Annotated in this window: 43 protein-coding genes (1 of these 43 cut by a window edge); 30 read left to right on the forward strand and 13 right to left on the reverse strand. The window is 67.4% G+C overall.

The features are described from left to right. A protein-coding gene (locus tag Verru16B_RS17475; RefSeq protein ID WP_069963486.1) for a bifunctional UDP-3-O-[3-hydroxymyristoyl] N-acetylglucosamine deacetylase/3-hydroxyacyl-ACP dehydratase crosses the window boundary here: on the reverse strand, positions 1 to 689 show its 5' portion. 643 nt of this gene lie to the left of the window's left edge; only the first 689 of its 1332 coding nucleotides appear in the window; its start codon is at positions 687 to 689; its stop codon lies beyond the left edge, outside the window. A 214-nt stretch (positions 690 to 903) separates the two neighbouring features. Between Verru16B_RS17475 and efp the strand changes: the two genes are divergently transcribed. Next, positions 904 to 1461 carry an elongation factor P gene (gene efp / locus Verru16B_RS17480; protein ID WP_069963487.1) on the forward strand — a complete coding sequence of 186 codons (558 nt, stop codon included), beginning with the start codon at positions 904 to 906 and terminating at the stop codon, positions 1459 to 1461. A 136-nt stretch (positions 1462 to 1597) separates the two neighbouring features. Here the strand turns inward: efp and can are convergent, their stop codons facing one another. After that, positions 1598 to 2242: a carbonate dehydratase gene (gene can, locus Verru16B_RS17485; RefSeq protein WP_069963488.1), complete on the reverse strand. Its 645-nt coding sequence runs from the start codon at positions 2240 to 2242 to the stop codon at positions 1598 to 1600. Positions 2243 to 2361: 119 nt separating this feature from the next. On the opposite strand from can, the gene Verru16B_RS17490 reads away from it, so the two are divergent. The 5 genes from Verru16B_RS17490 (at position 2362) to Verru16B_RS17510 (ending at position 7515) form a co-directional block, all read left to right on the forward strand. Next, complete coding sequence (locus Verru16B_RS17490) at positions 2362 to 3213, forward strand: FkbM family methyltransferase (protein ID WP_157772521.1); 852 nt, start codon at positions 2362 to 2364, stop codon at positions 3211 to 3213. 41 nt (positions 3214 to 3254) lie between these two features. Beyond that, entirely contained in the window at positions 3255 to 3728 is a 474-nt protein-coding gene (locus tag Verru16B_RS17495) for a VOC family protein (RefSeq protein ID WP_083270462.1), read from the forward strand. 39 nt (positions 3729 to 3767) lie between these two features. Next, positions 3768 to 4652: a phosphorylase family protein gene (locus Verru16B_RS17500; protein ID WP_069963490.1), complete on the forward strand. Its 885-nt coding sequence runs from the start codon at positions 3768 to 3770 to the stop codon at positions 4650 to 4652. A 92-nt stretch (positions 4653 to 4744) separates the two neighbouring features. After that, a complete protein-coding gene (locus Verru16B_RS17505; protein ID WP_069963491.1) occupies positions 4745 to 5548 on the forward strand; it encodes a methyltransferase domain-containing protein in 804 nt (267 codons plus the stop codon). 65 nt (positions 5549 to 5613) lie between these two features. Next, complete coding sequence (locus Verru16B_RS17510) at positions 5614 to 7515, forward strand: tetratricopeptide repeat protein (protein WP_069963492.1); 1902 nt, start codon at positions 5614 to 5616, stop codon at positions 7513 to 7515. Positions 7516 to 7524: 9 nt separating this feature from the next. Here the strand turns inward: Verru16B_RS17510 and Verru16B_RS17515 are convergent, their stop codons facing one another. From Verru16B_RS17515 to Verru16B_RS17535, 5 genes are all read right to left on the reverse strand, one after another. Beyond that, the gene (locus Verru16B_RS17515) at positions 7525 to 8256 is read right to left on the reverse strand and encodes a membrane or secreted protein (protein ID WP_157772522.1); all 732 of its coding nucleotides are present in this window, start codon (positions 8254 to 8256) and stop codon (positions 7525 to 7527) included. A gap of 70 nt (positions 8257 to 8326) precedes the next feature. Beyond that, positions 8327 to 9403: a glycoside hydrolase family 43 protein gene (locus tag Verru16B_RS17520; protein WP_083270464.1), complete on the reverse strand. Its 1077-nt coding sequence runs from the start codon at positions 9401 to 9403 to the stop codon at positions 8327 to 8329. Between the two features lie 70 nt (positions 9404 to 9473). Continuing rightward, positions 9474 to 9908 carry a hypothetical protein gene (locus Verru16B_RS17525; protein WP_157772523.1) on the reverse strand — a complete coding sequence of 145 codons (435 nt, stop codon included), beginning with the start codon at positions 9906 to 9908 and terminating at the stop codon, positions 9474 to 9476. A 51-nt stretch (positions 9909 to 9959) separates the two neighbouring features. Further along, a complete protein-coding gene (locus tag Verru16B_RS17530; RefSeq protein WP_083270465.1) occupies positions 9960 to 11231 on the reverse strand; it encodes a class I SAM-dependent rRNA methyltransferase in 1272 nt (423 codons plus the stop codon). A 123-nt stretch (positions 11232 to 11354) separates the two neighbouring features. Further along, positions 11355 to 11528 (reverse strand): PLDc N-terminal domain-containing protein, encoded by a 174-nt coding sequence (locus Verru16B_RS17535; protein WP_218918792.1) that lies wholly within the window; start codon positions 11526 to 11528, stop codon positions 11355 to 11357. 170 nt (positions 11529 to 11698) lie between these two features. Here Verru16B_RS17535 and Verru16B_RS17540 point away from each other — a divergent pair, with 170 nt between their 5' ends. The 4 genes from Verru16B_RS17540 to Verru16B_RS17555 are packed head-to-tail and all read left to right on the forward strand — an operon-like array spanning position 11699 to position 13255. Beyond that, positions 11699 to 11899 (forward strand): hypothetical protein, encoded by a 201-nt coding sequence (locus tag Verru16B_RS17540; protein WP_069963495.1) that lies wholly within the window; start codon positions 11699 to 11701, stop codon positions 11897 to 11899. Positions 11900 to 11931: 32 nt separating this feature from the next. Beyond that, positions 11932 to 12360, forward strand: coding sequence for a DUF6249 domain-containing protein (locus tag Verru16B_RS17545; protein ID WP_069963496.1), 429 nt, complete (start codon positions 11932 to 11934; stop codon positions 12358 to 12360). Continuing rightward, the gene (locus Verru16B_RS17550) at positions 12357 to 12893 is read left to right on the forward strand and encodes an RNA polymerase sigma factor (protein ID WP_157772524.1); all 537 of its coding nucleotides are present in this window, start codon (positions 12357 to 12359) and stop codon (positions 12891 to 12893) included. Before Verru16B_RS17545 ends, Verru16B_RS17550 begins: the two co-directional genes overlap by 4 nt. Beyond that, positions 12875 to 13255, forward strand: coding sequence for a hypothetical protein (locus tag Verru16B_RS17555; protein ID WP_069963498.1), 381 nt, complete (start codon positions 12875 to 12877; stop codon positions 13253 to 13255). The genes Verru16B_RS17550 and Verru16B_RS17555 overlap by 19 nt, the downstream gene beginning before the upstream one ends. A gap of 166 nt (positions 13256 to 13421) precedes the next feature. On the opposite strand, the gene Verru16B_RS17560 is transcribed toward Verru16B_RS17555, so the two are convergent. Further along, positions 13422 to 14768, reverse strand: coding sequence for a thymidine phosphorylase (locus tag Verru16B_RS17560; protein ID WP_069963499.1), 1347 nt, complete (start codon positions 14766 to 14768; stop codon positions 13422 to 13424). Positions 14769 to 14974: 206 nt separating this feature from the next. Here Verru16B_RS17560 and argS point away from each other — a divergent pair, with 206 nt between their 5' ends. The 11 genes from argS to Verru16B_RS17615 all read left to right on the forward strand — a co-directional run bounded on the left by argS (position 14975) and on the right by Verru16B_RS17615 (position 27538). Then, a complete protein-coding gene (gene argS / locus Verru16B_RS17565) occupies positions 14975 to 16726 on the forward strand; it encodes an arginine--tRNA ligase (RefSeq protein ID WP_069963500.1) in 1752 nt (583 codons plus the stop codon). Between the two features lie 152 nt (positions 16727 to 16878). Beyond that, a complete protein-coding gene (locus tag Verru16B_RS17570; protein ID WP_069963501.1) occupies positions 16879 to 17649 on the forward strand; it encodes a GYF domain-containing protein in 771 nt (256 codons plus the stop codon). Positions 17650 to 17670: 21 nt separating this feature from the next. Next, positions 17671 to 19173 carry a YihY/virulence factor BrkB family protein gene (locus Verru16B_RS17575; RefSeq protein ID WP_069963502.1) on the forward strand — a complete coding sequence of 501 codons (1503 nt, stop codon included), beginning with the start codon at positions 17671 to 17673 and terminating at the stop codon, positions 19171 to 19173. 81 nt (positions 19174 to 19254) lie between these two features. Further along, positions 19255 to 20865, forward strand: a complete 1611-nt coding sequence (locus tag Verru16B_RS17580; protein ID WP_069963503.1) for a PQQ-dependent sugar dehydrogenase — start codon at positions 19255 to 19257, stop codon at positions 20863 to 20865. Between the two features lie 107 nt (positions 20866 to 20972). Next, positions 20973 to 21998 (forward strand): rod shape-determining protein, encoded by a 1026-nt coding sequence (locus Verru16B_RS17585; RefSeq protein WP_069963504.1) that lies wholly within the window; start codon positions 20973 to 20975, stop codon positions 21996 to 21998. A gap of 7 nt (positions 21999 to 22005) precedes the next feature. Then, positions 22006 to 22275, forward strand: coding sequence for a hypothetical protein (locus tag Verru16B_RS17590; protein WP_069963505.1), 270 nt, complete (start codon positions 22006 to 22008; stop codon positions 22273 to 22275). A 24-nt stretch (positions 22276 to 22299) separates the two neighbouring features. Beyond that, positions 22300 to 23130 (forward strand): rod shape-determining protein MreC, encoded by an 831-nt coding sequence (gene mreC / locus Verru16B_RS17595; protein ID WP_083270466.1) that lies wholly within the window; start codon positions 22300 to 22302, stop codon positions 23128 to 23130. Positions 23131 to 23134: 4 nt separating this feature from the next. Next, the gene (locus Verru16B_RS17600) at positions 23135 to 23668 is read left to right on the forward strand and encodes a hypothetical protein (protein ID WP_069963506.1); all 534 of its coding nucleotides are present in this window, start codon (positions 23135 to 23137) and stop codon (positions 23666 to 23668) included. Between the two features lie 131 nt (positions 23669 to 23799). Then, positions 23800 to 25734: a peptidoglycan D,D-transpeptidase FtsI family protein gene (locus Verru16B_RS17605; protein WP_069963507.1), complete on the forward strand. Its 1935-nt coding sequence runs from the start codon at positions 23800 to 23802 to the stop codon at positions 25732 to 25734. 10 nt (positions 25735 to 25744) lie between these two features. Continuing rightward, complete coding sequence (gene deoC / locus Verru16B_RS17610) at positions 25745 to 26527, forward strand: deoxyribose-phosphate aldolase (RefSeq protein ID WP_069963508.1); 783 nt, start codon at positions 25745 to 25747, stop codon at positions 26525 to 26527. 12 nt (positions 26528 to 26539) lie between these two features. Then, complete coding sequence (locus Verru16B_RS17615) at positions 26540 to 27538, forward strand: nucleoside hydrolase (RefSeq protein WP_069963509.1); 999 nt, start codon at positions 26540 to 26542, stop codon at positions 27536 to 27538. Positions 27539 to 27553: 15 nt separating this feature from the next. Here Verru16B_RS17615 and Verru16B_RS17620 read toward each other — a convergent pair whose 3' ends face one another. The 3 genes from Verru16B_RS17620 to Verru16B_RS17630 form a co-directional block, all read right to left on the reverse strand. Beyond that, on the reverse strand, positions 27554 to 29761 hold the full coding sequence (locus Verru16B_RS17620) for a transglutaminase TgpA family protein (protein WP_069963510.1): 2208 nt from the start codon (positions 29759 to 29761) through the stop codon (positions 27554 to 27556). Then, entirely contained in the window at positions 29736 to 30989 is a 1254-nt protein-coding gene (locus Verru16B_RS17625; RefSeq protein WP_069963511.1) for a DUF58 domain-containing protein, read from the reverse strand. The genes Verru16B_RS17620 and Verru16B_RS17625 overlap by 26 nt, the downstream gene beginning before the upstream one ends. A gap of 110 nt (positions 30990 to 31099) precedes the next feature. Next, complete coding sequence (locus Verru16B_RS17630; protein WP_069963814.1) at positions 31100 to 32071, reverse strand: AAA family ATPase; 972 nt, start codon at positions 32069 to 32071, stop codon at positions 31100 to 31102. Positions 32072 to 32303: 232 nt separating this feature from the next. Here Verru16B_RS17630 and Verru16B_RS17635 point away from each other — a divergent pair, with 232 nt between their 5' ends. Beyond that, positions 32304 to 33926 (forward strand): Na+/H+ antiporter, encoded by a 1623-nt coding sequence (locus tag Verru16B_RS17635; RefSeq protein WP_069963512.1) that lies wholly within the window; start codon positions 32304 to 32306, stop codon positions 33924 to 33926. 251 nt (positions 33927 to 34177) lie between these two features. Beyond that, complete coding sequence (locus tag Verru16B_RS17640) at positions 34178 to 35701, forward strand: serine hydrolase domain-containing protein (protein ID WP_069963513.1); 1524 nt, start codon at positions 34178 to 34180, stop codon at positions 35699 to 35701. 102 nt (positions 35702 to 35803) lie between these two features. Here Verru16B_RS17640 and Verru16B_RS17645 read toward each other — a convergent pair whose 3' ends face one another. Continuing rightward, positions 35804 to 37510: a phospholipase D family protein gene (locus Verru16B_RS17645; RefSeq protein WP_069963514.1), complete on the reverse strand. Its 1707-nt coding sequence runs from the start codon at positions 37508 to 37510 to the stop codon at positions 35804 to 35806. A gap of 146 nt (positions 37511 to 37656) precedes the next feature. Between Verru16B_RS17645 and Verru16B_RS17650 the strand changes: the two genes are divergently transcribed. Next, a complete protein-coding gene (locus Verru16B_RS17650; RefSeq protein ID WP_069963515.1) occupies positions 37657 to 38490 on the forward strand; it encodes a purine-nucleoside phosphorylase in 834 nt (277 codons plus the stop codon). 1 nt (position 38491) lies between these two features. Next, a complete protein-coding gene (locus Verru16B_RS17655) occupies positions 38492 to 39244 on the forward strand; it encodes a YncE family protein (RefSeq protein ID WP_069963516.1) in 753 nt (250 codons plus the stop codon). Here the strand turns inward: Verru16B_RS17655 and Verru16B_RS17660 are convergent, their stop codons facing one another. Next, the gene (locus Verru16B_RS17660; protein WP_069963517.1) at positions 39245 to 39538 is read right to left on the reverse strand and encodes a 4a-hydroxytetrahydrobiopterin dehydratase; all 294 of its coding nucleotides are present in this window, start codon (positions 39536 to 39538) and stop codon (positions 39245 to 39247) included. It abuts the gene before it with no gap. A 170-nt stretch (positions 39539 to 39708) separates the two neighbouring features. On the opposite strand from Verru16B_RS17660, the gene uppS reads away from it, so the two are divergent. The 5 genes from uppS to ispG all read left to right on the forward strand — a co-directional run bounded on the left by uppS (position 39709) and on the right by ispG (position 46368). Beyond that, positions 39709 to 40467, forward strand: a complete 759-nt coding sequence (gene uppS / locus Verru16B_RS17665) for a polyprenyl diphosphate synthase (protein WP_069963518.1) — start codon at positions 39709 to 39711, stop codon at positions 40465 to 40467. Positions 40468 to 40538: 71 nt separating this feature from the next. Then, entirely contained in the window at positions 40539 to 41381 is an 843-nt protein-coding gene (locus Verru16B_RS17670) for a phosphatidate cytidylyltransferase (protein ID WP_069963519.1), read from the forward strand. A gap of 179 nt (positions 41382 to 41560) precedes the next feature. Continuing rightward, positions 41561 to 42742, forward strand: coding sequence for a 1-deoxy-D-xylulose-5-phosphate reductoisomerase (dxr, locus tag Verru16B_RS17675; protein WP_069963520.1), 1182 nt, complete (start codon positions 41561 to 41563; stop codon positions 42740 to 42742). A gap of 22 nt (positions 42743 to 42764) precedes the next feature. Then, complete coding sequence (rseP, locus tag Verru16B_RS17680) at positions 42765 to 44192, forward strand: RIP metalloprotease RseP (protein WP_069963521.1); 1428 nt, start codon at positions 42765 to 42767, stop codon at positions 44190 to 44192. 139 nt (positions 44193 to 44331) lie between these two features. Then, positions 44332 to 46368 carry a (E)-4-hydroxy-3-methylbut-2-enyl-diphosphate synthase gene (gene ispG, locus Verru16B_RS17685; RefSeq protein WP_069963522.1) on the forward strand — a complete coding sequence of 679 codons (2037 nt, stop codon included), beginning with the start codon at positions 44332 to 44334 and terminating at the stop codon, positions 46366 to 46368. The last annotated feature ends 556 nt before the right edge of the window (positions 46369 to 46924 follow it).

Below are 46924 nucleotides of genomic sequence, written 5' to 3' on the forward strand. Positions count from 1 at the left end.
AACTCATCGGCGAAGCGCAGCGGCTCCTTGGAGATGATCTTGTCGCCCTTGATGACCACGGCGCAGTCGAGGCTGCCGCCCTTGATCTTGCCCAGCTTGATGAGTTCCTCGATGTCCTCGTAGATCGTGAAGGTGCGGGCGGCGGCGACCTGGGTGATGTAGCTGTCGGGATCGATGACCAGCGACAGGTGCTGGGTGTGGATTCCGCGGTCATCCGCGCTGGTGCAGGTGATCTTGAGGCCGTCGAAGGGCAGCGCGATGATCGAGGAGTTGCCGCGGGAGATCGAGACGGTCTCGGTCACGGCGAAGTACTCGCGATCGGCGTCCTGTTCGACCGGCTCACCCTGCTGGATCAACTTCACGAACTCGCGGGCGGAACCGTCCAGGATCGGCGGCTCGCTGGCATCGATCTCGATCAGGAGGTTGTCGATGCCGCAGCCACTCAGGGCGCTGAGCACGTGCTCGACGGTGTGGAGCTTGGCGTGGCCGACCTGAATGGTCGTGGCGCGCACCAGGTCGGTGACCTGGTCCACCCGCGGCTTGAGCTCGGGATGGCCGTGCAGGTCCATGCGTTTGAACACGATCCCGTGGTTGGCCGGGGCGGGCTTGAAAGTCATATGCACGGCGTCTCCGGTGTGCAGGGCATTGCCCTTGATGGAGACCTCGCGCAAAAGGGTGCGCTGCTTCATGGGTATGGCGCGCAGTGTCGGAAGCCCCTTGGAAATGACAAGCTTGGAGATGCAAATGACCGGCGGCGAACCCCCGGAAGTCGTTCGGGAGCACCTTAAGCAGCCAGCGCCGGGCGCGGGCGCCACCTTTGTCCGAGACCGCTGTTGACAGCCCCGAAAGCCGCTGGGTATTCCTGTACCCTTACTAAACCAGAACCCCCGAACCGAATCCGTCATGCCCGCAGCCAACGACCTCCGCAAAGGCCAAGTCATCAAGTTCAACGGTGAGCCCCACCTCATCATGGAGACCCAGCACCGGACCCCGGGCAATCTCCGGGCCTTCGTGCAGGTGAAAATGCGCAACCTGCGCTACGGCAAGTCGCTGGAACAGCGCTTCAATTCCCCCGATCCCGTCGAGGTCCTCCCGACCGACCGTCGCACCCTGGAGTTCAGCTACGCCGACCGCGACAGCTTCTCGTTCATGGATCCGGAAACCTTCGAGACCTTCGAGCTGAACGCCGCCATGATCGGCGACGCCAAGTATTACCTGGTGGCCAACGGCAAGGCCGAGGTGCTCTTCATCAACGAGGCCCCCGTCACCATCGACATCCCCTCCTCCGTGACCCTCAAGATCACCGAGAGCTCCGAGGGCATCAAGGGCGACACCGCCTCCAACGTCCAGAAGCCCGCCACGTGCGAGACCGGCCTGGTCGTCCAGGTCCCCCTCTTCATCAAGGCCGGCGAGATCATCAAGGTCAGCACCGCCGACGGTTCCTACCTCGGCCGCGCCTGAGGCGAGGTGGTAAACCCATCTCAAATTTAAAATTTGAGATCTGAAATTTCAAAACCCGCGGCCGACGCCGCGGGTTTTTTTACGCCCGGAAGGGGAACGCGGCCGCCGGACACACTGGTTTGCGCCGACTCGGCGTCTACTCCAGCGCCGCGACCGCGGTCTTGTACACCGCCGAGGCTTCCTCCGCGCTGCTGGCGGTGGTCTTGAGGTCACGCAGCAGGCCGTCCTGCAGGCCGTAGACCCAGCCGTGCACGGTGACTTCCTGCCCGCGCGCCCAGGCATCCTGGAGCACGGTGGTGGCGCAGACGTTGGCGACCTGCTCGATGACATTCAGCTCGCACAGGCGGGCGCTCCGGGCGGTGTCGTCGGGCAGGCGGCAAAGGCAGTCCTCGTGTTTGACCTTCACATCCTGCACGTGGCGGAGCCAGTTGTCGGCCAGGCCGACGCGCTGGCAGCGCATGACGGTGTTCACGCCGCCGCAGCCATAGTGGCCGACCACCATGATGTGCTTCACCTTGAGCATATCCACGGCGAACTGGATGACGGAAAGGGCGTTCAGGTCGGCGTGGACGACGACGTTGGCGATATTGCGGTGGACGAAGACCTCGCCGGGCAGGAGCCCGATGATCTCGTTGGCCGGCACCCGCGAATCCGAGCAACCGATCCAGAGGTATTCCGGGCTCTGCTGACGGGAGAGTTTGGAGAAAAATTCCGGGTCCCGCCGCTTGATCGACTCGGCCCATGCTTGGTTCTGTTCGAAGAGGTTGTTCAGACTTGGCATGCGGGCGCGATGCTTGGCATGCCCCGGGCCATGTCCATCTCGGAATACCCGCTGCTATCGCCCGGCAGGCAAAAGTTGACCCCGCCGGATCGGCCGCCGACCCTGAGCCCGACGCCAGCATGCGCACGCTCAAGCCTATCCTGACATTTCTGCGTCCGTTCGTCGATCGGATGCCCCTGCTTGCCAATGGTTATCGCCGTTGGCGGGATCGCCGCCTACTTCACCAGACCCCGGTGATGACCCCGTTCGGATTTCGCTTGGTGGGTCATGCCGAAATGCAAGCCGGCCGGTTTGAACCCGCCGAGACGGTGCTCATCCGCGAGTTGCTGGCTGCTACCGATATCCTCCTGAACGTCGGCGCAAACATCGGCTACTATTGCTGTCATGCCCGCCAGTTGGGCCGAACTGTGCTGGCCTTCGAGCCAATGCCTACCAACCTCGAGTACTTGCGTCGTAACTTGGCCGCCAATCGATGGTCGGAGGATGTTGAGATATTTCCACTGGCCGCGTCGAACCGCAGTGGCGAGATCGAGATCTTCGGGGGTGCAACCGGGGCCTCCCTCATCCAGGGATGGGCTGGAACACCTGCACACTACGTGACGCGGGTCCAATGCGCAACGCTCGATGACACCGTGGCTGACCGGCTGGCCGGCCGTCGTGTCCTGGTGGTCATGGATATCGAGGGAGCGGAACTTTGGGCCCTGCAGGGTGCCCGCCGGCTGCTCCGCAGCCGGCCTCAGCCGGTCTGGGTCGTGGAAATTTCCGTGGGCGAACACCAGCCAGCCGGGTGCATTGTCAACCCGCACCTGGCAGCCACTTTTGCGATCTTTTGGGACCTAGGGTATGAGGCTTGGACCGCGACCGCCACGCCCCGGCGCGTCACCCCCGCCGAGGTCGCAGCGATCGCTGGCGGCGGACCCGACACGCTCGGCACACACAATTTCCTGTTCCGCCCCTCACCCGTTGCCTGAACCCGTTCGCCTGCTCGGCTGGGCGATTGCCTCTCCTCTCCATGAAAATCCCATCCGTCGGCCTTTTGACCCTGCTCGGTCTCACCGCCACCGCCCTCCCCTGCCCCGCGTCCGCCGCGGATGTGGCGGCTGTCAGCCCCCGCATCAACCACATCGCCTGCTACGTGGCCGACCTGAAGATCAGCACTGATTTCTACGAGAAGGTCATCGGCTTGCCGACGATCCCCGAGCCCTTCAAGGACGGACGCCACACTTGGTTCCTCATCGGGCCGAAGACCCATCTCCACCTCATCTCCGGCGCCAAGGTCAGCCTGCCGAAGGACAAGAATACCCACCTGTGCTTCACGGTGCCTTCCGTCACCGACTTCATCGTCCGCCTGCAGCAGGCCGGCGTGCCCTACGAAAACTGGGCCGGCGAGAAAATGGCCGTGACCAACCGCGTGGACGGCGTGAAGCAGATCTATTTCCAAGACCCCGACGGCTACTGGCTCGAGATCAATGACGCCCGGGACTAAGCCCGCGCGCCGTGGCATTGCCCCTGCTCAGGCGGGGGCATGAAACTGCCCGCCCTCCTGCTGCTCCTCTCGCTTCCCGGTCTCCTGCTTGCCGCCCCCCCGCCCCCGGCGCGGGTCGCCGTCATCGGCGGCACCTACCTGAACGACATCATGCTGGATTCCGGCTGGCTGAAGCAGGAATTCACGATCGAGACCAAGGCCGGCCCCTCCCCCGTGATCCACTACGGCGAGGTGGACGGCGTCCCCTTCTACTTCATCGACGGCCACGGCCGCGGCAAGTGGGTGGCCACCTGGCTGGCGCTCCACGAGCTCGGCGTGAAGGAGGCCATCGGCGGCGCGACCGCCGGCGGCATCAACCTCGCCATGAAGACCCGGGACTTCGTCGTCCCGCACGACGTGATCGATTTCAACACCGACCGCCCGAAGATGATCCCGCCGGGTTCGCTGGGTGACGAGGGGTTTGTGCTCGCCCGCCTCACGCCCGCCGTCGACCCCCTGATCCACCGGATCCTCGTGGAGGAATCCCGCGCCGTGCTGCGCCCCGACCGGAGCTTCGATGACATTAATATCCACGAAAAGGGCGTCGTCGTGCAGGCCGCCGGCGGCCGCTTCGAGAGCGCGGCCGAGATCGCCTACTTCAAGCAGATCGGCGGCGACGTCGTGACGATGAACGTCGGCACCGAGATTTCCTACGCGCGCCAGGTTGGTATCAACTACGCCTGCCTGATCATCATTTCCAACCCCGCCGAGGGCATCGCCCCCTGGGGCTGGGATTCCCTGACCGGCGTGTACCAGAAGCTCAACCCCGCTGCGCTGCAGATCGTCCGCCGCAGCCTCCCCCGTCTGGCCGCGCTGCCCGCCACCGGCCGCGTGGGCGAGGGCCTGCGCGTGCATCCCGAGATGACGGCCAAGCCGCAGAAATAGCGCCGAGAGGGGGGGCCGGGACGCGAATCCGGCCGGGCCGGTGCAAACGATTCGCCAAGGCCGGGTTTCTGCCCAAACTTCGCGCCTACGCCATGCCCCTCGTCTGCCCCCATTGCCGCGGAGTCCTGAGCCCGGCTGATCGCACTTACCGCTGCCCACAGGGCCACAGCTTCGATCTCGCCAAGGAAGGCTATCTTTCGCTGCTGCATGGACGGCAGAAGGGCGCGGGCCGGGGCGACACGCGGGACATGATCCTGGCGCGCGATCGCGTGCACCGGGCGGGGGTTTTTGACCCGCTGGTGGCGGCCCTGGCCGCCCTTCCGCTCGCGGCACCCCGCGCCCGTTTGCTGGAGCTGGGCTGCGGCGAGGGATTTTTCCTTGGTCATGTCGGCCGGTCGCATCAGTACGCCACCTCCTACGGCTTGGACCTCTCGGTCGACGCGGTGAAGCTCGCCGCCCGGACCCTGAAAACCGCCCGGATCCTGCGCGCCGACCTGCTTCACCCCCTGCCCTTCGCCGACGGCAGCCTCGATCTGGTGCAGTCGATCTTCGCCCCGCGGCCCCTCACGGAAATCACCCGCGTCCTCCGCCCCGGTGGCCAGGCCCTGTTCGTTTATCCCCAGGCCCATCACTGGGGCGAGCTTCGCGCCTTTTTGCCGTTGGCCGGCATCGGTGACGACAAGCTTCCCGCCGCCGATCTCGGCGGCTTCGTCCGCGCGGCTTCGCTGGAGGTCCGCGAATCCCGCGAGCTTCCGCACGCCCTGCTGGTGGACCTCGTGGCCATGTCCCCGTCGATCCACCGCCTGACCCGCGACGGCACGGATTGGCCCGGCCTCCTGCCCGCCCGCCTGACCGCCACGCTCTCGGTGCACGTGGCGTTGTTCACGAAGCCTTAGGTTTTGCGGACGCTCCGCCTCCGTCACCCTTGTCCTTCCGCGTCCCACGCCTAGCCCCTGAGGCCATGAACGGAACTTCCTCGCGGGCATTCGCCGCGGTGATCGTGCTCGCCGTCCTGCTCGCCTGGTCGGGCGCGGGCCGCGGCCCGTTCGTCTTCGACGACCATGAGGCGATCGTCAACAACCCCACGATCCGGGATTGGGGGTCGCTGCATTGGCTGTTCCCGCCGGCCACGGCCGGCGAGACGGTGAGCGGTCGTCCCGTCCTGAATTTCACCTTCGCGCTGAATCACGCCCTCGGCGGACTCGATCCCCGCAGCTATCACCTCGTCAACCTCGGCATCCACGCGCTGGCGGCCTTGCTGGTTTTCGGCGTGGTGCGGCGCACCTTTCTCCGCCACCCGCCCGCGGGAGACATTACCTCAGCGGATACGCTGGCCGCCGCCGCAGCCCTCCTGTGGGCGGTGCACCCGTTGCAGACCGCCGCCGTGACCTATGTCGCCCAGCGCGCGGAATCCCTCGCCGGCCTCTGGTTCCTGGCCTCGCTCTATGGGTTCATCCGCGCCGGCGAACCCGGTGCGTCCCGCGCCCGCTGGGGCACCGTGAGCGTGCTAGCCTGCCTGCTGGGTGTCGGCACCAAGGAAACCATCGTAGTCCTGCCTTTCGTCGCCGCGATCTGGGACCGCGCTTTCGCCGCCGGCTCTTGGCGGGAGGTTTGGAATCGGAACGGCCAGCTCCTCCTGCTGCTGGCCACGTGCTGGCTGCCCCTCGCGGGCCTCGTCCTCGCCCACGACGGTCGCGGTGCCTCCGCTGGCTGGGCGACGACCGTGACCCCTTGGTCCTACCTGATCACTCAGGCGGCCGCGATCCCACACTACCTTCGCCTGATGGTCTGGCCGACGGCCCTCGTTTTCGACTACGGCACCCCGGTGGTGGGGGGCTTTACCGAGGTCTGGGGCCGGATGCTGGTCCTCGCTCTCGCTTTCGGCTTTTTCGTCTGGGCAATCTGGCGCGGCCGGTGGTGGGGTTTTCTCGGCCTGGCCTTTTTCGCGATGCTCGCCCCGAGTTCGAGCCTCGTGCCGGTGGCCACGCAGACGATGGCCGAGCACCGGGTTTACTTGGCGTTGTTGCCAGTTATCGTGGCCTTGCTGGTGGGCGTCCATCGGCTAATCAGGCGCTGGCCCCTGGCCCTGCGGGTCACCCTGATCGCCGCACTGGTCGGGGTGCTCGGCACCGCCACCTGGCAGCGCAACCGCACCTATCAATCTGCCCGCGCGCTTTGGCAGGATACGGCTGACCGCCGGCCCGACAACGCCCGCGCCTTCAACAATCTCGGCCAGGCCCTCGCCCTCGAGGGCCAGCCGGCCGCCGCAATCGCGGCCTACAACCGCGCGCTCGCCCTCGCCCCGGATCATGCCTTCGCCCACGGTAACCTCGGGGCGCTGCTGCTCGCTGCGGGCCGCCTCGCCGAGGCGCTCGCACACTTGACCCGAGCCGTCGCGCTCGACCCCGCCTTCACCAACGCCCGGTTCAACCTCGCCGATGGCCTCGCCCGCCAAGGCCGGCGCGACGAAGCCATCCTCCACCTGCGCACCCTGCTGGCGCAGGATGCGACCGCCCTAGACGCCCGACTGAAGCTGGCCGGCCTCCTCCCCCCGGAAGAGGTCGAGGCAGCCCTGCGCGAGGCGGAGAAGCACTCACCCGGTTCGGCCGACGTGGCCTACGCGCTGGGGAGTTACCACGTGCAACGCCGCAACCTGTCCGCCGCCCTCCAGGCCTTCGCCCTCGCCGTCGAGCGCGACCCGAGCCACTGGGAGGCGCTGACGAATCTCGGCAACTGCCTGCTCATGGCCGGCCGGCCCACCGAGGCCATTGCCCGCTACGAAGCCGTCCTCCGCCTCCGCCCCGACGACCGACAGGTGCGCGAGAACCTCGCCCTTGCCCGGGAGCTGCAGCGGAAGCCGTAGCGCCCGCGATCAGGGCGCTGACACGAGCCTCGACCAGATTTCGTAAATGGGCTCGCCGCGGGAACTCCGTCCCTGGTGGTGCCAGTCCCCTTCCTGCACCTTCCCCTGGAAATCCAGCTTCGCTCCCACCCGGCTGGGGTCGCGCGAGAAAAACTCGATCGTCTCCGTGTAGACGCCATCCACAAAACCGTAACGGCCGCCGCCCGTGCCGGAGAATTCACCGGTCTCGATGTTCATCGCGACCCATTGGAAGCGGGAACCCGTCAGCACCTTCAGCGTCCGCCGCGCCGCCAGCGGCATGGCCTGGAACTGGCCGTCGCGCTGCCGGGCGCTGATGCGCCACACGCCGGTGAGATCACCCGGGCTCTCGCCGATCCGCTGCCAGACTTCCTCCTCGGCGTCGTCGAACCGCAGCCGGAGCTCCGTCCCGACCCGCTCCCCGACGAGGCCGACGGTCCGGCCAACCCGCGAGGGTTCCGCGGAATCAAAGTGGATCAAGGCCGTCGCGCCGGAGTCCGAGAATTCCACGGGCCCGCCGAGGGTCCGGTGAAACCGCGGGTTCGCCCGCTCGTAGGTCGTGTGGGTGAAATACCCGTCGACGATCAGCAACACGCGCTCCGTGTCCCCGTCCGTCCCCCGCCAGGCCCCGACCCAGGCGCCCCCGGCCGCCGCGGGATCGGCATGCCCGGACGTGAGCAGCAGGGCTGACAGCAACCACAGGAGTCGGCAGGCGCATTTCATGGTGGGGACAGGCTGGCCGGAACCCTAACGATCGGCGCGGCGCTGGCAACTTTCTGCCGGCGGCCACCCCTCACGGCAACGGACGCGGGGCCACCCCCTGCACGGTCATGACCACCGGCTGGATGGTGCCATCCGCGTTGAAATGCAGATGCTCCAGGGCGAGCTCACGGTGATTGCCATTCTCCGTGCCGAGCGGGCGGCGGTGATAGGCGATGTACCAGTCGTCGGTGCCAGGCAGGTTGAGAACCGAATGATGCCCGGCTCCGCGCGCCACCGTGTTGTCCTGTTCCAGAATCTTGCCCACCCGACGGAACGGCCCGAGGGGCGAAGGGCCCATGGCATAGGCGACGCAATAGTCCGGCCCGGTCCAGTCACCCTCGGACCACATCAGGTAATACACGCCCCGGCGCTTCACCATGAACGAACCTTCGACATAGGCGGGGTCGGGCGTGATCTCCTTGTAGACCTCGCCGTCGGGAAAAGGGAGGAGGCTCAAAAGGTCCGGGGCCAGGCGCACGACATTGGCGTGCTTCCAGCCGCCGTAGTACAGATAGATTTCCCCGTCATCGTCCTTGAACACCATCTGGTCGATCGGTTGGGCCCCGTGATGAATCTGCCCGATCAGCGGGCGGCCCAGCGCATCGCGGTACGGACCGTGCGGGTGGTCGGCGACGGCCACGCCGATGCCGCCCAGCTGGGTGTTGTCCTTGATGTCGTTGGCCCCGAAGAACAGGTAATAAGCCCCCTGATGCGCGATGACCGAAGGCGCCCAGACGGCATAGGCCGCCCAGGCGACATCCTTGATCTCGAGCACGAAGTCATGCCGCGTCCAGTGGACCAGGTCCTCCGACGAAAACGCGTCCAGGAAGGTCTGCGGCAGGAACGGCGGATAGATGCCCTTGGCACGCTGCTGCGTCTGGCTCGGGGAGTATTCCGTGCGGCCGCGTGGCTCGCCGTGGTGGTCGGAGTACGTGGGAAACAGCCAGTAGCGCCCCTCGAAAATATGCATCTCCGGGTCGGCATACCAGCCCGGCACGACCGGATTTTCCGCCTGCGCCAAGCCGAAGCCGAGACACAGGGCGCAGGTGGCGATAAACGGGCAAAATAACCGGGTTGAATTCCGGCGGGGGCGTTGACCGTCACTCATTGCCAGTGTTGATGGCGAACCTCGCCAGCCCCGGCAAACCCCATCCGCGAGGAATCGCGAAACGCGTGGATCAAGCCGGCACCTGGCCCGCCGCGGGCGCCTTCTCCGGCGTGGCCGGCGCGTCCTTGAGCCAGCGCAGCGCCGGTTCCAGTTCGGTAAAGACCTGCATCTGCAGAGCGGGGTTTTGATTGATCAGCTGCATCATGCGCGCCATGCCGAAGGCCACCGGTTGATGGCACACCGAGGCGATGCGGCACGAGTTGGGCACTTTGACCGACCGCAGCCTGTTCCCGTGAATGTGCATGGCATCAAAGCGCAGGGATGTGCTCGTGACCTCCTCAAAGGTGTGCAGGACGTTCGGGGCCCGGCCAATCTGCCGTCCGATCCGCGGCATTTCCGCGCTCAGGAATTCCAGGTCCTGATTGACGAGTTCCCCATGCCAAACCACGTGCACGTACTCGGGCAATAGCTGGATGCGAATAGGCATGACAGGAACGGCTGCCATGAAGCTAAATCAATCGCCCAGCGTCGCAAGGGAATTGCGTTGAGCCCGCGCTCACACCACCCGCGCCCACAGCAGCTTGAGGTAACGGCTCTCGAGACAGTTCGAATACACCGGATGGTCCACGCCGGGACCGGTACGGTCGAAGATCTGCAAGCGGCGGCCGAGGCGGTGCACACCCTTGATCACGCAACCTTCGAAATCCTCCAGCGACACAAGGCCGGAGCACGAGCAGGTGACAAACAGTCCGCCAGGTTTCACGAGGCTGGCCGCGATGGTGTTCAGGTCGGCGTATTTCCGCATGCCCTCGGCGGCAAAGGCCGGATCGCGCGTCATGACGAACTTCGGCGGGTCGCACAGCACGGCGTCAAACTGCTCGCCGTTCTTCTGCATCTGCCGCGCGTAAGCGAAGGCGTCGGTGTGCACCCACTTGAGCTTGTTCGGAGAAACTTGGTTCAGGTTCGCATTGCGCCGGCCCTGCGCGATGACCTTCTCGTCGAGGTCCACCGCCGTCACCTCGGCCGCGCCGCCGAGGATGGCGTTGATGGAGAAACCGCCCGTGTAGCTGCACAGGTCGAGCACCCGCAGGTCCTTCACGAGCTGACCGAAGCGTTTCCGGTTGTCGCGCTGGTCGCAGAAGAAACCCGTCTTGTGCCCCTCGGCGAAATCCACCTCGTACTTCACGTCGCCCTCGCGGATCCGCACCTTGTCGGGGGCGGACGCGGTGATCTCCTTCATCTGCGAGGGCTTGATGCCCTCGAGGCTGCCGAGGTCGTGATCCACGTGCACGCGCACGTGCTTTGTGCCCAGCAGCTCGTGCAACAACGGCAGCCATTTCGGCAGGCGCAGGAAGATGCCCAGCGAATACACGTCGCAATAGAGGGTGTCGGCGTACCGGTCGATCGTCAGGCCGCTCACACCATCGCCGTCGGAATTGAGCACCCGGTAGGCGTTCGTGGTCGCGTCGAGCTTGAACATCTCCCGGCGCAAGGCCACGGCCCGGCGGATCGCCGTTTCGAAATACTCCTCGCCCATCGGCTGGTCGGTGTGGACCACCACCCGCAGCGGCATCTTGGCCCGCGGATTGAAGAGCCCGATGCCCACGCGGTGGCCGAACTTGTCGTACACGTTGACCAGGTCGCCCGGCCGGGCGTCCCGCGACACCTCGCCGAGCATGCGCGGGAAGATGGCCGGCTGGAAGCTGACGAACTTCAGCTGCGCCCAGGGCTTCTGCCACTGGGATTGGGGGATGGGATCGCCCTTCGGCGGGCGGATCGGGTCGATCGGGGCCTTCGGGTTTTCCAGTTCGGCGTCTTCGGCTTCCATTCAGCCCCTAGCAAGGCGGCCGGCCCGCCAAGGGCGAATCTTTTGTAGGGCGGGGTCGCCGTACACCCCAAGGCGCCGGCCCGCCTGCTGCGCGACCGGCTTTGGCGACCAAAGCAGCGCGCGTCAGCCGCGCGCTGTCTTGCCAAAAAGGAAGTACAAGATCGTCCCCAGGAACGGCAGGAGGATAATCACGATGATCCAGACCACCTTGTTCGGATTGTTGCCCTTGATGCAGTCCACCAGCGCGACAATCCAGAAGATGAAGAGGAGCACACCAATCAGGTAGTTCAGGTTCATGTCCCTCATCCTAGCGGGTTTCCCGGACCCGGGGGATGGGGCCAAACCCTACCCCTGCCAGCCGGATCAACTTTCCCCATTTTCCTGAATCCAAACCCCTGGCTGGCGACACTCACCTTGGTACCGCCAATTCCATCGCCACTCAAACCTTCCCCGCCATCCTCGTTGCCATGAAAAATCTCCTGCCCCCCGTCTTCGCCGTCGTCGTCAGCACCGCGGGCACCGTCTGGGGTTGTCACGCTGCGGGCATGCCCGCCCCGGAAGTCACCCTCGCCGGCGCCCTCGCCTTCACGCTTTCATTCGGCGCCGCCTTCGTCGCCGTCCTGCTGGCGAGCCGGCCCCGCCGCCTGCCGCGGGATCTGGCCTCCTGAATCATCCCTCGTCCCACCTCATCCTTCCTCTCATGTCCTCCCTCATGCCCAACCTCCTGGCGGAAATTTCCGGCGGCCATCTCGTCGCCATCGCCGCCATCCTCGGCGGCCTCACGTTCACCATCCTGCTCATCATCTTCGGCCTCAAATTTGTCCAACGCCGGCAGGAACTGTGGCACGAGACCGCCCGCACCGCCCTCGAGAAGGGCCAGCCGCTGCCCCCTTTGCCGCCCGACATGCGCCACGAGCAACACCCGGAACAAAACAACGACTTCCGCGCCGGCCTGATCCTGGTCGCGACCGGCGCCGGCCTCTACCTCTTCTTCGTCACGTTTCTCCATCCGCTCCGGTACGTCGCCGCCATCCCCGGCTTCATCGGCGTGGCCATGCTGCTCTACGCCATTTTCCACGCCCTCCTCGGACGCAAGGACAAGCCCGCTGACCGCCCGCCCCAATCGTGACCGATCCGGAACTGATCGCCCGCGCGCTCGTCAGCGACGACCACGCCGCGTTCGGGGAACTGGTCCGCCGTCACCAATCCGCCGTGCGCCATTTCCTCCGGCACCTGTCCGGGGGTGATGCCGCGCTCGCCGACGATCTCGCGCAGGAAACCTTCGTCCAGGCCTGGCACGGCCTGGCGCGCTTCGGCGGCAATTCCAGTTTCTCGACCTGGCTGCTCGGCATCGCGCATAACCACTGGCGCAACGCGCGCCGCAAACAACGCACGGTACCGGTCGAGCCGGAACATCTCGACGCGCTGGAACCCGTGCCCTCATCCGCGCCGCTGAGCGATCTCCGTCACGACCTCGCCGGCGCGCTCCGTGGCCTCGCCCCCGAGGAACAGACCGCGCTGCACCTCTGCTACCAACAGGGACTTTCCCACGCCGAAATCGCCACGGTCCTCGCCTGGCCCCTCGGCACCGTCAAAACCCATATCAACCGCGGCAAGGACAAGCTCCGCCCGCTTCTCGCCTCATGGAACCCCACGACCTGAACTCCCCCCCGTCTGACGACGCGGCCCTCGAGACCTGGCTGCGCACCGGTGCGGCCCTGCCGCCCCTGCCCGACGCCGGTTTCTCCGGACGTGTGCTGACGGCCCTGCCGCGAACGCAAAAGTCGCGCCTGTCTCCGCGCCTGCTCGCAATCGCCATAGGCGCCGCCGCCGGCGCGGGACTCGCGGCCTTCAAGGCTCTCACGTCCGCGTCGGGTGACTTCGTTCCGCCGACGATAGCGTCCGACCTTTCCGCCGCCTTTGCGCAGCTGGCGGACCCCAGGCTGCACGTGGCGCTGGGCGTGACTGTCATCACGCTGGTGCTGGCCTTTTGGAACGACCTTCGGCGGCGGGTCAGATTGTAGGGCGGGGTCGCCGACGGAGGCTTGGCGGAGATGGCGAAGCAACCCCGCCTTCGTTAGAAGATCATGCCGCGACCGAGGCGGGGTTCGGCGACCCCGCCCTACAGCCAAACAAAAGGCCGGTCCGCGAGGACCGGCCTTGAAATGAACCGCCGCGAATTGGCGCGCCTTACGCCACGCGCTCGACGACGAGCGGGGGCGGGATCGGGCGCTTCGGGGCGAGGCGGTAGGCGTCCTTGAAGTAGTTCAGCGCCTGCTCGAGCTTCGCCTCGTCGTTGTAATGGATCATCATCAGCGGCTCGCCCTGCTTGACCTGCGTGCCGACCTTCTTGATCTCCGAGACGCCGACGGCGTAGTCGATCTTGTGGTGGTGCGCGGCGTCCTTGCCGGCGCCGAGGAGCGAGACCCCCTTGGCGATCATGGCGGCGTTGATCGTGTGCACGTAGCCGCGCTTCGGGGCGGGCAGCTTGCGGATGTGGCGGGCCGTCGGGAATTTCTCCGGGTGGTCGATGAACGAGGTGTCGCCGCCCTGCGCGCGGATCATGTCCTTGAACTTCTCGAGCGCGGAACCGTCGGTGAGGTGGCGCTGCACCGTCTGCTTGGCCGAGAGCGTGGAGCCCGCCACGCCGGCGAGGCGCACGATCTCCATGCCGAGCTTGAGCACGAGCTCCTTCATGTCCTCGGGGCCTTCGCCTTTCAGGAGCGCGATGGCCTCCTTGATCTCCAGCGCGGTGCCGACGGTGTCGCCGAGCGGCTGGTTCATGTCGGTGACGAGCGCGACACAGCGGCGCTTCATCGAGCGGCCGACGCGGGTCATGGAGCGGGCGAGCTGCTTGGCCTGCTCGAGATCCTTGATGAAGGAACCGTTGCCCCACTTCACGTCGATCACGAGGCCCTCGGCGCCTTCCGCGAGCTTCTTGGACAGCACGCTGCCGGTGATGAGCGGGAGGCTCGGGATCGTGCCGGTCTCGAGACGCAGGTCGTAGAAAATCTTGTCGGCCGGGGCGAGCTCGGGGCTCTGCTCGGCGATCGCGCCGCCGATGCGGGCGAGCTGGTCCTGGAAGTGCTGGATCGACATGTGACCCTTGAAACCGGGCACGGCCGAGAGCTTCTCAAGGGTGGTGATGACGAACTCCTGCTCGACGCCGCACATCATGGGCACCACGACGCCGCTGGCCATGGCCAGCGGGGCGAGCACCAAGGCGGTCTTGTCGCCCACGCCGCCGGTCGAGTACTTGTCGATCTTCGGCTTGGCGATATGCGACAAATCGATGACTTCACCCGAAAGCATCATTTCCTCGGTCAGGATGGCCGTCTCCTGGGCGGACATGTTCGCGAAGTAGATCGCCATCAACAGGGCCGCCTGCTGGTGCTTGGGCATTTCCTCATCGAGCGTGGAGTCGATGATGTAACGGATTTCCTCCTGCGTGAATTCCTGGCCGTCGCGTTTCTTCTCAATCAGGGAAGTGAACGAGGGCTTGATGAACCGGCGGGTGGGAATAGGACGTTTTCTCATGGAAGTCTCTGAAGTTGTCTGAAGCGGCGCCGTGCGGCGCAAAGGTCGAAGAGGCAATGAGTTTTGTTGATTTTGTCGAGCCTTAAATCCCGGTATGCCGCACCGGGCTCGTCGCGCCCAACCCCCGCGGCGGCCCGGCTGGCGGCGGTTCTCCACCCGCGAAAATGCTTCTTGCTCAAAGCCAAGCGCAATTCCTCAATCGATGGATGTCGCTTCCTTTCAACGTCGCCGCTCACCTCAGCACGAGCCTCCGCGCCGCCGCCGATCAGGCCGGTCTGGCCGGCCGCGGCTTCGATCCGGAGGTCCGGGTGGCCGACCCGGCCCACGGCGACTTCCAGGCCAACGGTGCCCTCGCCTTCGCCAAACGGGAAAAACTGAACCCCCGCGCCCTCGCCCAGCAGGTCGTGGATCAACTCGGGGCCCTGCAGGCGTCCTTTGACATCACCCTCGCCGGCCCGGGTTTCATCAACTTCCGCCTCAAGCCCGCCGCCCTCCTCGCCTGGCTCCAGACCCATGCGTCCGAGGACCAGCTCCGCGCCGGCGCCTCCGCCGCCCATGCCGGCCAGACCTGGGTCGTCGATTACTCCTCCCCCAACACCGCCAAACAGATGCACGTCGGGCACCTCCGCTCCGCCGTCATCGGCGAGGCCATCTGCCGCCTCCTCGCCTTCACCGGCGCCAAGGTCATCCGCGACAACCACCTCGGCGACTGGGGCACGCAGTTCGGCAAACTCATCTACGGCTACAAGCGCTGGGTCGACGAAGCCGCCCTGCTGTCCGAACCCATCGAGGAACTCGAACGCGTCTACAAGCTCGGCCACGCCGCCACCCCCGACGACTCGCCTGAGCTCGAGGAGGCCCGCCGCGAGCTCGTGAAGCTCCAGTCCGGCGACCCGCAAAATGTCGCGCTCTGGAAAAAATTCTCCGACGTCAGCCTCGCCGCCTTCCAGCAGATCTACGACCGCCTCGGCATCGTCTTCGACCACAACCTCGGCGAATCCTTCTACAACGACAAGGTCGAGCGCATCTACCGCGAACTCGCCGAGACCGGCCTCGCCGAGGTCAGCGAGGGCGCCCTCGTGGTCTTCCATCCCGAGCACCCGCGTTACGCCAAGCAGCCCTTCCTCATCCGCAAGGCCGATGGCGCCAGCAACTACGCCTCCACCGACCTCGCGACCGCCCTCTACCGCGTCGAGCACTTCGCGGCCGATGGCATTGTCGTCGTCACCGACTTCCGCCAGGGCGATCACTTCGAGCAGCTTTTCCTCACCGCGAAAAAATGGTTCGCCGCCAAGGGGTACCGCGTGCCCGAGCTCCACCACGTCACCTTCGGCGCCGTCACCGGCGAGGACGGCAAGGCGCTCAAGACCCGCGACGGCGGCGTGATCAAGCTCAAGGCCCTGCTCGACGAGGCCGAGGAGCGCGCCTACGCCCTCGTCTCCGCCAAGAGCCCCGACCTCCCCGAGGCCGAGCGCCGCGAGATCGCCCGCGCCGTCGGCGTCGGCTCCGTGCAGTACGCCGACCTCGCCCAGAACCGCAGCAGCAACTACGTGTTCGCCTGGGACAAGATGCTCGCCCTCGACGGCAATACCGCACCCTACCTGCTCTACGCCGTTACGCGCGTCCGCTCCATCTTCCGCAAGGCCGACCTCGACCCCGCCGCGCCGCCCACGACCGGCGCCTCCGCCCCCGAGAGCGCGCAGGAACTCACCCTCGCCCGCAAGCTCGTGCAGTTCGCCGACGCCATCCAGGTCGCCGGCACGCAGCTGCGCCCGCACTTCCTCTGCCTTTACCTCTTCGAGCTGGCCGGCGCCTACAGCGCCTTCTACGCGGCCGACAAGGTCATCGTCGACGATCCCTCCGTCCGCGCGCGCCGTCTCCTGCTCTGCCACCGCACCCTCCTCACGCTCGAGACCGGCCTCCGCCTGCTCGGTCTGCGGACGTTGGAGCGGATGTAATCGTTTCGCGGGCGAGGTCGCCCGCGCTCGATATACCGAGTGGAGCCACGGCGGCCCCGCCGTGGTAAATTTCCGTAAGCCGGCCCGACCCGCCTTTCCCTGACCCACTTCGCTCTTGCGGGCTCGCGCTCGCCCCGCAACATGGCCCCACCATGTCTGGAGGCTCCCCGCAAAACACCGGCCCCGAATACTACGTCCGCGGCATCAACGACACCGATGCGCGCGGCCCGTTCTCCCTCGAACAGCTGGTCTCGCTCGTGGAAGCCGGCCAGGTCACGGCGGAAACCTATTACTACGACGCCACCAGCGAACAGTGGCTGCTGATCTCCAGCAACGAGGCCATGAAGGCGGCCCTCTGGCCCGAGAAGAAACGCCTCGGCTTCAAGTCCATGGAGTTCAAGGCGGTCAACGAGGAGAAGACCGACAGCGCCCCGCCCATCACCGTGCAGCAGTTCCTCGATGCCGCCGAGGGCAAGACCGAGGAGACCAAGGGCAAGAAGGACAAGGGCGACATCATGATGCTCGCCGCGCAGTGGGGCACCCGCTCCGCCGCCCTCATTTCCATCGCCAGCGCCATCGCCCTCGTGCTCCCCGGCATCGACGGCCTCACCGCCATGGACCCGGTCAAGATCATGCAGACCCCCGGCGTCGTGCTCGGGCTCGTGGACCTCGTCATCGGCGTCCTGCTGCTCCTCGGCGTGATCCAGATTTATCCGTTCGTCCGCTTCCGCGCCGTGTTCGGGCTCGGTTTCCTTGGTTTCCTGTTTCTGACCCAGGGTCAGCTCACGCCGACGATCGCGGTCGCCGCCGGCGCCATCGGACTCTATTTCAGTACCATCTTCCTGAGCTATATCCCGCTCGCCGTCGCGGCGCTGCTCGGACTCGGCGGCATGGCGATGCTGGCGACGATGGCGTACGTCTGATCCCGGCGGAGCGCCCCGTCCATGCCGCTCACCCCGCTGCTCGCCCGCCTGCGCCGCCTGTGGGAGCAGGAGATCTGGTCCGCCAGCTACAACCGCGAGCGCACCCTCCGCAACCGCGGCTACGCCTTCCTCCGGGTCGTCTCCATCACGATCTCCGGGCTGCATGAGCTGAAGGTCGCCAGTCGCGCCGCCGCCCTCAGCTACAGTTCCCTCCTCGGGCTCGGTCCGCTGGTGGCCATCGCGGTGCTCATCTCCGGCTTCGCGCTGGGCAACCGCGACCCCGCCATCATGGCGCAAAGCGTGAACCGCATCATCGGCTTCATCGCGCCGCAGGTCGCGCAATATGACCGCCCGGCAGCCGACGGCACCGCCGTGCTCGCCCCCATCACCGTCGGCGCCGACGGCCAGGTCGTGCCCCCCTCCGATCCGGAACTCGTCAAGCTGATCAGCCAGTTCGTCACCAGCAGCCGCTCCGGCACCGCCGGGCTCATCGGTGTCTTCATGCTGCTGCTCATCGTCCTGCAGCTGTTCACCAGCATCGAGAACACCTTCAATGACATCTGGGGCGTGCGCCGCGGCCGCAGCTGGCTCACCCGCATCATCTATTACTGGACCACCGTCACCCTCGGCGCGCTGCTGTTCTTCACCTCCATCACGCTGCTCTCGGCCAGCGCGTTCCTCAACGTCTTCCGCAACCTGACCGGCTGGCTCCCCTTCGGCGAACACCTGCTCGGCATGGTCAACTGGCTCCTGCCCTCCTCCTCCTTCGGCCTGCTGCTCATCCTCCTCACCTTCTTCTACCGGATGGTGCCCAACACCCGCGTGCGCTGGACCGCCGCGCTCCTCGGCGCGCTCCTCGTCACCGGCCTGCTCTTCCTCAACAACTACGTCGCCTTCCTCTACTTCAAGGGCGTGCTCCGCACCAAGAGCCTCTACGGCTCCGTCGGCATCTTCCCGATCCTCATGGCGGGCCTCTACGTATTCTGGTTCTTCGTCCTCGTCGGCGGCCAGATCACCTACGCCGTGCAAAACGTGCGCTACCGCAGCAGCCAGACCGCCTGGCACAGCCTCAACCACGCCACCCGCGAGAGCATGTCGCTGGTCGTGCTCCTGCTCATCGCCCGCCGCTTCAAGGTCTGCGCGCCCGCCTACTCCGTCACCGAGCTCGCCCAGCTCATCCGCGTCCCGTCCCAGATCCTCAACGAGTCGCTCAACCGCCTCGTCGATCTCCAGCTCATCGACGAGCTCCCGCCCGCCGAGGGCGCCGACGCCAACGACAACCGCTACCAGCCCGCCCGCCCGCTGGGCCGCATCACCCTCACGGACTTCCGCCAGCGCTTCGAGAACTACGGCGAGGCGCCCAGCGGCGGGCTACTCGATCACGTCGACCCGGTGCTCGCTTTCTACCACGACAAGCTCAACGCGGCCATCCCCGCCGCCTTTGGCCCGAAGACGCTCGACGAGCTCATCGACGAGCAGCAGCCGAGCCAGACCTACGCCCCCTTCCCCGTCGCCGGGAAGTAAGCTCCCTATCGGATGGAACCACGGCGACCTCGCCGTGGTTCGGCTTGCGGCCCACGGCCCCATTCACACGTTCGTAGCCCGATGCCGCCTCCACGCCTTCACCCCCGGCTGGTTCCCCTGTGCCTGCTGCTGGGCGCCGCTGCCCCCGCCTTCGCCACGCCCCCACCCGCCCCCCTGTCCCACCTCCAGCTCACAGCCACCACCCTCGCCGTTGACCAGGTTGCCACCGGCTTCGACTCTCCCATCGATCTCGCCTGGGGCCCGGACAACCACCTCTGGTGCACCCAACTCGACGGCTCCGTTTGGCGCATCGACCCGGCGTCCGGTGAACGGCAGGAAGTGCTCCGCCTGGCCGGCGTCTTCCACCGCAAATCCCACGGCCTCCAAAGCCTCGCCTTTCACCCGCAGTTCGCCACCGCGCCGTACGTCTACCTGCACTACGTCTACCAACTGCCGGCCCGCGGCTTGGACGAGGTCGTCCGCTCCCGCGTCGTGCGTTGCCGCTGGGACGGGTCGCGCCTGGGCGATCCGGAAACCCTCGTCAATGACTTGCCCGGCCGGGCCTACCACAACGGATCCCGCCTGCTCTTCGGCCCCGACGAAAAACTCTACCTCACCACCGGCGACGCGGGTCACACGCAAGCCAGCCTCGACCCCGCCGCCCTCAGCGGCAAGGTCCTGCGCTTCAACCCCGATGGGACCATCCCCGCCGACAACCCGTTTCCCGGCAGCCCCGTCTGGACCCTCGGCCATCGCAACTCCCAAGGTCTCGCCTTCGGCCGCGACGGCCGCCTCTATGCCACCGAGCACGGGCCCAACAACGACGACGAGGTCAACCTTTTGGTCGCCGGCCACAACTACGGCTGGCCCGTGATCGAGGGCTTCATCGACCAACCCGCCGAGATCGAAGCCGCGCGCGGCCGATCGTTCACCGAACCCCTCCGCGCCTGGACCCCAACCATCGCCGCCGCCGGCCTCGCCTACTACGACCACCCCGCGATCCCTGAGCTGCGCCACACCCTCCTGGTCGCCAACCTCAAGGGCCGCGCCCTTCGCGTCCTCGCCCTCGATGCCGCGGGCGAGGCCATCACCGGCGAACACATCTACCTCCAACAACGCCTCGGCCGCCTCCGTGACGTGTGCGTGTCCCCCGCCGGCGACATTTACCTGCTGACCAGCAACACCGACTGGCATCCCCGCTTCCAACCTTGGATGTATGACGCCCTGCCCGCCGGCCCCGACCGTATCCTACGCCTGCACCCCACCCCCTCCGCCCCACCGCCCCAAACCCCCGTCTGGTCCGAGGACCTTGAACCGCTCAAGCTCCTGAGCGAGAACTGGGCCCTACCCGCCACGACCGAGGCCCTCAAGGCCGGCCAGGATCTCTACACCCTCCACTGTCTCAGCTGCCACGGTCCCACCGGCCAAGGAGCCCCCGGCCTCATCCCACCCCTCGCCCAGATCGCCTGGGTCACCGGCGACAAAAACCGCCTCATCCAAGTCGTCCTCGCCGGCCTCAACGGCCGTATCGAGGTCAACGGCGCATTCTATGAACAGGAGATGCCCGCCTTCCGGCACCTGCCCGACGCCGATCTCGCCGCCGTCCTGACCTACATCCGCGCCAGTTTCGGCAACCAAGCCGGCGCCGTCGTCCCCGCCGAAGTCGCCGAGGAACGCAAAGGCCTGCGCTAGCCGCCGCCGGCCCGGCGCGGCTCGCCGAAATATCACTGCCCCAACGAGTTTGCTTTTGACAATTCGTCGCGGACGCCGCTTTGATTTGGAAACCCCGTCACCGCCACATGTTCAACCAATTCCTGGGACTTTTCTCCAACGACATCGGGATCGATTTGGGCACCGCCAACACCTTGGTCTACGTGAAGGACAAGGGCATCGTGCTCCGCGAACCCAGCGTGGTGGCTGTCTACACCAACTCCCGCCGCGTCCGCGCCGTGGGTGACGAGGCCAAGGTCATGCTCGGCCGCACGCCCGGCAGTATCACCGCCATCCGCCCGATGAAGGACGGCGTCATCGCCGACTTCGACATCACCGAGGCCATGCTGCGCTACTTCATCCGCAAGGCCAACGGCGGTAAAACCTTTCCCCAGCCCAGCGTCTGCATCGCCATCCCCTCCGGTATCACCGAGGTCGAGAAGCGCGCCGTGATGGAATCCGCCACCCACGCCGGCGCCCGCGAGGTTCACACCATCCCCGAGCCCTTCGCCGCCGCCCTCGGCGTCGGCCTGCCGGTCGATGAGCCCGCCGCCAACATGATCGTCGACATCGGCGGCGGCACCACCGAGATCGCCATCATTTCCCTCAACGGCATCGTCTTCTCGAAATCCATCCGCGTCGCCGGCGACGAGATCGACCTCGCCATCATCAACTACATGAAGCGGGCCTACAACCTGCTCATCGGTGAGCGCACGTCGGAAGAGATCAAGATGACCATCGGCTCCGCCTACCCGCTCGACACCGAGCTGGCCATGGAGGTCAAGGGCCGCGACTCCGTCGCCGGTCTGCCCAAGACCATCCACATCACTTCCCAGGAAATCCGCGAGGCCATGGGCGACACCATCGGCGCCATCGTCGAGGCCGTCCGCATCACCCTCGAGCGCTGCCCGCCTGAACTCTCCGCCGACCTCGTCGACCGCGGCTTCGTGATGGCCGGCGGCGGCTCCCTCATCCGCGGCATCGACAAGCTCCTCTCCGAGAAGACCGGCCTGGCCGTCACCGTCTCCGACGACCCCCTCTCCGCCGTCGCCAACGGCACCGGCGTCTTTATCAACAACATCGAGGACTACCGCCGGATCGCCGCGGACCTCTGAGTGAGGTATGACCGCGAAGGAAATGGCGCACTGGGAACGCTGGCACGGCCGGGGTCGGCGCACCTACCAAATCCATCACGCGGCCCGCGCATTCGGCGGCGCCATGCTGACGGTCCTGCTGCAGAACGCGCTTGGGTTCGGCTCGCCGCCGCCAATTTGGATCATCTTGGGCGCAATCACGTCCACCCCGTTGGCCGTCTGGTTTTTCGCCGGTCACCACTGGGACGCCCGGATCGAGGAGTACAAATTCCTGACCGCGCGCCCCGGCCAGATCTGAGCGGTTCTTGCCGCGTTCTTCGCCGTGCTTCCCCGCCGCTTCGACCAAGCCCGCCCCTTCATCACGCTCGGCGTGATCCTGTTGGCGTGGATCCTCCTCCCCCTCGGCGCCAAGCTCTTCACCCGTGCCAGCTTCTTCGAGATCCAGGCCCCGCTGATCGTCGCCGACTCCTTCGTCCGCGACTTGCAGACGTTCTGGTCCAACCGCGCGACCTCCAAGGATGAGCTCCTCAAGGCCGGCCGCCAGCTCGCCGGCCTCGTCGCGCAATACGAGTACGCCACGCAGCAGAACGCCCAGCTCCAGGCCGAGATCCTCCGCCTCGAGAATCTCCTCAACCTCCCCGCCCTCCCCGCCTTCCGCCTCGAGCCGGCCCGCGTAGCTCGCCGCGACTTCTCCGGCTGGTGGCAGCGGATGGTCATCCGCAAGGGCTCCAACCACGGCATCCCCCTCGGCGCCCCCGTCGTCTTCGCCGGCGGCGTCGTCGGCCGCGTCACCGAGGTGCACCGCTACACCGCGGTCGTCGACCTCGTCACCAGCCCCACCCTGCGCCTCGCCGCCACCGTCGCGGGCGACACCCGTCCGGTCAGCTACCAGGGCGGCCTCAACAGCACCTTCAGCGCCCCGCGCGGCACCGTGGATTTTGTCCCGCTCGACGTCTACGCCACGCCCAACACCGCCAAGCGTCTCGTCACCTCCGGCCTCGGCGTCTTCCCGCCTGGCCTGATCATCGGCGAGATTACCCGCCTCGAGCCGAGCGCCGACGGCCTCTTTAAGAATGGTGAGGTCCAGCTCGACCAGCGCCTCGGCACCCTCACCGAGGTCACCGTCCTCATCCCGCTCGACCCGGAGGAATGACCCCATGCGCCGCTCCGATCCCCGCTGGCTCATCGTCACCCTCGCCAACCTGCTGCTCCTCTGGCTCGCCGGCCTCCTCAACCACGCCATCGCCGGCCTCGCCGTGCACGTCTATGTCGGCGGTCTGCTCGTCACCTACGCCGCCCTCCGCCTCGACCCGCGCTCCGGCCTCATCGCCACCCTGCTCACCGGCCTGATGGCCGATGCGCTGACGCCCGTCCCCTTCGGGACCAGCCTCTTCCTCTTCTCCCTGGTGCACGCGGTCGTGCTCTACGGCCGCCACCGCTTCCCGCGCGAGGGCGCCATCTTCGGCCTCGTGGTCGCCCTGCTCGCCAACCTCTTTCTCGTCATCGCCCTCTCCTTCCTCCTCGTGGGCGCCGGTCCGCGCCCCGCCGCTGCCTGGCTCCGCATCTTCGCTGATCTCCTCTTCTCCCAGCTCGCCCTGCTCGTCATCGCCCCCTGGTTCCTCGCCCTGCAGGACCGCGCCATGGAGCTCGCCGCCATCCACCCCGAGACCGGCCGACCGGTCACCCGCTGAGGCGGGCAAACTCCCAACGCCAAACTTCCAAACGCCAAACAACAGGGTTGCGGTTTCTCCCGTTCCCTTTCGGTTCCTGCGACCAGCATAATGTTTGGCCTTTGGACCTTTGGACTTTTGCAATTTAGCCCATGAGCCGCCTCATCCAGCGCCGCACCCACCGCAACCCGCGCCTGCTGGTCTTCTACGGCGCGGTCATCGCGATCGTGGCCATCCTCATCGGCGGCCTGGCCTTCCACCAGCTCTTCAAGCCAGGCGTCTATAGCGAGCGCGAGCGCCTGCAGAACCTCCGCCGCGTCGTCTCCCCCGGCCCGCGCGGCAACCTCTATGACCGCGAGGGCCGGCTGCTCGTCGGCAACCGCCCGCGCTTCTCCGTCGTGCTCGACCTCGCCGAGCTCCGCCCCGAGTTCCGCGCCGAATACAAGATCGTCGCCCGCAACTACGCCGCGCTGGCCGCCACCGAGCGGCCCAATTCCGACCAGCTCGCCCGCATCGCCCGCACCAGCGTCGCCCAGCGCTACCTCGACCAGATCAACCTCATCCTGCGGCGCAACGAGCAGGTCCGCTCCCCCGAGCTCAACCGGCACATCAACCAGTCGCTCCTCCTCCCCTACGTGCTGCTCGACGACCTCGCCCCCGAGGAGTACGCCCGCCTTATCGAGCGCCTGCCCGTCACCTCCCCTCTCCAGGTCTACACGTCCAGCACCCGCCACTATCCCTACGGCTCCGCCGCCGCCCACACCCTCGGCTACGTCGGCGTCAACAACGACCCCGAGGTCGAGGACTTCCCCGGCGAAGACCTGCTCACCTTCAAGATGAAGGGCTCCGTCGGCCGCACCGGCCTGGAAAAGATCTTCGACACCCTCCTCGAGGGCGAGACCGGCGGCGCCATCTATCGCGTCGATCCCGCCGGCTACAAGGTCGACCTGCCCGTCGAGAAACGCATGCCGGTCCAGGGCAAAAACATCACCACCAGCATCGACATCGAGCTGCAGCAGGCCGCCGAGGCCGCCATGAAGGACGGCGAGGGCAAGGACCGCACCGGCGCCGCCGTCGCCCTCGATATCCGCACCGGCGAGGTCCTCGCCCTCGTCTCCAAGCCGGACTACGACCTCAACCAGTTCGTGCCCCGCCTCTCCCAGGACGAGGCCAAGGCCATCGAGGAATCCGGCGGCTGGCTCAACCGCGCCATCCAGGGCCAGTATCCTCCCGGCTCCACCTTCAAGATCATCACCGCCCTCGCCGGCCTTCGCGCCGGCGCCATCGACCCGGCGGAGCGCGTGATGTGCCCCGGTTTCTACCAGGTCGGTAACCGCCGCTTCCCCTGCCACAACCGCAACGGCCACGGCGAACGCGACCTGCGCGGCGCGATCCGCGATTCCTGCAACGTCTACTTCTACAAGAACGGTCTCGAGGTCGGGCCCAACCTCATCGCCGCCGAGGCCAAACGCTTCGGCTTCAACCACGCCACCGGCATCGAACTCCCCTACGAGTTCAAATCCCCCCACGTGGCCGATCCCGCCTGGCGCGCGGCCAACTGGAAATCCGCCAACCTCCCCGACGGCATCTGGCGCGCAGGCGACACCGCCAACATCGCCATCGGCCAGGGCGACACCCTCATCACCCCCCTCCAGGCCGCCTGCATGGTCGCCTCCTTCGCCCGCGGCGAGACCGAGACCCGCCCCACCATCCTCCACGACCCCAAGCGCCCGCGCCAGCGTTCCACCCCGATCGGCCTGTCGCCTTCCGACTACAACGCCGTCCTCGAGGGCATGGAACAGTGCTACCAGATCGGCAGCGGCAAACTCGCCCGCGTCGACGGCCTGCGCGGCGCCGCCAAGACCGGCACCGCCCAGCTCGGCCGCAAGGACATGGCCTGGGTCGTCGCCTTTGCCCCCGTGGACAACCCGCAGGTCGCCGTCGCCGTCATGCTCGAGGGCGCCGTCGACGACAACAACTTCGGCGGCGGTGTCTATGCCGGCCCGGTCGCCGCGGCGATCCTCCGCTCCTGGCAGGAAAAACGCGACCGCCCCGTCGCGACCCCGGTGAACATCAACCTTCAATAACCCCACCCCGATGCAGGCTTCCGCCCCGACGGTCCTCAGCTTGGCGAAGATGATCGATCATTCGCTGCTCCACCCCACTATGACCGACGCCCAGCTGCGGGCCGGTCTGCAGGTGGCCCGCGACTGCGCGTGCGCCACCGCCTGCGTGAAACCCTACGCCGTCCCCCTGGCCACCGCTGTGCTCGCCGGCTCCGGCGTGGGCGTTTGCGCCGTCGCCGGCTTTCCCCACGGCAACAGCCACCCGGAGCTAATCGTTGCCGAGGCGGAGCGCGCGATCGCCGAGGGCGCCACCGAGATCGACATCGTCGCCAACGCCGGCAAGGTCCTCGGCGGCGACTGGGCCTGGGTCACCGCGGAACTGAAGCTCGTGAACGACGCCGTCACCGCCCGCGGCGCCTTGCTCAAGGTGATCTTCGAAAACGACTACCTGCCCGAGGCGGCCATCATTCGCCTGTGCGAAATCTGCACGGCGCTCGGCATCGCCTTCGTGAAGACCTCCACCGGCTACGGCTTCGTGAAGCAGCCCAACGGCGACTACAACTACCTCGGCGCCACCGAGCCCCACCTCCGCCTCATGCGCCAGCACAGCGACCCCGCCGTGCAGATCAAGGCCGCGGGCGGCGTGCGCACGCTCGACGACCTCCTGAAAGTCCGCGCCCTCGGCGTCACCCGCATCGGCGCCACCGCCACCGAGACCATCCTCCGCGAAGCCGTCCGCCGCGGCATCCCCGGCCCGATCCCGCCGGGCCTTTCGCCGGGCCCTGCCGCCACCGCCGCTCCTTCCGGTTATTAACCACCCCATCCCATGCCGCGTCGCCTGATCTTCCCCGCCCTCTTCCTGCTGGGATGTTGCCTCGCGGCCCGCGCCACCTCCGGCCCCGTCCCGGTGGTCCTCGCCACCGATATCGGCGGTGATGTCGATGACACCTGGGCGTTGGCGCAACTGCTCCGCACGCCCGGGCTCGACCTGAAAATGGTCCTGACTGAAACCGGTGAGGCGCGCTACCGGGGCGCCGTCACCGCCAAGCTTCTCGAAGCCGCCGGGCGCACGGATGTCGCCGTGGCTCTCGGCACGGACTTCGGCGTCACGAGTGAGGAGTACCGCGTCCAAGGCCCGTGGGTCCGTGATTACGACCTCGACGCCTACCCCGGCCCGGTACACGCGGACGGCATTGGCGCGTTCATCGCTCTGGTGATGAATTCCCCGCAGCCCGTCACCGTCATCGCCATCGGCCCGGCCCCCAGCCTGGGGGCCGCCCTCCAGCGCGAACCCCGCCTCGCCGCCCGCTGCCGCTTCGTGGGCATGTTCGGGAGCTTCGACGTGGGCTACGACGGGAGCCCGGTCCCCGTCCCCGAGACCAACGTCCGCTTCCACACCGACCTGCTCCGCGTCGTGCTCGCCGCCCCGTGGCAGGACATCCTGCTGACGCCGCTCGATACCTGCGGACTCGTCACCCTCCGGGACAAAAACTACCATGCCGTCTGGAGCGCGACCAGCGATCCCCTCCTGCGCGCCGTGATCGAGAATTACTGCATCTGGGCGCCGCGCGTGCCTTGGATGAAATGTGATTTTTTCGCCGTCCGCTCCTCGGTGCTCTTCGACTGCGTAGCCGTGCACCTCGCGCAGTCAGAGAACTTCGTCGAGATCGAGCCGGTCCGCTACCAGATCACCTCGGACGGGATGACCGTCCGTGATCCCGCCGGCCCCTTGCAAGCCCGCGTCGCCCTCCGCTGGCGCGACCAAGCCGCCTTCGAACGTCACCTTACCCAAGTTCTGCTCACGCCGCCCCCCGGCCAGCCCTGAGCCGGCGCCCGGCCGTCACCGCCGCGCCGCCCGCCGTGCCGCTTTTGCCCGCTGGAACACCCCGCGCGGCTCCGGCCAGGTCTCGCGCCGTCCATAGCGCAGCCGCCGCAGTTCTTCGCGCACCGCCAGGCATTCCGCATTCCGTCCGCCAAGCGGCGCCATCCGCCCCAGCCAGCGTCCGGCCTTCTGCCGCACGGGGTCCATCGCCGCCGCCCGGTCGCGGCCGCGCCAGCGCCGCCAGCCCGCCCGGCCGACCCGACCCACCATCCATCCAGCGACCGCCAGCAGCGCGACCAGCGCCGCCATCCGACCGACGCGTTTCAGGTCCCACGGACGGGCGATCCACGCCTTCAACCGCTTCGCCTGCCCCTCCAGCCAGGCCCGCATCGCCGCGCCCGAGCCGCTGGTCAGGTTCCGCACTTGTTCGATCATCTGCACCTGCTGCCGCGAGTCGAAGTTGACGATCCGGCGGTACCAGAGCACGCGCAGGCTGTCCATGCGCGCCGCCCAGCTGCTGTCCTGCGTCTGGTCCGCGCTGGCTTCGGCCGCCCGCTCCGCCGCGGCGTTGCCGGGCGTCGGATCCACCCGGTGCCAGGCGTTTTGCCCGTCGTGAATCTCCGCCCAGGCGTGGGCGTCGGAGTTTCGCACCATGAAGTAGTTTTCAAAGGCGTTGAGCGAACCCCCGTGAAAACCCGCGACCACCCGCGCGGGGTAGCCCGCCGCCCGCGCGAGCACCGTGAACCCCGCGGCAAAATATTCACAGAATCCCGGTTCGTTGGAATCGAGCCAGCGCACGATGTCATCCCGGCCGGCCCCCGGGGGGATCCGGACCGATAACGCGTACGCGTGGCGGGCCTGCAGCCAGGCGCTGGCCCGCTCGGCGAACGCCTCCGCCCCCAGCGTCTCGCCGCCGGTGATTTCCTGCAGAATCCGGCGGAGCACGGCCTCGTTCGCCGGGCCGGCGGGGCCCTGCAGCATCAGGGTGGGATCATACCGCCGGCCCGCCTCGGCGGGAGCCGTCACTGCGCGCGCGTCGGCCAGCAGCTGCGGAAACCGGGCATCCACCAGCAACGGTCCGAGTTCCACGCCCTCCAGCTGGAAGGCGGTCATCTTCATCGACTCCGTGCGCAGCGCCACCACCCGGCTGCCAAAGTGAATCTGCAGCGGGACGGGATCGCGGAGCCGCAGCAGGGAGAAACTCCCCGGCAGCGGCAGATAGCGGCTCACGCCGGGCTCGACATAAAAGGTCCAGTCCCCGCCCACTTCGTCCACCCGCCGGCCCAGCGAACGCCCGCGCACCTGCTGCAACACCCGCTGGCCCCGCAGCATCTCCGCTTTGTACCCGGCGGAGACCCGGAAGCCCTCCGGCGTGTACTCATCCAGCACCACCAGCCGCCAATAGGGGTTGCCCCGGATGCCACTCGCATCGGTGAGGTCCACCCGCATCGCCACGCTCTCGTCCTGGATCAGCTCCGTGACGTCGCCAAACTTCACCGTGTCGGTGAACCCCGAGCGGCTCTGCCGCGTGATGTAGCGATCCAAAAAGAAACCGCTGGCCACCTCGAAGCGGGGAATGATCATGAACAACAACCCCGACATGCCGACCACGGCGATGAACAGCACGCTGCCGAAGGTCAGCAGCCGCCAGTCGGCCGCCGCCCGCAGCCGGCCGAGGAACATCCGCCAGCCGATCCGCGCCCAAGCCGTCTCCGCTTCCGCCGTCCGCCCCGCCCCCGGGCCCGCCGCGTCGACCAGATTGACCACAAACAGAAATCCCAGCGCACACGCCGTGAAGAGCAGCAGCATGAAGGCAAACTCGATCGTCACGGTCAGCACCCCGGCCACCACGATCAGGAAGAGACCGAGCACCAGCAGCTGCAGGTCCTCGCGCTTGCGCCGGACGGAGGTGGCCCGGAACAGCACGAGCATCATGGCCAGCCGGATCAGCACCGGCAGCGTATCCGGGCTGAAATAGAAGTCGGCGGCCGCCACCGCGATGATCACGGGCACGGCCAGCTTCCCCACCAGCGGCGGGACGCGGGTGACCAGTTGCGGGCGGATGACCGTGAGTCCGATCACCAGGCTTGCCACGGCCACCAAGCCCAGCGCCTCGATATCCAGGAAAAACACCGTCCACAACGACACCAGCGCGGTGATGCCGCCGAGCAGCCACTTCAGCCGCAGGAGCTCGTCGTGATTAAGCTGACGCGGTTTTGTGGCCATTGACATGGGCCGCCACCCCTCGCGCCCCCTCCGGCGCGAAGGTGATGACGTTTTGGTTGGTCTTCAGTGGAGCCGCGCCGACCTCGGTGCGGGCGGCGGTCGAGGTTGCCCGCGCGCCCACGGCCACCGGCTCCAGTCGCGCCAGCTCATCCAGCCAGGCCTCGACATCGCGCAGCCGGCGGATCTCGCGCCAGGCCCCGCCCTGGAGGCTGACGGCGCGCAGCCGCCCGGTGGCAAAGAGATCCTCGGCGAGCGTGCCGGCCAGGCTGCACAGCAGCTCGAATTGCTCGGGCCGCGGCCAGAGGTCGGCGGCGGGATCCACGCACAGCACGTAGCCATCATGGCTTTCGGCGGCGAACTGACGGATCATCAGCCGGCCGAGGCGGGCGCTGGCCTTCCAGTGGATGAGCCGGTGGGAGTCACCCTGCTGGTAGCGCCGGAGCGCGAGCAGGTCGTCCCCCGCGCCGGCCCGGCTGGTGCGCTGGCCCGCGGCCCCCGAATGTGCGGCCTTCCCGCCGTTCCACGTATATTCGATCTGCGCCGGCCACACCAGCACCGGCTGGAGCGCCTCCGTGCCGAGGTTCTTGCGCAGGAAACCGAAGGGGAACAGCGAACCGACGGACGTCAGCTCGACGCGCGCCTCGCCGCGGCGCAGCGGCTTCACGCCCCACTCCAGGGTCACGGTGCCACCCGGCTCGATCCGCTCGCGCAGGTCGAGGCGGCCCCGGGTGATGTGTTTCTCCGCCGCCGCCAGAATCTCGCGCATCTTCAGTTCCCGGCCGGCGGGGACCTCGGGCTCGGGAATCCGGCGGGGCTGGGTCGCCAGCTCAAACCACAGGCTGTAGGTCGGCAACCAGCGCTTGCCGTTGCGCACCTCGACCGTCACCAGCGTCTCATGGCCGGCGCGCCAGGCGCCCTGCGGCCGCAGGCGCCAGCTCAGGTCCATGAAATTGAACCACGAGAGCAGGCCGCTCAACAGCAGGCAGGCGAGCAGCAGCGAGAGCGTGATGAAGAGGATGTTGCTCGCCGTGTTGTAGGCCGCGCTGCCGATGCCCATCGCCAGCGCCATCAGAAACAGCCCGGGCACGGTCAGCGCGATGCGATGCCGCTTCTTGGGAAAGACCAGCGTCCAGAGCAGCGAGTGCCAGGTCAGCGAACGCCGCTCGGAGGCCCGCGCGCCGGGACCATGCCAGTCGAGGCTCGGGGTGGTCGTGGAGACAGTGTTCATGCCGCTGGAATGCGTTTCACCTCGTTCTCGTTCTCGTAATCACTCTCGATCTCGGGCTTCCTGCTGCCGTCGAAGGGTTGAGATTACGTCTTGGAGCACGAGAACGATTGTCACTCCGGCACCGGCACGGCCGCGATGATCCGCCGCAGCGCCGCCAGCACGGTGCGCCGCTCCTCCATCGCATCCGAGGTCTGGCGCGCGAGCGAGAGGCGGTGCGCCAGCACCGGGCCGGCCGCCTCCTGGATATCCTCCGGGATCACAAAGTCCCGGCCCAGCAGCAGCGCGCGCGCCTGCGCCGCGATGCGCAGAGCGAGGCCACCACGCACGCTCACGCCGGCCTTGAACTCGACCTCCGTGCGCGTGGCGGTGATGATCTTGAGGATGTAGTCGAGCACGCTGTCCTCCACGAAGACCTTGCCGGCCAGCGCCTGCATCTTGAGGACATCGGACCGGGTCACGACGGGGTTGAGCGCGATGGCATCATAGCCGAGTTTGGGCGTGCGCAGGATCTCCAGCTCGTCGCCCGGCCGGGGGTAACCCATCTGCAGCCGCATGAGGAAGCGGTCCATCTGGCTCTCCGGCAGCGGGAAGGTGCCTTCGTAATCGACCGGATTCTGCGTCGCCACGACCATGAAGGGCGTGCCCACCGCATGGGCCTCGCCATCCACCGTCACCTTGCTGCGGTCCATGACCTCCAGCAGCGCCGATTGCGTCTTGGGCGTGGCCCGGTTGATCTCGTCGGCCAGCACCACGTTGGCGAAGACCGGCCCCGACTTGAACACGAACTCCTTGAGGTTCTCGTCGTAGATGGATACGCCCGTGACGTCGGTCGGCAGCAGGTCGCTGGTGAACTGGATGCGCGAGAACGCGCAGTCCATCGACCGCGCCAACGAGTACGCCAGCGTGGTCTTGCCGACTCCCGGCAGATCCTCGATCAGCAGGTGCCCGCCGGCCAGCAGGCAGACCAGGGCCTGGTCGATCACGTCGTCCTTGCCCTTGATGGTGACGCGCATGTTGGCCTTAAGCCGGGCCAGGGCATCGCGGACGGAAGCTACTTCGGCGGCGGGGGCAAAATCACTCATGGCCGCACCGTAGGAATACACCCCGGAACCGCAAACGGATTCCCCGCGTGGCGGTATCCGTGTAAGGCCGGGAGGTCGCTGCGGCAATCCACCCGACCGTTCCAAGTGCTGCGCCGGGGCTATGCCGCCTGGACGGGCCTAGCCGTAGCCTTGGCGAAGGCTGGCAGAGAGAGTGCCACCCGCCCCCCACTCCGCGCTTTCCCTCGGCCGGAAACCCCGCCAGCTTCCCGCCGTGACCGGTTTCGAACACGCGCTGATCCTGCTGCTCCTGCTGGCTCTGCTCAGCGTGCTGGGCCGCCGCCTCCCCTGGCCGCTGCCCATCACCTATGTCGCCGGCGCCAGCCTCGCGGCCCTCTGGCCGGCCTTCCCGCGGATCGACCTGGATCCGGGCTTCTTCTTCCTCTGCTTCGTGCCGCCCCTGCTCTTCTCCGACGGCTGGCTCATGTCGCTGCGGGACTTCTGGTCCGCGAAGCGCCCCATCTTCACCCTGGCCACCGGCCTGGTCGTGCTCACCACCCTGAGCGTTGGGCTCGTGGCCCACTGGCTGGTGCCGGGCCTGCCGCTCGCCATGGCCTTCGCCCTCGGCGCGGTGGTTTCGCCCACCGATGCCGTCGCCGTCGCCGCCATCACGCACCGCCTCAAGGTCCCGCCCCGCCTCACCGCCGTGCTCAACGGCGAGAGCCTGATGAACGACGCCACCGGCCTCGTCGCCTTCAAGTTCGCCCTCGGGGCCGTCGCGCTGGGTTCGTTCTCCCTCCAGGCAGCGGCGCTGGACTTCGTGCTGCTCGCCGCCGGTGGCCTCGCTGTCGGCTTCGCCATCAGCTGGACCGTGGGCCGGCTCCGGGACCTGCTCCAGCGGGTGCACGGAGCCGATGCCATGCTCGAGACCACCATCTCGCTGCTGACGCCCTACGCCGCCTACCTCGCCGCGGAGGCCCTCGGCCTGTCCAGCATCCTGGCCGTCGTGGCCGCCGGCCTCTACGCCGGCTGGCGCGATCCGCTGCGGATGGATGCCCAGACGCGGCAGACCACGTGGAATGTGTGGAGCGTGGTGCTGTTCTGGCTCAACGGCCTCGCATTCGTCCTGCTCGGGCTGCAACTGCCCTCCGTGTTGGCCGCCATCAGCGCCTCCCACACCCCCGGCCAGCTGGCCCTGTTCACCGCCGCCGTGTCCGGCACCGCGATGCTCACGCGCCTGCTGTGGATCTGCCCCGGCGGCTACGTGCCTTTCCTGCTCTTCCGGCACACTCTGCGCAACGAATCCCGGCCGCCGTGGACCTGGTTCGCCGTGGCCGGCTGGGCCGGGATGCGCGGCACCATCACCCTCGCCGCCGCCCTCTCCATCCCCGCGGTCATGGCTGATGGTTCGCCGTTTCCCGGACGCGACCTCGTCATCTTCCTCGCCGCCGGCGTGATCGTCGTCACGTTGCTCCTCCAAGGCACCACCCTCGAGGCGTTGATCTGCCGCCTGGGCGTGCGGCCTGACGACACCCAGATGAAGGAGGAGCGCCGGGCCCGCATCGCGGCGGTTGACGCCGGACTCAAGGCCCTGCGCGCGGTGCCCCTGGTGACAACCGCCCCGGAGGAAGCAGCCGCCCTGGGCGAGATCATCAGCGAGTACGAGCACCGCCTCGCCGAGCTCACGGCCTACGGCGAAACCCGCGACAGCGCCCGCATCCGCCGCGCCTCGACGCGCCACCACCGTCTCGGCGCCCTGGCCGCGGAGCGCGCCGCGTTGGACGACCTGTGGCGCCGCAACCTGATCACCGACGAAACCCACCGCCCCCTCCAGCACCTGCTCGACCACGAGGAAGCCATGCTCCGCGGCCAGTCGGAGTCGGTGGAGACCGCGTGAGCGGGATAGTTGGCCCGAGGTAAGTCCGGACCCATTCGTCTTCCCGGGCCGCGCGCAGACCGATGCCCTGAGGGCGGCCAGCTCGCTGGCGCCACGATTCCCCAAAGGCATTCGTGGCCTGAGCAAGCTCAACGCCCACCAAGCGGCCGGCCAAGACCGCGGTCCAACGTGAGCGCAAACCCGACGTCCCGGCCCTCAACCGCAGTTTGCCTTCCCGCTTTTGGGCCGATAACCCTGCCAGCCTACCCCGCATGAAAACCCCCTCCCTCCCCCGCGCGGGCTGGCTTGCCGCCGCCTTGCTGTTGTCTGCCCCGCTGTCCGCCGCCGACACCCCCGCGCCCTCCACCGCCCTGCCCCGGGCCACTCCCGAATCCCAAGGCATCTCCTCCACCGGTATTCAGGCCCTGGTCGACGAGGCCGAGGCCCGCGCCTACGGCCTGCACGGCCTCATGATCCTGCGCGGCGGCCACGTCGTCGCCGAGGGCTGGTGGGCCCCCTATGCCGCCGACGAACCCCACATGCTCTTCTCCCTGAGCAAGAGCTTCACCTCGACCGCCATCGGGTTGCTCCAGGCCGAGGGCCGGATCAACATCCACGACAAGCTGGCGACCTTCTTCCCCGACGAGATGCCGGCCGCCGCGTCCGAGAACCAGAAAAACCTGCGTCTGCGCGACCTCCTCATGATGTCCACCGGCCAGCACAAGGAGGACGTCGACGCAATCAACGTCATGGCCCCCGACGGCTCCGGCACCCGCCAGTTCCTCGCCGCGCCCGTGAAGCAGAAACCCGGCACGCTTTTCTATTACAACACGCCGGCCACCTTCATGCTCTCCGCCACCCTGCAAAAGGTCACCGGCGAGACGCTCCGCGACTACCTCATCCCCCGCCTCTTCGCCCCGCTCGGCATCGCCACCCCGGAATGGGATCTGACCCCGCAGGGCTACAACTTCGGCGGCTCCGGCCTGCACCTCCGCACCGAGGACATCGCCAAGTTCGGCCAACTCCTCCTCCAGCGCGGCGAATGGAACGGCCGCCGCCTCGTGCCCGCCGCGTGGGTTGATCAGGCCACCGCGCGCCAGGTCTCCAACGGCAGCAACCCCGAGAGCGACTGGGACCAAGGCTACGGCTTCCAGTTCTGGCGCTGCATCCCCGGCTTCTACCGCGCCGACGGCGCGTTCGGCCAGTACGTCATCGTCATCCCCGAGCACGACACCGTCATCGCGATCAACAGCGGCACGCGCGACATGGGCGGCATCATGAAGATGCTCTGGGCGAAGCTGCTCCCCGAACTCCGCGCCGGCCCGCTGCCGGAAAACCCCGCGGCCCTCGCCGCCCTGCGCACCCGACTCGCCAGCCTGGTGCTGCCCGTGACCGCCGGCGCGGCCACCAGCCCGATGGCCGCCACGGTCTCCGGCCGGAAATATACTTTCGGCCAGGATAACAACGGCCTTGAGACGGCGAGCATGGAGGTCGGCGCCAACGGCGACGTCACCCTCCGGGCCCGGATCTTCGGTCAGGATGAGACCGTCGTGTCCGGTCACGGCCGCTGGGTGCGCGGCGCCTTCCCGCTCACGCCCGGCAGCACGCAGCCCGTCGCCGTCTCCGGCGCCTGGACCGCCGACGACACCTACACCGTCCAGATGGCGCAGTACCGTTCGCCCTTCATCGCCACCTTCCACCTGAAATTCACCGGCGACGAACTCACGGTCGAACGCGAGATGAACGTCGGCTTCGGCAACACGCAGCAGCCCCCGCTCACCGGCAAGGCGCGGTAGGCGCGATTCTGTAGGGCGGGGTCGCCGAACCCCGCCTCGCCCGTGATATCAGCTGCGCGTGACGGCGGGGTTCGGCGACCCCGCCCTACATCCGAATCCCCCTCACAACACCGGCGTGAGCGGCGTGCCGACCGCCTTGTAAAGCCGCGTGAGGATTTCCTTCGTCGACAGGGCCCCCTCGGCCCCGGGAAACGAGCCCACATCCCGGTGGTGCTCGTAGAAATCGGGATGGCCCGGCGCCACCTCGGGCGCCCCGCGCTTGAGCTCGAAACTCGAGGTGTTCTGCACCGGCCAGAGGTCGACCGGGCTCAGCGACATCACGCCGTCAATCAGCCCGTTCACCGCGTCGAGCCGCAAGGGCAGCCGGCGGCGGGCAATGACCCAGCTGTTCTCCGGCTGCAGGTCGCGGTCGATTTCGTCGCGGAGCGCGCGCGCGAGGGCCTCGTCCTCCACCAGCAGCCCGGCCTCACAGTTCAGGTTCTCCGAGCGCGGGTCCAGGTTGTAGGAACCGACAAAGGCAAAGCGGTCGTCCACCACCAGCGACTTGGCGTGCAACGAGAGGAACGGCCGGTCGCCATCGGCGGCGTTCAGCTGCGTCGCCCGGGCGGCCATCCGCTCGTACTGCGGAAACAACCGCGAGCGGGCCGCCGGCTGCGGCATGAATTCGTGCACTTGCAACCCCAGCTTCTCGATGTAGTCGCCGCGCAGCCGGTAGTTGGCTGAGTAGGCCGGCAGGTTGTCGGTCGAGGCAAAGCTGTTGGTCGAGACCCGGATCACCAGCCCGGGATTCCGGGTTTGCATCCCCGCGATGAGCCGTTGCGCCGGGCCGCTGAGCACGAGGTAAGGCGTCTGGATCGTGACGCGCGTGCGCGCCTGCTCCAGCGTGCCGCGCAGTTCGCGGGTGATGCGCGCGGTCGTCGAGAAGAAGCCCTGGCCCTTGCCCGGCTCGTCCGCGATGAACTTGGCCCGCGCCACCGGCTTCAGCGCCGTCCCAAAGCGCGCCCGGATGAGCCCCGCGTCCCCGGCCTCCCGCTCCAGCGCCCCAAACAGGCCGCCGAAATCCCAGTCCTCGCGCCGCGGGTAGCGCCGGAAATTCCCCCGGGCCATGACGGCGGCCACGTCCGTCAGCTCGGCACTGGGCACCGCGTGCCGGTAGTCCCAGAATTCCTGAAACGACTCCGCCGCCGCCCGCGCGGCCGGCCCGACCACCAGCACGTCGCGGTCACGGTAGTTCAGACCGGTGGCATGGTTGAAGTAGCTGTTCTCGATGTTGCGCCCGCCGGTGACGAGCACGGCATCGTCAAAGAGCATGATCTTGTTATGCATCCGCTGGTTCACCGCATGGAATGACTTCAGGCCCGCCAGCATGAGCTGCAGCCGCGACGGCTTGATTCGCGCGAAGGCCGGCCGGTAATGCTTGATCGCAAAGTTCGGATGCACCGTCGCCAGGAATGCCACGGTGTCCGGATCCTGGTCGGAGAACAGGTGGTCGGCGATGATACGGACCTGCACGCCGCGCTTCGCCGCCTCGATCAGCTCGTACATCAGCAACCGGCCGCACTCGTCGTCGCTCCAGATGAAGGTCTGCACGGCGATGGATGTCTGCGCGTGCCGGATGAGGTGCACCCGGAGCAAAAGGGCATCGTAACCGCCCTCGAGCAGGGTCACGTGGTTGCCGCGGGTGCGGTCGCCCTTGTCCGCCGCGGCCAGGACCTCGGTCGCGATCAGGCCCAACGGCGAGTCCCCCAGCGGCGCCGCGCGCAGCGCAAGCACGGACGACATCAGCAGCAGGACGATAGCCAGGCGCATGCCCGTGATTGGCGTGTTTCCCGGCGGCAGGCCAGATTTTCCTGCGCAACCATGGCGAGGTCACCGTGGGTCCCGGCGGAAAGTGGAGCGCGGAGGACCTCGCCCGCGGGCTTGTGTGTCCTCTGCATTCATCCACACTCCCCGCCATGAACGAGTCCGCCACCCACGCCGAAAATGTCCGCCTCGCCGCCGCGAAGATCACCGCCGCGCTCGGCGACCTGCGCCCGCGGATCGCCCTCATCCTCGGCTCCGGCCTCGGCGGCCTCGCGCGCCGGGTGGAGAACCCCGTCACCCTCGCTTACCGCGACCTGCCCGGCTTCCCCGTGCTCACCGTCGCCGGCCACGCCGGTCAGCTCATCGTCGGCACGCTCGGCGGCGTCCCCGTCATTGTGCTGAACGGCCGCAAGCATTTCTACGAGACCGCCGACGCCTACCCGCTGAAGACGATGATCCGCGCCGTGCAGGCCGCGGGCGTTGACACCCTCTTCCTCTCCAACGCCGCCGGCAGCCTCCGGCCGTCCATCGGCGTCAGCGAGCTGATGCTCATCACCGACCACATCAACTTCATGGGGCTCAACCCGCTCGTCGGCCCGAACGACGAGGCCTTCGGTCCGCGGTTCTTCTCCGTCACCGATGCTTGGGACCCGGGCCTCCGCGCTAAGATCAAGACTGTCGCGCAGGAGACCAACATCACGCTGCATGAGGGCGTCTACGTCGCTTTCCGTGGCCCGTCGTTCGAAACGCCGGCCGAGATCCGGATGGTGCAGGCCTGGGGCGGCGACGCCGTCGGCATGTCGAGCGTGCCCGACTGCCTGATCGCCCGCCACTGTGGCCTGAAGGTCGCCGGCATCTCCTGCATCACCAACATGGGCGCCGGCCTGTCAGCGGAAAACCTCACCCACGCCCACACCTTGGAAAACGCCGGCAAGGGCGCCGCCGCCTTTGAGCGGCTCGTGCTGGCCGCCGTGAAGGTCCTTTGACGTGCACCGGGCGCTGCCGATCCGTTTCCCCGCCCTGGCGATCGCGCTTCTGGCCGCCGCGGGCTGTGCCACCCCGGGACCCAATCATCTCTACACGATTTCCTCCGCCCATTCCGGGGTGATCCGGGACACCGGCCCCGCGGAGACGGTCGAGGTCCCGAGCTTCATCACCGCGGACGAGGTGCTCACGGGCCTCGCCTACGACCCGTACACCGACCACCTCTTCCTGCGCCTGGCCCCTGGCAATCGCATCCGCGTGATTGATCGCCCCGATCGGAGCATCAAACGGGAATTCACGATCCCCGAACTGGCGTCCATGGGCGGCGGTGATCTGGCCGTGCGGCCCCGCGACGGACATCTTTTCTTTACCTGCCCGGTGGAGAATTTCGTGATCGAGACGGACCGTTTCGGGAAATTCATCCGGCGGCTCGAATTGGAGGGTTCGAACGGATGGACCCTCGCGATCGCCTACGACCCCGTGCGGAACCGGCTGCTGCTGGCGACGAGTGGCGCCTATGCGGCCTTGAGGATTCATGATCTGGACGGCAAACTGCTGCGCACGGCGGACTTTCCGTTCCGGCGAACCACCTCCCTCGCTTACGATGCGGACAAAAGGGAACTGCACGCGGCGGTACTCGGTGAACCGGGTGTGGTGGTGCTCGACGAGCAAGGTCAGCTGCTGCGAAAGGCCCCCGCCGGTGACCCCTTCGATTTCATCGACCTGGGACAGCGCTCCTTCGTCCGGGTGTTCTGATCAATCGACCCAGGAGACCCGCTCGATCTCCCTCGCCAGCGCCACGTCCTTCGCCGTGACCTTGCCGCCGGCATCGTGGGTGCTCAGCCGGATCGAGACCCGGTTGTAGACATTGCACCAATCCGGGTGGTGATCCAACCCCTCGGCCTCGAAGGCCACGCGGATCATGAACGACATCGCCTCGCGGAACGTGCCAAATTTGAATTCCTTGGCCAGAGCGTCGCGCTCCAGCTGCCAGCCCGGCAACGCAGCCAGGGCGGTCGTGATCTCTGCCGGGGTGATCGGTTGGGCCATGGGCAAAAAGTGCCCTGCTCCCCAACCGAAGCAAGCCGGGCTGCATGGGGTGTTCCTTGTAGGAGCCTGCCGGCCGGCGACCTCAGGCAGCGCCACACTAAGGGCCCTCCCCCCACCCCTACCTGCGGGCTTGTCAAAAGCGCCGGCCGCTCGCTCAATAACCCTTTCGCATGTCGTCCCCCGTACCCGGCAAAATCCCGCAACACGTCGCCATCATCATGGATGGCAACGGCCGGTGGGCGAAATCACGCGGCCTGCCCCGCCTCGAGGGCCACCGCCGCGGGGTCGAGACGGTCCGGACCGTGGTGGACGCCGCCCGGGCGATCGGCATCCGTTACATCACCCTGTACGCCTTCTCTGTTGAGAACTGGAAACGCCCGCCCGAGGAGGTCTCCGGCCTCATGGGCCTGCTCGACTACTTCCTTAAGCGCGAGCTCGACAACCTGATCAAGAACCGCGTCCGCCTCCTCACCATCGGCCGCACCACCGACCTGCCGGCCAACGTCCAGCGGGAGCTCAACCGCGTCATCGCGGCCACCCAGGACTTCACCGAGTGGACCCTCGTGCTGGCCCTCAACTACGGCGCGCGCACCGAGGTCGCCGACGCCGCCCGCGACTACGCGGCCGCCGTCTCGGCCGGCCGGGAAAACCTCGCCGACGCCTCTTGGGAGAACTTCAGCCGCTACCTCTACACCGGCGCCGCCGCCATCCCCGAGCCCGACCTCCTCATCCGCACCTCGGGCGAGCAGCGCGTCAGCAATTTCCTGCTCCTGCAGTGTGCCTACTCGGAGATGGTCTTCACCCCCGTCGCCTGGCCCGACTTCGGCCACGCCGACCTGCAGGCCGCCGTCGATGAATACGGCCGCCGCGAGCGCCGCTACGGCGCGACGACCGAACAGCTGGCCGCCGCCCAGAAAAGTCACCTGTGATCAGGATCACGTAATCCCGAGAGCCCAGACCCTGGACCCGAAATCCCCGCCCTCGTCCCCCACCCCCTCCCATGCTCTCCCGCCTCCTCAGCACCTTCGTCCTCTGGACCGTCATCCTGGGCAGCCTCTGGTTGTTCGGACCCCACGGCGCGGTCGGCCTCGTCGTCGTGCTCTCGGGCCTGACCCTGCATGAATTCTACGGTATGGCCGCCAAGCTTGGCGGCCGGCCCTTTCGCTGGATGGGCCAGCTCTTCAGCCTGCTGATCACGGGCGTCCCCTACGTCCTGGCCTATTTCTACGACGAAGCCTCGATCATCGCGAGTCTGCCCGTCGGCTTCCTCGTCCTGGCCCTCATCGTCTGCTGCGTCCGCGTGCTCGGCGAGCGCGACCCCACCAGCCGCATCGAGGCCATCACCTCCACCGTGATCGGCCTGCTCTACGTTCCCTTCATGCTCCACTTCCTCGTGGCGATCCTGATGCGTGACGGCTACGAGGGCGACAACCTCATCCTCTGTCTTTGGACCGTCGCCGTGTCCAAGTTCTGCGACGTCGGCGCCCTGCTGAGCGGCCTGGCCTTCGGCAAACACAAGATGGCCCCGCACATCAGCCCGAAGAAAACCTGGGAAGGCGCGGTCGGCGGTGTGCTGATCTCCGCCGGCATCGGCGCCACCATCGCCTGGTTCGGCTCCGAGCATCTTTCCCCGACGCTCACGCCCCTGGTGGCCGCGCTCCTCGCCGTGCCGATCGCCGTCCTGACCATCGTCTCCGACCTCATCGAATCCGCCCTGAAACGGCGCGCCGACACCAAGGACACCGGCGCCCTCATCCCCGGCATTGGCGGCGCCTTCGACCTGACCGACAGCCTGATCCTCACCGCCCCGCTGGCGTATTTCATGTTCTTGTTCCTCGAGTGAGGAACGGAGTAGTTAGTATTTGGTAATTAGTACTTAGGGCCTTTTTGCGTATTCCCTGCTGAGTTTCGCCGCTCGCAGCCCTGTTCCTAAATACTAAATACCAATTACTACCTACCCCCTACCCGCCCCCTTTCAGACTGGAACCCCTGTCGCCCCTCACGCCATAACCTCCCCTTCACATGGCGACTCCCGGTCCTAAAAAACGCATCGTCCTCCTCGGCGCCACCGGCTCCATCGGCGAGAGCACGCTGCGCGTGATCGCTGCGCACCGCGACCGGCTGGAACTCGTCGGCATCGCCGCCCAGCGCAACCACGGCCGCCTGGTCGAGATCGCCCGGCAGTTTGGCGTGCGCCACGTGGGGCTGCACGATCCGGCCGCCCTGGCTGCCGCCCGGTCCGACGCCGCCTTCCCCGCCGGCACCCAATTCCACGGCGGGCTCGAGGGCCTCAGTGCCCTCGCCACCCTGCCCGAGGCCGACACCATCCTCATCGCCGTTGTCGGCACCGCCGGGCTCCAGCCCGCGCTGGCGGCCATCGCCGCCCGCAAGACCATCGCCCTCGCCTCCAAGGAAATCCTCGTCATGGCCGGCAAGTTCGTGATGGCCGCCGCCCAGGCCTCGGGCGCGCGCCTGCTTCCGGTCGACAGCGAGCACAACGCCGTCTTCCAGTGCCTCGAGGGCCGGCGACCCGACGAGGTCCGCCGCATCGTCCTGACCGCCTCGGGCGGCGCCTTCCGTGACTGGCCGCAGGAAAAACTCGCCACCGCCACGGTCGCCGACGCCCTCAAGCACCCCAACTGGGCCATGGGCCCGAAGATCACCGTCGATTCCGCCACCCTCGCCAACAAGGGCCTCGAGCTCATCGAGGCCCAGTGGCTCTTCGGCCTCCAGCCGGCGCAGTGCCAGGCCGTGCTCCACACCCAGAGCATCGTGCACTGCCTGGCCGAGTTCACCGACGGCTCCATGCTCGCCCAGCTCTGCCCGCCGTCGATGACCTTCCCCATCCAGCACGCCCTGCTCTGGCCCGACCGCGCCCCCGCCAGCACCGAGTCCGCCCTGCCGCTGGAAAAGATCTTCTCCCTCGATTTCCGGCCCGTGGATGAGACCCGCTACCCCTGCCTCCGCCTCGCCCGGGAGGCCATGCACGCCGGCGGCACCGCCCCGGCCATCTTCAACGCCGCCAACGAGGTCGCCGTCGCCGCCTTCCTCGCCGGCCGGGTCCCCTTCCTTGCGATTCCCCGGATCGTGGAACACACTCTGTCCCGCTTGCCCGCCGTTGAACCCAATTCCCTCGCCGCGGTCCTGAACGTGGACCAGGAAGCCCGTGTCACCGCCACGGCCCACCTTTCCGGCGTCCTCTGACTCCCGTCCTCTGTCCTCCGTCATGCCTGATTTCTTTAATTCCCTTTTCAGCAGCGTCTGGGCGATCTTCCTGATCATCCTCTTCTTCGGCGGCTCGATCTTTGTCCACGAGCTCGGCCACTTCCTCGCGGCGCGCCGCCGCGGGGTGAAGGTCAGCCGGTTCTCCATCGGCTTCGGCCCCGCCATCTGGAAACGCACCGCGAAGGACGGCGTCGAATACCGCCTCGCGTGGATCCCCCTCGGCGGCTACGTCGCCCTGCCCCAGCTCGCCGACATGGCCGCGGTCGAGGGCGAGTCCGACATCGACGTCGCGACCCTCCCACCCATCAGCTACGGCACCCGCATGATCGTCTTCGGCGCGGGCGCGTTCTTCAACGTCCTCTTCGCCTTCGCCCTGGCCACCATTCTTTGGGTCATTGGCCAGCCCACCAGCGAGGACATGGCCACGACCCGTATCGGTTACATCACGGCGACCATGACCATGCCCGATGGCTCGACCGTGACGAGCCCCGCCGCCGAGGCCGGTCTCCGCGTCGGCGACGCCATCCGCGCCATCGACGGCACGCAGGTGGCCGACTGGCCCGAATTGCTCCAGACCCTCGTCACCAGCGCCGGGGTCACGGATGACGGCCGGCGCCGGGCGGTCTTCACCATCGAGCGCGACGGCCAGCTGCTGGACCTGCCCGTCTACCCGCGGCTCTCCGGCGAGGACAACATCCGCCGCGTCGGCATCCTTGCCGCCTACACCCCCATCGTCGCCGAGGTGCCGGAAAAATCCTACGCCGCGACCCTCGGCCTGCAGGTGGGCGACCGCCTGCTGGAACTCAACGGCACGCCCTTGCTCAACCTGGTGCCCCTCATGGATGCCATGCAGGCCAAGGAGCCCAAGGCCGTCGTGCTGAAAATCTCCCGCGCCGGCACCGAGTCCACTATCACCGTGCCCGCTGATCGCGCCAAGGACACCCCGCCGCTTTTCGGCGCGGCCTATCGCACGACCTTCGGCCTCAAGCACACCAATCCCATCACCCAGATCACCAACCAGGTCGCCATGACCTGGCGCACGCTCTGGAGCCTCCTGCACCCGCAGTCCGACATCGGCATCTCGAAGCTCAGCGGCCCGATCGGCATCGGCAAGATCTACTGGGACGCCTCCGAGGCCGGCATCCGCTATGTCCTCTGGATCGCCATCCTCGTGAACGTGAACCTCGCGATCTTCAACCTCCTGCCCATCCCCGTGCTCGACGGCGGCCACATGCTCTTCGCCACCATCGGCAAACTGCGCGGCCGGGCCCTGCCGACCAACTTCATCGCGGCCACCCAGAGCGCCTTCATGATCCTGCTGCTCTCCATGATCATTTATGTCAGCGTCTTCGACGTCCGCCGCATCGCCCGCGACGTGAAGGCGGACCACGCCGCCGAGAAGGCCGCAGAAGAGAAGCCGGCCAAATAGGCCGCATTCCTGGAGGCGGGGTGCCCTCACCCCGCGGGGACCAGTATCCGCTGCGAGCGCGGGGTGAGGGCACCCCGCCTCCACGTTTTCCAGCTCTTGCCACTTGTCCCTTGATCCTTGTTACTTTTCTTCCTCCGCCATGAGTTACTGCTCCTCCCGCTTCCAGACCATCCGCCGCGCCACCGTTGAGGTGAAGGTCGGCACCGTGGGCGTGGGTGGGACCAATCCCGTCCGGGTGCAGTCCATGACCACCAGTGACACCCAGGATGTGGCCGCCACGGTGCAGCAGTCCATCGCCCTCGCCGAGGTCGGCTGCGAAATCGTCCGCATCACCGCGCCCAACGTCGCCGCGGCCAAGTGCCTGAAGGACATCCGTGCGCAGTTCACCGCCGCCGGCTTCGGCTCCATCCCGCTGGTGGCCGACATCCATTTCCTCCCCTCCGCCGCCATGGAGGCGGTGGAGCACGTCGAGAAGATCCGCGTCAACCCCGGCAACTACGCCGACAAGAAGAAATTCGCCGTCAAGGAGTACACGGACGCCGACTACGATGAGGAGCTCGCGCGCATCCACGAGACCTTCTCCCCGCTCGTGCTCCGCGCCAAGGCCCTCGGCCGCGCCATGCGCATCGGCACCAACCACGGCTCGCTCTCCGACCGTATCATGAACCGCTACGGCGACACGCCGCTCGGCATGGTCGAGAGCGCCCTCGAGTTTCTCCGCATCGCCCGCTCGCACTCCTACCACGACCTCATCCTCTCGATGAAGTCCAGCAACCCGAAGGTCATGATCCAGGCCTACCGCCTGCTCGTGCAACGGATGGCCCAGGAGGACATGCATTACCCGCTCCACCTCGGCGTGACCGAGGCCGGCGACGGCGAGGACGGCCGCATCAAGAGCGCCATCGGCATCGGCAGCCTCCTGCTCGACGGCCTCGGCGACACCATCCGCGTGTCCCTCACCGAGGACTCGGTCTACGAGATCCCCGTCGCCCAGGCCATCGCGGCCAAGGCCATGAGCCTGTGGGCAGCCTCCAACGGTCAACCCGCAACCCCCGTCACGGACGCGGTCGACCCCTACCACTTCACCCGGCGCGAGACCTCGACCCTGAAACTGTCCGACCGCTGCCTCGTCGGCCCCGAGCACCCGCCCCGCGTCATCGTGCGCGTCGCCGCGGTCGACCAACTCGCCGCGGCCGCCCAAGCCCTGGCCGCCCCGAAACTAAAGGACACCCCCGCCGAGGGCCTGCTGGTGCCCATCCACTCTCCCGGCGACTTGGGCACGCTCTGCGAGGTCCTCACGCAGACCGCCCTGCCGGTGGATTTCCTCGCGCTGGAAATCGCCCCCACCCTCGCCCCCGAGGTGCTGCAGCCCTTGCTGGCCATGGCCCAGGGCCGGCTGATGCTCGTGCGCCGCTTCGGCCCGGCCGAGACCGCCACCTTCACGACCTTCGCCGACCTGGTCCAACGCCACGGCCAGTTCCTCGCCGCGGAGATCGCGCCGGCCGACCTCGCCGCCTTCGCCCCCGGCCTCCGGCAGGCCGACGGGGCAGGCCTCCTCTTCACCCTCTCCACCCGCTCCGGCCCGGGCCATGCCATCGGCGACTACCGCCGGCTGGCCGAGGCGCTCCGGGCCGCCGGCTGCCGCGCTCCGCTCTGGATCCGCAACACCGCCGGCACCGCCGTGCAGGGCGATCCCAGCTTCCTCGCCAAGCTCCTCGAGGGCAGCTTCCTCACCGGCAGCCTGCTGTGCGACGGACTCGGGGATCTCGTCAGCATCGAGACCGAGGCGGACGTCACCCGCTCGACCAAGCTGGCCTACAATGTCCTGCAGGGCGCCGGCGCCCGCATCTCCAAGACCGAATTCGTCGCCTGCCCCAGCTGCGGTCGCACCCTCTTCGACCTCCAGTCCACCACCCAGCGCATCCGCGCCCAGACCGGCCACCTCAAGGGGGTGAAACTCGCCATCATGGGCTGCATCGTGAACGGCCCAGGCGAGATGGCCGACGCCGATTTCGGCTACGTCGGCGGCGCCCCGGGCAAGATCAACCTCTACGTCGGCAAGAACTGCGTCCAATACAACATCCCCCAGGCCGAGGCCGACGCCCGCCTGATCGCCCTCATCCGCGAGCACGGCAAGTGGACGGACCCTGAGCCGCACCAGTTGGAAAATGCGTGAGCCTGTAGGGTCGGCCTTGGCCCGACCTCACGTGCGAGGTCAGCATCAGGAAGGCTCCACGGCGGACTCTGCTCGGAGGCAATTCCGTCCCCGTTCCGCCTCCACCCCCGCCCGCATCACCGCGCACGCTACTAGGGACACCAAAATCTGCACACCTGGAGCCCCCATGCCATCTGTGAAATATTTGTCGGGATGAAGGTGGATTTCCCGGCCGAAACCACCTGGCGGTCCGTCGTTCCACGCCTCCTTGGCGCCATGGCGATCGCGCCCGGTCGCCTTTTCAGAGGAGAAAACCAACCCCGGGCCCGACCCGTTTTGCGCAACAACAAAGTGACAAAAGTTATCCCAACATCGGCTGTGAACAACATGTCGGAAAGTTGAACTTGAAACGCATTTTTTGATTCACGTTATTCGCAAAGTCTCTTTTAACCGTTCTCCCGTTCGACTGTTCATTGCCAGCTCCGCAGCGCACATGGTGCCCCGGATCACCCAAGGTTCTCCCCCAGACGCAGGCCCTGCGCCCTGATCCAGCACTTTTGACCGCTGGCAGCCATGG

The sequence above is a fragment of the Lacunisphaera limnophila genome, from assembly GCF_001746835.1.
GTDB classification, from domain to species: Bacteria; Verrucomicrobiota; Verrucomicrobiia; order Opitutales; family Opitutaceae; genus Lacunisphaera; species Lacunisphaera limnophila.

Bases quoted from the DNA above. Each gene is read 5' to 3' on its own strand.
- efp (WP_069963487.1), top strand. From the start codon at position 904: ATGCCCGCAGCCAACGACCTCCGCAAAGGCCAAGTCATCAAGTTCAAC.
- can (WP_069963488.1), bottom strand. From the start codon at position 2,242: ATGCCAAGTCTGAACAACCTCTTCGAACAGAACCAAGCATGGGCCGAG.
- Verru16B_RS17490 (WP_157772521.1), top strand. From the start codon at position 2,362: ATGCGCACGCTCAAGCCTATCCTGACATTTCTGCGTCCGTTCGTCGAT.
- Verru16B_RS17495 (WP_083270462.1), top strand. From the start codon at position 3,255: ATGAAAATCCCATCCGTCGGCCTTTTGACCCTGCTCGGTCTCACCGCC.
- Verru16B_RS17500 (WP_069963490.1), top strand. From the start codon at position 3,768: ATGAAACTGCCCGCCCTCCTGCTGCTCCTCTCGCTTCCCGGTCTCCTG.
- Verru16B_RS17505 (WP_069963491.1), top strand. From the start codon at position 4,745: ATGCCCCTCGTCTGCCCCCATTGCCGCGGAGTCCTGAGCCCGGCTGAT.
- Verru16B_RS17510 (WP_069963492.1), top strand. From the start codon at position 5,614: ATGAACGGAACTTCCTCGCGGGCATTCGCCGCGGTGATCGTGCTCGCC.
- Verru16B_RS17515 (WP_157772522.1), bottom strand. From the start codon at position 8,256: ATGAAATGCGCCTGCCGACTCCTGTGGTTGCTGTCAGCCCTGCTGCTC.
- Verru16B_RS17520 (WP_083270464.1), bottom strand. From the start codon at position 9,403: ATGAGTGACGGTCAACGCCCCCGCCGGAATTCAACCCGGTTATTTTGC.
- Verru16B_RS17525 (WP_157772523.1), bottom strand. From the start codon at position 9,908: ATGGCAGCCGTTCCTGTCATGCCTATTCGCATCCAGCTATTGCCCGAG.
- Verru16B_RS17530 (WP_083270465.1), bottom strand. From the start codon at position 11,231: ATGGAAGCCGAAGACGCCGAACTGGAAAACCCGAAGGCCCCGATCGAC.
- Verru16B_RS17535 (WP_218918792.1), bottom strand. From the start codon at position 11,528: ATGAACCTGAACTACCTGATTGGTGTGCTCCTCTTCATCTTCTGGATT.
- Verru16B_RS17540 (WP_069963495.1), top strand. From the start codon at position 11,699: ATGAAAAATCTCCTGCCCCCCGTCTTCGCCGTCGTCGTCAGCACCGCG.
- Verru16B_RS17545 (WP_069963496.1), top strand. From the start codon at position 11,932: ATGTCCTCCCTCATGCCCAACCTCCTGGCGGAAATTTCCGGCGGCCAT.
- Verru16B_RS17555 (WP_069963498.1), top strand. From the start codon at position 12,875: ATGGAACCCCACGACCTGAACTCCCCCCCGTCTGACGACGCGGCCCTC.
- Verru16B_RS17560 (WP_069963499.1), bottom strand. From the start codon at position 14,768: ATGAGAAAACGTCCTATTCCCACCCGCCGGTTCATCAAGCCCTCGTTC.
- argS (WP_069963500.1), top strand. From the start codon at position 14,975: ATGTCGCTTCCTTTCAACGTCGCCGCTCACCTCAGCACGAGCCTCCGC.
- Verru16B_RS17570 (WP_069963501.1), top strand. From the start codon at position 16,879: ATGTCTGGAGGCTCCCCGCAAAACACCGGCCCCGAATACTACGTCCGC.
- Verru16B_RS17575 (WP_069963502.1), top strand. From the start codon at position 17,671: ATGCCGCTCACCCCGCTGCTCGCCCGCCTGCGCCGCCTGTGGGAGCAG.
- Verru16B_RS17580 (WP_069963503.1), top strand. From the start codon at position 19,255: ATGCCGCCTCCACGCCTTCACCCCCGGCTGGTTCCCCTGTGCCTGCTG.
- Verru16B_RS17585 (WP_069963504.1), top strand. From the start codon at position 20,973: ATGTTCAACCAATTCCTGGGACTTTTCTCCAACGACATCGGGATCGAT.
- Verru16B_RS17590 (WP_069963505.1), top strand. From the start codon at position 22,006: ATGACCGCGAAGGAAATGGCGCACTGGGAACGCTGGCACGGCCGGGGT.
- Verru16B_RS17600 (WP_069963506.1), top strand. From the start codon at position 23,135: ATGCGCCGCTCCGATCCCCGCTGGCTCATCGTCACCCTCGCCAACCTG.
- Verru16B_RS17605 (WP_069963507.1), top strand. From the start codon at position 23,800: ATGAGCCGCCTCATCCAGCGCCGCACCCACCGCAACCCGCGCCTGCTG.
- deoC (WP_069963508.1), top strand. From the start codon at position 25,745: ATGCAGGCTTCCGCCCCGACGGTCCTCAGCTTGGCGAAGATGATCGAT.
- Verru16B_RS17615 (WP_069963509.1), top strand. From the start codon at position 26,540: ATGCCGCGTCGCCTGATCTTCCCCGCCCTCTTCCTGCTGGGATGTTGC.
- Verru16B_RS17620 (WP_069963510.1), bottom strand. From the start codon at position 29,761: ATGGCCACAAAACCGCGTCAGCTTAATCACGACGAGCTCCTGCGGCTG.
- Verru16B_RS17625 (WP_069963511.1), bottom strand. From the start codon at position 30,989: ATGAACACTGTCTCCACGACCACCCCGAGCCTCGACTGGCATGGTCCC.
- Verru16B_RS17630 (WP_069963814.1), bottom strand. From the start codon at position 32,071: ATGAGTGATTTTGCCCCCGCCGCCGAAGTAGCTTCCGTCCGCGATGCC.
- Verru16B_RS17640 (WP_069963513.1), top strand. From the start codon at position 34,178: ATGAAAACCCCCTCCCTCCCCCGCGCGGGCTGGCTTGCCGCCGCCTTG.
- Verru16B_RS17645 (WP_069963514.1), bottom strand. From the start codon at position 37,510: ATGCGCCTGGCTATCGTCCTGCTGCTGATGTCGTCCGTGCTTGCGCTG.
- Verru16B_RS17650 (WP_069963515.1), top strand. From the start codon at position 37,657: ATGAACGAGTCCGCCACCCACGCCGAAAATGTCCGCCTCGCCGCCGCG.
- Verru16B_RS17660 (WP_069963517.1), bottom strand. From the start codon at position 39,538: ATGGCCCAACCGATCACCCCGGCAGAGATCACGACCGCCCTGGCTGCG.
- uppS (WP_069963518.1), top strand. From the start codon at position 39,709: ATGTCGTCCCCCGTACCCGGCAAAATCCCGCAACACGTCGCCATCATC.
- Verru16B_RS17670 (WP_069963519.1), top strand. From the start codon at position 40,539: ATGCTCTCCCGCCTCCTCAGCACCTTCGTCCTCTGGACCGTCATCCTG.
- dxr (WP_069963520.1), top strand. From the start codon at position 41,561: ATGGCGACTCCCGGTCCTAAAAAACGCATCGTCCTCCTCGGCGCCACC.
- rseP (WP_069963521.1), top strand. From the start codon at position 42,765: ATGCCTGATTTCTTTAATTCCCTTTTCAGCAGCGTCTGGGCGATCTTC.
- ispG (WP_069963522.1), top strand. From the start codon at position 44,332: ATGAGTTACTGCTCCTCCCGCTTCCAGACCATCCGCCGCGCCACCGTT.